Source organism: Pseudomonas sp. NPDC089401, assembly GCF_044749485.1.
Classification (GTDB): Bacteria; Pseudomonadota; Gammaproteobacteria; order Pseudomonadales; family Pseudomonadaceae; genus Aquipseudomonas.
The window spans coordinates 454,575-511,361 of record NZ_JBIVIA010000004.1 but is presented as its reverse complement, the minus strand read 5'-3'; the positions used below and the strand labels follow the sequence as shown (position 1 = coordinate 511,361).

The window sequence follows — 56,787 nt, the reverse complement described above, 5'->3', positions numbered from 1 at the left end:
CCTCGAAGAAGCGATCACCAGCGATGTCGATGCCCGCTTCGACGGCTTCCAGCAGGGCTACCGCAACTTCTTCGTAGTGACCCCTTGGGAACTGCCATTCCGCCCAGCGTTGTTGCATCCAAAGCCCAAGGTCTTCGGCACCCAGCGCGCCGTGGTCAGCGGCCCCGCCGGCGAAGAGATCTACTGCGACGAATACGGCCGCATCAAGGTCCAGTTCTTCTGGGATCGCGAGGGTCAATCCGACGATAAATCCAGCGTGTGGATGCGCGTCGCCAGCAGCTGGGCCGGGCAGGGCATAGCCGGCCTGCAACTGCCCCGCGTGGGCATGGAAGTGCTGGTCAGCTTCCTCGAAGGCGACCCCGACCAGCCATTGGTGACCGGCTGCCTGTACCACGGCGTGAACATGCCGCACTACAAGCTGCCCGACCTGAAAACCCTCGCCACGATCAAGAGCAAGGAATACAAGGGCAGTCGCGGCAACGAACTGCGCATCGACGACACCACCAGCGAAATCAGCATCGGCCTGCGCAGTGATCACGGCGCCAGTGCCCTGAACCTCGGCTACCTGACGCACCCAAGGCCATCGGGTGGCGCCCCACGCGGTGAAGGCTTCGAACTGCGCACTGACCGCCACGGCGCCGTCCGCGCCGCCGGCGGCCTGCTGCTCACCACCGAGCCGCGCCCGAACGAAGCCAAGCACCACAAGGACCTGCCGGAAACCGCCGAACGCCTGGCCACCGCCAGCGATCAGCAGGACAGCCTGGCTGAACTGGCCAAGCAGATGCAGGCCCAGGAACCCGGCGACCAGGACCAGGTCGCCAAGGACCTGCACGCCCAGCACCAAGGTATTCTCGGCAGCGGCCCCGGCGATCTCACCAAGAACGAGTTCGCCGAATTCGCCCAGCCACACCTGGTCGTATCGAGCCCCGCCGGCATCGCCCTGACCACCCCCGGCCCAAACCACATCACCACCGGCAGCCACCTGGCCCTGAGCAGCACCGGCCACACCAGTCTGTCCATCGGCAAGCGCCTGCTGGCCAGTGCCAGCCAAGGCATGCGGTTCTTCGTGCAAAGCCTGGGCTGGAAACTGGTCGCAGCCGATGGCGACATCGACGTCCGCGCCCTGAAGGACAGCATCAATCTGCTGGCCAAGCTGGATATCACCGCCAACGCCGACCGCATCATCCTCAAGGCCAAGACCGAACTGGTGGTGCAGGGCGGTGGCAGCGCGACGACGTACAACGCCAGCGGCATCACCCACGTCACCAGCGCCAACTACACCGCCCATGCGGCGCAGTTCTCGCACATCGGCGCGGCGAGCAAGGACGGGGTGTTCCCTGAACCGCCCAAACCGGGCAAGGGCGCACTGGAGTTGTTCAACCTGTATGCCAACACCCAGGGCATCAAGACCGGCGATTACGAAGTCACCGATGCCCTCGGCACCCTGTTCAAGGGCACCCTCGACGGCCAGGGCTTCAACGCTGTATCCGGCGCCGCGCCTGGACCAGCTCGGGTCAAGTTCGGTGGCGACAACAGCCCACCCTGGTCGCCTGCCAGCTATGTCGGGGTGATCAACTGGCCGGTGCAGCCAGCGGACCCGAACAGCCCTCCGACCACCGAACTGGCCCTTGCCGACAGCCTGCCCGAGCCAGCAGATGGCGACGGCGGCCTTTTCGGCAAGGCCAAGCAGCTGGCCAGCAGCGGCATGGACATGGCCAAACAGGGCATGAGCCTGCTCAAGACAGGCCAGGGCGCGCTGCAAAGCGCACAGCAGGTACAAGGCGCGCTCAAGGGCGGCGTCACGGCGCTGCCGCAACTGGCCAGCGCCGCCAGCTCGGCCATGCCGGCCGCTTCCGCCGCGCTCGGCATGGCCGGCAGTGCTGCCCAAGGTGCTCTGGCCAGCCTGCCGAAACTCCCCGAATTCAAGGCCCCGAGCCTGAGCACCGTTACCGATCTACTGCCTGGTGAACTGATTTCATGACCGATACTTTCGTAAAACAACGTCCGGCCCAGGCAGCGGTCGTTCCCCTGGATCAGATCGGCGTCGAGGATGTGAGCCGTGGCGCCGCCGCGTTCGACGCCTGGTTGCGTGACATCAGCTATGGCTACGTCAACCTGGAGCGGCTCAAGGACACTGCCGAAGTGCTGCCAGTGATTGGCAACATCATGGCCCTGGTGGATGCGGTCGGCGACATCGTCACGCTGGCCAACGCCGATGAGCCGGACCCGTGGGACTGGGTGAGCCTTGGCATCAACCTGATCGGCGTGGTGCCTGTGCCGATGACCATGGCCTACGCCCGCAAAAGCCTGCGGCCAATGCTGGTGTTGGTACGCCAGGAGGCGAAGCAGGCGCTTGGTGATTCGCTGGTCGAGATCATTGTCGGGCATCTGAATGCCACCATCCTTGGCAAGCTTGAGGAGTTCGTTGGCGATGCCGCAGCCCACCTTGACGAGGTACTGCCCAAGGCGGCCAAGGTCGGTGAGGACCTGATCAAGAATACCGCCAATGCCATCGACGCGATCATCCTCGGCAAGCTGGATACGCAGAGCAATCTGAGCTCGGCCGGCAAGCAACTGCAGACGGTCCGCCAGACCATGACCTCCGACCCCCTTGTCGCGATCGACAACGCATACGGCGCATTGAGCAACGCCTATGCGGCGATGGGCAAGGGCGCCGCCAACGTGGTCATGGGCAACCTGGCGCCCCCCAGCGTGCAAGAGGAGGTGCTGCGTTACACCAAGCAGTTCCGTGCCCTCGGCCCAGAGCTGAGCAAGCAGATCATCGGCCTCAACAACATGGCGAACCCGTACTCGATCGGCCGCATGCGCAAGATCCTGTTCGACGCCGCCGTGCTCTACGCCGAGCGCAATCCCCAGGAGATGTCCGGCAATGTCAAACCGGACGATACATCCCAGGCCGTCCTTCAACTGGGCGAAGGCCTCACCGAGTCCATCACCACCCAGGTAGCTGCCACAGGGGCCGGTAGCTGCTGCAAGAACAAGGCGCCAGTCGCCACGGGCAAACAGATCAACTTCGCGCTGGGCAGCGAAACCGTGGTGCATACCGATTTCAGCCTGCCCGGCCCGTTCCCGATCGAGTGGACACGGACCTACAACTCACGCCTGGACAAGCTGGACGACGGCATCCTCGGCGCCCGCTGGCTGACCGAGTTCAACACCTGCATCGATGTGCTGGACAAGGGCCTCGTGTTCCACGACTTCGACGGTCGCAGCCACGAGCTGCCGCTGCCGAAGAAAGGCAAGCCGCACTACAACGGAATCGATTCGTTCACCTTCGTGCGCACGGGCGAACAACAACTGGTGCTGCTGCGCGGCCTGGACCGGCAGGAAACCTACGCCCGCCACGGCGAGCGCTTCTACCTGACCCACATCAAGCTGCGCAGTGGCGCCGGTGCTATGCTGCATTACGAGCATCGCCATCACGATCAGCCCGTGCTGTCGGACATCAACACTTACTTCGACAACGATCCAGGCAAGGTCCACCTGCAACTGGGCACCCTGCTCGACGACCACGGGCACATCCAAGGCCTGTGGCAGGTGGTCGACGGCAAGCCGCTGCGCCAGCTTTGTGCCTATCACTACGATGACCAGGGTGACCTCATCGGTGCCCAGGACGAGAACGGCGCTGCCTGGCATTACCAGTACCGCAATCACCTGATCACCCGCTACACCGATCGAACCGAGCGCGGCTTCAACCTGGAATGGGACGGCAGCGGCCCCCACGCCAAGGCCATCCGCGAATGGGCCGACGACGGCAGCTACGAAACCCGCCTGGAGTGGGACCCGCGCATCCGCCTGACCTACGTCACCGACGCCCATGGCCAGGAAACCTGGCACTACTACGACAAGCAGGGCTACACCTACCGGATCAAGCATCCGGACGGCAATTCCGAATGGCTGTTCCGCGACGCGAACAAGAACGTCATCCGCCACGTGCATGCCGATGGCAGCCAGGACCGCTACACCTACGATGAGCGCAGCAACCTGCTCAAGCACATCCGCCCGGATCACAGTGTCGAGCACTACGCCTACGACGATCAGGACCAGCCGATCAAGATCCGTGACGCCGAAGCGGGCCTGTGGCTGCGCGATTACGATGATCGCGGCAACCTGGTCGAGATCACCGATCCACTGGGCAACAAGACCGAGTTTGCCTACACCCCGACAGGGTTGGTCAAGGCGATCAAGGACGCCAACGGCAACGAGAAGAAACTGGCCTACAACGACGCCGGCCAGTTGCTGGAGTACACCGACTGTTCGGGCAAGACTAGCGCGTGGGAGTACAACGCCTTCGGCCAACTGACCCAGTTCGTTGACCCCATGGGCAACAAGACCGCGTATGAGTACAGGGCCGGTCAGTTAAGCAAGGTCACGCATCCAGACAAGACCGAAGAGCGCTTTGACTACGATGCCGAAGGGCGCTTGCTCGCCCACTCCGACGGCCTCGACCGTTGCACCACCTGGTCCTACAGCGCCGCTGGTTTGCTGGCCGAGCGCATCGATGCCAACGAACACACCCTGCGCTATCGTTGGGACAAGCTGGGTCGGCTGATCGGGCTGGAGAACGAGAACGAGAGCAAGGCGGCGTTCTTCTACGATCCGGTAGGCCGTCTGCTGCAAGAGAACGGCTTCGATGGCCTGGTCACGCGCTACCAGTACGACCCGTATTCCGGTCATCTGGCGTCTACCCAGATTGGCCAGCGCCGCATCGACCTGCGCTTCGACCGCATGAACCGCCTGGTCGAGCGCACCGCCCGCCTAGGCGATCAGAGCCAGACCGAGACTTTTGCCTATGACGGCAATGGCAACCTGATCCAGGCCATCAACGCAGGCAGCAAGTTGCAGTGGTTCCATGATGCTGCCGGTAACCTGACTCGAGAGCATCAGCACTACCTCGCCACTGGCACGCCGATGGTTGCGGTGTGGCGGCACGAGTACGACGCGCTCAACCAGCGCATCTCGACCGTTCGCCCGGATGGCCACAAAGTCAGTTGGCTGACCTACGGCAGCGGCCACTTGCTCGGTATGACGCTTGATCATCACGAGATGTTGGCCTACGAGCGTGATGACCTGCATCGAGAGGTTGTGCGACATCAGGGCAACAAGCTGATGCAGACCCAGGCGTGGGACCCTGCCGGGCGTTTGCAGGAGCAGTGGTTGGGCAGCCATGACGGCCAGTCCACATTGCTCAAGCGCCAGTACCGTTACGACGCTGCCGGCCAGCTGACCAACATCCACGACACTCGTCGCGGCCAGTTGGAGTATCAATACGATCCAGTCGGCCGCCTGCTCCAGGCCACGAGCCGTTTGGGTGTCGAGACCTTTGCCTTCGACCCGGCCGGCAACCTGCTGGACCAGAAAACCCAGGAACTGAACCGTCCGCTGGAAGCGAACCCGCTTCGCAACAAGTTGATGGACAACCTGCTGCGCGAGTATGCCGGTACCCATTACAAATACGACGAACGCGGCAACCTGGTGCACCGTCTGCATAACGGCTCGCACGCACACTTCACCTGGGACCTGTTCGACCGACTGGCCAGTTACAACGACGACAAGCTCAAGGTCGATTTCGGTTATGACGCCTTGGGACGGCGTCTGTACAAGAACTCGGTCGCGCATTACTGGGATCGACCGGAAGCGGGTACTGGCTGGAACCAGATGCAGCGGGCCAAGCGCCAACGTGAGCTGGAGTGTGGCTTCACGCTGTTTGGCTGGGATGGCGACACCTTGGCGTGGGAAAGCTCACCGCCGAGGGATGACGGCGATACTGGCCGAACCGTGCACTACCTGTACGAACCGGGCAGCTTCGTGCCGGTGGCGCAGGCTTTGCGCAAGCGCCCGATTGTGCTGCACAAGCAGCCGGATTGGAGTCAGCGCGAGTACGATTTCGACGATGATCCGTTGTGGCAGACGGAGATGAAGCCACAGGCGTTTGATGCGATTGCCTGGTATCACTGCGACCACCTCGGCACGCCGATGGAACTCACCGACGAGCAAGGCAACATTGCTTGGGCGGGGCAGTACAAGGCGTGGGGGGCGGTGCGTGAGGAGCGTTCGGAAGGGGCGCGGCAGCAAGGATTAGGAAACCCATTCCGCTTTCAAGGTCAATACCATGATCAGGAAACTGGCTTAGCCTACAATAGGAATAGGTACTTTGAGCCGGATACGGGTCGATTCATAAGTCAGGATCCGGCAGGCTATGCTGGGGGGCTAAACTTCTTTGTTTATGCGCCCAACCCGATAGAATGGATTGATCCACTTGGGCTAACGAAAAGTAATCCGGCTGGCAGGAAGAAAAAATCGGGTAAGCCAAATCAGAATTCAAAATGCCCTTGTCGGAAGAAATGGGAAATTACCGAGTATACTAAAGTGTGCGAGGGCCATGTTGGCGGGGTGGGCTATGCGAAGTATTACTTTAATAAAAGAGATAATACCTGGTGGTCGAAAGATCTCACGGGGCATGGCGAGAGCGCCTGGAAAGTATATGAAGAAGATGGATCTTGGACTGCTGATGCTGACGTGTATGGCGATTTTATGGACAAGCATAAAGGCCCTACTGGTAAAAATATTGATTTTAAAACGCTCAAGTGTAGGAAGTCGTAATGATTGAATCTGCAGAAGAGTTTGTTAGGTTGCGTAGTAGCGAAAATAAGGATGAGTACGATCGCTCGGCTTTTGAGGAGGCGTCTTTGGAAACATGGAATAAAGTGATTGACGAATATCCCGACTATGCGTGTTGGGTTGCCTTTAATAAATCAGTTCCTTTGGAGATTCTAGAGCGCCTTTCTGATAGCGCTGATGACCGCACAAGAACTTTCGTTGCAACTAAAAGGAAGCTTTCAAAAGAACTGTTCGATAAGATGTCTCGCGATAAGTCAAGTGTGGTTCGGGGTCGTATAGCAGTAAACAAAAAAACCCCCATGATTATTTTGCAGAGGTTGTTGAGCGATCCGAGCGAAAGCGTTGTCGAGGCCGCGAGGTATAACTTGGAGCGTAGATCCTAGCTGCTTAGTGAGACTGCATATCACCTATGGGGTGGAGTATCTGAGTCAATATTAGGATAGACAGGGCGGCCTGACCATTGGGGCAACTCTATCCGGCTATAAAATCAATAATGCGATCATGAGGTTGGCTGGATTAATCAGTACTGATATGGGGGAGGTTAAATTAGGGTCGAATAACAATTAATAGAAGCTCCGCTAGAAGTTTTGTGAAGACTGGTGGGTGATCCGCATGGAAGTGTGGCTGAGACAGCTAAGTATATTACAGGGCGTAAGGCGATGCTGCCGGTAACCTGACTCGAGAGCATCAGCACTACCTCGCCACTGGCACGCCGATGGTTGCGGTGTGGCGGCACGAGTACGACGCGCTCAACCAGCGCATCTCGACCGTTCGCCCGGATGGCCACAAAGTCAGTTGGCTGACCTATGGCAGCGGTCACTTGCTCGGTATGACGCTCGATCATCACGAGATGCTGGCCTACGAGCGTGATGATCTGCACCGAGAGGTTGTGCGGCATCAGGGCAACAAGCTGATGCAGACCCAGGCGTGGGACCCTGCCGGGCGTTTGCAGGAGCAGTGGTTGGGCAGCCATGACGGGCAGTCCACATTGCTCAAGCGCCAGTACCGTTACGACGCTGCCGGCCAACTGACCAACATCCACGACACTCGTCGTGGCCAACTGGAGTACCAGTACGATCCGGTGGGCCGCTTGCTCCAGGCCACCAGCCGTTTGGGTGTCGAGACGTTCGCCTTCGACCCGGCCGGTAACCTGCTGGACCAGAAAACCCAAGAGCTGAACCGCCCACTGGAGGCCAACCCACGTCGCAACAAGCTGATGGACAACCTGCTGCGCGAGTACGCCGGCACCCATTACAAGTACGACGAGCGTGGCAACCTAGTGCACCGCCTGCACAACGGCTCGCACGCTCACTTCACCTGGGATTTGTTTGACCGGTTGACTAGTTACAACGACGACAAGCTCAAGGTCGATTTCGGCTATGACGCTTTGGGTCGGCGCCTGTACAAAAACTCGGTCGCGCACTATTGGGATCGACCGGAAGCGGGTACTGGCTGGAACCAGATGCAGCGCGCGAAGCGTCAGCGTGAGCTGGAGTGTGGCTTCACACTGTTTGGCTGGGATGGCGACACCCTAGCCTGGGAGAGCTCGCCGCAAAGAGATGACGGCGATACCGGACGTACCGTGCATTACCTGTACGAACCGGGCAGCTTCGTGCCGGTGGCGCAGGCGTTGCGCAAGCGCCCGATTGTGCTGCACAAGCAGCCGGATTGGAGCCAGCGGGAGTACGATTTCGATCAGGATCCGCTGTGGCACACGGATATGAAACCGCAGGCATTCGATGCCATCGCATGGTACCAATGCGACCATCTGGGCACACCGGTTGAACTGACTGACGAGCAAGGCAACGTTGCCTGGACAGCACAGTACAATGCATGGGGCGAGGTGCGTGAGAGTGTTTCGGGGCAGGGGCGACATTACGATCTGGGTAATGCGATACGCTTCCAAGGACAGTACCACGATCATGAAACGGGACTGTATTACAACCGCTATCGATATCACGACCCAAAGACTGGGCGGTTTATAACTCTAGATCCTATCAGTTATGCAGGCGGTTTGAATTTCTATGCTTATGTAAAAAATCCGATTCAGCGGATTGATCCACTAGGGCTCTCTGAGGAGGAACTCTGCGACTTAACCCATAGATGGAAATCTGCGCTCGCACCGCGTGATGGTACTGGCGAGCCCAACACTGTTTATACTCAGTTAAGTGGAGATGGGAAGTTTGCGGTGCAGAACACTATTTACAACAGTGAGGGCCTAGCTGTCGGGCAGGTAGACTTCAAGCGCCACGGGAAGGACGCACCTCCCGGCCACGGGCATGTTCTTTCGCCTCCGGGAAATCTCGGGGCCGGACATGGCCCAACTGCCCTTCACATTCCGCCAAGTGACGTGCCTAAAGGATGGAGTGTCATTCCGCCGGGTACGGAGCCGGCACAAAAATGAGTGAGAAAACGATGAAAATCAATGATGTTGAGAAATTCTTCGATGAGTATTACGGTTTTGATGATGGGGTTGTGAAGTCTTTCGACTATATTTTTTCGGAAGATGGCGTTTGCTCTGTGAGTATGTGTCTTTATGCCTGCAACTATGAGTTAGGAGGGGGGGAGTGGAAAAAGGTGACATTACTTGTTCAGGACGTATGTGAAGCCAGGTCGACTATAATTCCTGTTACCATTCATTCGAAAATAAAAATACTTAAATTTAATGATGGGTTTGGTTTGGAGGTCAATACTGACTTTGGACTTATTCCTGTATGTTTGGAGTCTGTCAGAAAATACAGTACTTGTTATGTTTTAGGTGGTTCCGTAGAGGTGTTCGAATCTGAGTGGTCGCAATGAGAGAGGCTTCAGCATATGACATTTGGTGAAATTGAAAGTTTTTTTGAGACTAACGATAACTTTCGAGGCTGGAGGATTGGCTCTTTTGGCTACGAACTTCTGGATTATGGGAAGCAAAATATTAAAATTGAGCTGTACGGGAGTGGTTCGTCAGTCTCTAATTTTAAGCGTAAAGTTGAAATTAGGCTTTTCGATGTCACAGAAGTTAGGTCTGACTTTTTGCCTGGACAAGGAAGTGTTGTTCTTAGTGGTGTAAGATTTTCCTTGTCAGAGATTGGTGGGTACTGTATTGAGATTGACGGAAACTTTGATGGAGTTCCTATCACGCTGGATTCAATTAGGCGGCGCAGTGATTGCTATGCGATAGGGAAGGCAGTGGACATAAAGCATTGAGATTTAATGGCGTCTGACAATAGAGCGAGAGGCTTCATGCGAGGTGTGGAAAATATAGTTTAGCCGTTCGCCAGAAGAGAATGGCAAACAACACTATCTCGCTACCGACACGCCGATGGTCGTGGTGTGGCAGCACGAGTACGGCGCGCTCAATCAGCGCGTCTCGATCATACGCCCGGAAGGACACAGGGTCAGCTGGTTGACCTATGGCAGTGGTCATCTGCTGGGCATGACGCTTGATCATCATGAGATGCTCGCCTACGAGCGTGATGACCTGCACCGTGAGGTTGTGCGGCACCAAGGCAACAAGCTCATGCAGACCCAGGCCTGGGATCCAGCCGGGCGTTTGCAGGAGCAGTGGTTGGGTAGCCATGACGGTCAGTCCACGTTGCTCAAGCGTCAATACCGGTACGACGCTGCGGGCGAGTTGACCAATATCCACGACACTCGTCGCGGCCAGCTGGAGTATCAGTACGACCCAGTGGGCCGCTTGCTCCAGGCCACCAGCCGTTTGGGTGTCGAGACGTTCGCCTTCGACCCGGCCGGTAACCTGCTGGACCAGAAAACCCAAGAGCTGAACCGCCCACTGGAGGCGAACCCACGTCGCAACAAGCTGATGGACAACCTGCTGCGCGAGTATGCCGGCACCCATTACAAGTACGACGAGCGCGGCAACCTTGTGCACCGTCTGCACAACGGCTCGCACGCTCACTTCACCTGGGATTTGTTTGACCGGTTGGCTAGTTACAACGACGACAAGCTCAAGGTCGATTTCGGTTATGACGCCTTGGGTCGGCGTCTGTACAAGAACTCGGTCGCGCACTATTGGGATCGACCGGAAGCCGGTACTGGCTGGAACCAGATGCAGCGGGCGAAGCGTCAGCGTGAGCTGGAGTGTGGCTTCACCCTGTTTGGTTGGGACGGAGACACCTTGGCGTGGGAAAGCTCACCGCCGCGGGATGACGGCGATACTGGCCGAACCGTGCACTATCTGTATGAACCGGGCAGCTTCGTGCCGGTCGCACAAGCGCTGCGCAAGCGCCCGATCGTGCTGCACAAACAGCCGGATTGGAGCCAGCGCGAGTACGACTTCGATCAGGATCCGCTGTGGCAGACCGAGATGAAACCCCAGGCATTCGATGCCATCGCCTGGTATCAGTGCGATCACCTGGGTACGCCGATGGAGTTGACGGATGAACAGGGCAATCTTGCTTGGGCGGCGCAGTACAAGGCCTGGGGCGAGGCGCGTGAAGAGCGCTCGGAGCTGGCCGGACAGCACGGTCTGAACAACCCACTGCGCTTTCAGGGGCAGTACTACGATCATGAAAGTGGGCTGCACTACAACCGCTATCGGTACTATGATTGCCAGTCTGGAAGATTTATAAGCAGTGACCCGATAGGGTTGCTTGGTGGGATGAATCTTTACCAGTATGCGGTGAACCCTGTTGGGTGGGTTGATGCATTAGGTCTAAGTGCAAATAATATATTTGTTCACTATACGGATGAAAAAGGCCTGAAAAATATAAAAAGTACCGGCGTTATTAGGCCTAATGCCAAAGGCAAGGTGTATGTGACTGATGTTTTGATGACCCCTGAGGATGCTCAGAGAGACATATTTATCAATGATACTAAGCACGCTGGTAGGGGAGAGCATGCGTTAGTGTTTAAAGCTACCCCGGAGCAAGCGGCTAACATTAAAAAGAGTTCAGAGCTTGAATACATTCACAACGGCCCGATGAGGCTCGAGAATGTAATTCACGCAGGTAAGAATCCTTATGGGGTCATGGCCGAATCAACATATGAGCAAAGATTGGCAATGACACGTACGCAGGTCAATGCACGCGAAGGAAAATCTTGTGGATGAATTTACCGAGAAGGAAATAAGGCTGAATCAGGGGGAGATCAATGCCTTGAAGAAAGCCCTGCTTTATTTAAAGTTTGAGTGTGAGGAAACGGAGTCTTTGATATTTTCTGGTAGCCCGTTGATTAACTCTGCATTCGACAAGTTGATAGCTGGTAGCGATTCGGCTGAGCGTGAGTTGAAATTTTATGAGGGAGGGAATTCCTATGCTGAAGAGTGTATGTTGAATAAGTTGAAGCGGCAGTGGGAATTTGATGGAGAGGGCGAGTTTGAAGATGATGTTGATTCCGAGTATTTCAGGGAGTGCATACGCCCATATAAGAAAACTTAGGGTTTAATTTTTCAGAGTACCCATGAGGGTGAGCTTGATTACAAGGCTCTGCGTGAAAAATATTGAGGCGCATGTCAGGTAAAGCGTAGTAGCCGAGGAAGCGAAATTTGCGTGGTGTAAATGAGCATTCCAAGGCTGTTTTAAAATGGCTTTAGCTAGTGTCTAGACTTTTCATTCAGAGCCTGGATTAGTGGCTAGCTACGATGCGGGAAAAAAGCCAGCGCCCATCTTCTATCAGGCACGAGCTAACGATTCTGCTCATAGTAAAGTATTCATAATCCCTGCTAGTGCAGTTGCTGAATAGAGGGTTTATAAATGGAAGTACGTGAGTTTTTAGAACAATTCTTAGAGCAAATGCTTGCCTGGGAGATGGGGTTTCATAAGCGTCGGCGTTCGGACGAGTACAAGTCGAGCAACGATGAACGTCTAAAAGCTGACTTCGAGGCTAAGGCGAAACTGCGCGAGATATTCGATTCTTGTCTTAGCCGAAAAGCAAATAGAAGTCTGGCTTCCAGTCGCTTGGAACTTCTAAATACAGGGCGATCGCCTGAATTTGCTCAGGCCATAATTCCTGATTCCTGTAAGGAGTCAGAGGGGAAAGTGTTTGTAGAAACAATCAACGCTAAGGCACTAGCTCCGCTTCGGCGATACACGGTTATAGTCGAGGATGAAAAGTTTAAAATAGATGAGCTCCATGGGCGAGCTAATGAAATGGCCAAGTGGAGCTCCCGAGAGTCAATATAAAGTTTTTAGTTCTGAATGGCACCGGCATTAATTGATCTGGTGTCGCTTGCTAAAATCGGACGCTCTAACTCTGCGATATATAGAAAATCGAATCGTTGTACTTGGTAGCCCGGAGTGATGAATGTTTGAAGTGATATGCTATCGGGCAAAATTTGGGCTGTTCAATGAGGTTGGTAGTCATTGGGTAAGGGGCTACAGGATGATTGCGATGATGACTTTGCTTTGATCTGTACGATTAATCAGGACGGAGCTCTGGGTTTTGATAGAGCGCCCGCAGCAAAAAATATAGTAAATAACTTAATTGCAAATTGTTACTGCATTGATATCTCGGGCGCACTTGTTGCGCCTGGGGGTTTAATGGTGTTTATATGCCAAGCATACTATTCAAAGATAAGGGTGGTCGCTTTGAGCGTATGGTGGCTGAGCACGAGCGTTATCTGTTGGTATTAAAAAAGTACGTGTTTCTATCGAAATATAAACAATCGCAGGCGCCGCAGTCGAATCCATTGTCGGATTTCCTTATGAGTGAAGGTCGCAGTCTCAGTAGGCAGCTGTATATTGCTCTTGCGGACTCTTGCGGACTCTTGCGAATTTTTCTGTATGTCAAAAATCTCTGGCGAATATGGGTGGGGAGCATTTGACGTGACGTCAAGTAATCTTGATGCGTTTCTTCTTGATCTCAAGAGCAGTATTGTTACTGAAGGCCAGTTAACGTTCAAGTCTAATATTCAAGATGTACCATGTTGGTGAAAGTCGTGTAAGTAAGTTGGCGGCTTCAGTAGGCTTCGCCTACGAAAACGGCTGCTTGCAGCATCCGGATATTGATCACCAGTTGCCGGTGGAGTTGAAGGACCTGGAAATACTCAGAGCTCTCCATTGAGCTCATTGGTTAGCTAGTCAGGAAGGACGCAGATGTACAAGGAATTTGTCTTCACCACAGCATCACCCACCGCCGAAGATGGCTACGCCGGCGGCGGCGCGTATCTACCAACGCACATGCCTTGGCCAACCTCAGCCGACGGCACGCCACTGGTTCACTTGCTAGCCCTTCCAGCCAGATGGCTCGACGCCCATGAAACGGCACGCTGGATTTCGGTTTTCATCCCGTACACGCCGGGCGACGTGGGGCACTATCGGTCATTACGGTTCAAGGAGGGCGGCTCGCAGGCCGTTGTGCTGAGCTACCTGCGCCAGCCTGGCCTGCGTGACGAAGCGCCAGGGAAAATCACCGGCTGCGGTCGTGTGACGATCTTGTTGGCAGACCATGAGGATGATGACGAAAACCTAGCTTCCAAGCTGGACGGTGTCGATGCCTGGCTGCAGGCGCCTCTGCGACTGGAAAACGCAAGGCGTCGTGTGTCGATCTATGGTGGAGATCTGGACAACGCTCTGCCCGGCAATAAAGGTGTGCTGTCCGATGGAATGGGTTATCTCCTCCTCAGCGATGAATTCATTGCTGGTGAGGCTAATGGCGCAGCTGGCTTTTTCCTGCAACTTGGATAGGCCTGAGGTAAGTCCGAGAATAACGTTCGGCGGCGGCGGTGATATTTTTGCGTCGAGATATCGAAGCGCTACCAAACTAAAAGTTGGTCCTGGGCCTTCTTATGGCCACAAGCAATAGGTGATCGTGCATGGATACATTCAGGTTAAACACTGTATACCCGCTGGAAACACTCATCCATCTAGTAAAGAGCAGGCAGGAGCGCGATGAGGTGTATGCCCTCTACTGTCCTGTGGGCATTGAAGAGTTGGCTTGCGGCCAAACTATCTATGTTGGCGACGTTCCAGACTATGATGAGGAAGACAACGAACACCTTCCGCGGGCCGTGATGGCAATGGGGTACACCTTTTGCTACATGCGCGATCAGTTCCAGGATGTAATAGATTTGGCTGTGTCGCAAAAAGCCAGCGTTTCCGATCAGGAGTTGATAGAGTGCTTGAACTACTACGCCGAATACGATGACTTTTTTGACGTTGCCCCATGATTATTGATGCAAAAGTTTGAGATGAAGCGTTTCTTGCCATGATTAATGGGGTCGATCATTAGAGGCGTTGTTGGCGTTGCCATTTTTTGGCAGGTATTGACAGGGTTGGCTATGTGCCTCAAAGAGAAATCTGTATAAAATATTGCTGTCACGTTGATTGTTGGGCTGAAAATGATAAATATTGCTCGATTAATGAATTCTCAAGCGTTAACTAATCTGTATGGTGGTCTTCCTTCGTTTGAAGGGGCTGAGCTTATTGAGATAAAATTTAACCGTGATGGCCCAGCTGTTGAGGTTAGGCTGATAATCAGTGAGAAGCCAGCCAAACAACCTGCTAAGTGGCCAAAGAATTATGATGTTGTATATATTTCATTATCTTATGGTGCAGTTAAGGATCTAAGTGTTTCTCACTGGGGTACGAAAAATATAATTAAAAAGGCGATTTGTGTTTCCTTACAGGATAGGGAGGGGCTGTCCGTTCTGCTGGATAATAGTTGTCGACTCGATTTCACGTATGATTGGGCCAGGGTAGAAGAGATGACTTATGGTCTCATTGGTAGTGCATGACAAAAAAATCATGATGGCACGCGATAGGTGAAGATCCTACAACCGTGAGGGGAGTGAGGCATGGCTGATTGGCTAATCGAACCCTTTGACCTTAGTCAGTGGTGCGAACGCATGCTGGCCTGTCGCGATTTTGCCAGCGAGCACGATTGTGATGTGTTCCTGGCGGGCTTGGCAGAGGCCGAGCGGAACATGAATGGCGAGATTGCGACAACGCTGCTCGACATGTTCTCTGACACCGATGACTTCGGTGTACTGGAGCGTGCGCGCAACGTGCTCGAGGCTGCCGACCGCCATGTGTTCTACCCTGCGCTGGTTGCAGGATTGGCCGGGTTGCTCGAGCGCTCTCCTGACAAGCAATGGGCGATGACGTTATTGGGTATCGAGGTGGAGCATGGTGATTTACCGTTGCTGCTCGATTACATAAGAAGGGCGCCGAGCCCGCAACGTTGCGTAGCCATGGCGTTCATCAGATCGGACGGGTTCTTGTCCGAGTATCCACAGGCGTTGGCGTTTAGCAAAGGTGTTGGCGCCTACTGAGCGCCGATCTCCTGAGCGCCTGTGGATAACTGCAATCACCAAGGAAGTGTGAATGAACACGCTGCATTTTCAACCCGAGCGCGCCAGTGAGCGGGTCGCACATGTCGCGGGAGGTTGCGCATTGCCCGAGGGCTGTGAATGGCCGAAGGATGGCAATGGCAAGCCGTTGCTGCACGTGATGACGTTGCCTGCCGCCTGGGTCGAGCCGGGCAGTGCTGGCTGGCTCTCCTTGTTCACCCCATACTATCAGGCTGATACCTACCTGCACTGGGAAGAACTGACAACAGAAGGGTGCAACGAATCCGTCGTGCTCTTTCACGACAACGACGGCGTCCTCCGTAATGAATATGGCGACTTGTCGCCCGCTCGCGGGCTGTCGCTTGGCGAAGGGGCGGCGGTGGAAAGGTACGGTTCAAGGGTGAACGGTGCGGTTGCCTGGCTGCAAGACAGTGAGTCAGTACCCGGCAGCCGATGCCGGATGATGATCAATGGCGATGAGCTGGATGTCGGCTTTTCAGAGGAGCCCGGTATCTTCTCCGACGGCGTGCTCTACGTCTTTCTCAGCGATGCTTTTCAGTTGGCGTCCAGGCCGAGCAGGCAAGGCGTGCTGACCTTCCAGTTTTCCTGAGGCTGGCGAAGATGCAGCCCTGGACGCGTGGCAAGCAGAACTCTCCAGTAAGTAATTATGGTTATTAACAAATAGCTTCTTATTCCTTTACGTAAAAACTCCCCTCCCTATACTGACCCCCAAGCACGCAAACACCTTGGAGGCGTCCCCATGCGCAATGAGCCTATCCGTTACCTGATTGTGCCGGGCTGGCAAGGATCGCCAGACAATCATTGGCAAAGCCACTGGCAACGTACTCTGCCTAACAGCGCCCGGGTCGAGCAGCACGACTGGTTGACCCCGCAGCGCCGCGACTGGGTGCAGGCGCTGGAGCAGGCGATTGCCGCCGAGCGCTCGCCGGTGATCCTGATCGCCCACAGCCTGGGCTGCATCACCGTCGCCCACTGGGCCGCGCAGGCCAGCCCGGCCTTGCTGCGCCGGGTGCGGGGTGCGCTGCTGGTGGCGCCGGCCGATGTCGAGCGGCCGACCTGCGCGCCGGCGCTGCGCAACTTTGCGCCGATCCCGAGCCAGGCGCTGCCGTTCCCCAGCCAGGTGGTCAGCTCCGACAACGACCCGGCGGTGAGCGTGCCGCGGGCGCTGTACCTGGCCCAGGCCTGGGGTGCGGAGGCGGGGTTGCTGAGCAACGCCGGGCACATCAACGTCAAGTCCGGGCATGAGCGCTGGGAACAGGGCTTCGCCTACCTGTATCGCCTGCAGAGCCGGGTCGAGCAGCGCGCCTTGCGCCGCGCCTGATCGGCCCCGACCGTTTTCCGTTTGCCTGACGCCCGGCCTTCGATGGCCTGGGGCGGGAGTTCGTCATGACCTTGCAAAACCCTTTTGGCCAGCCGTTGCTGACCTTTCCTGAACTGGACAAGAGCCCGCTGAGCATCCGCGCCAAGGCGCTGGTGTTCATCGACCCGCGCTCGCAACAGCTGCGCCAGGCCCTCGAACGCCTGGCGCCGCAACCGCTGCCGGTGCTGATCCGTGGCGAAACCGGCACCGGCAAGGAGCTGTTGGCGCGGCAGATCCACCGCGCCAGCGACCGCGCCGGGCTGTTCGTCTCGGTGAACTGCGCGGCCATCAGCCCGACCTACGCCGACGCCGAGCTGTTTGGCTACAGCGCCGGCAGCCAGGGCGGCACGGCCAGCAGCCGGGCCGGCTGGTTCGGCTCGGCCAATGGCGGCACCTTGTACCTGGACGAGATCGCCGACCTGCCGCTGGCGATCCAAGGCAAGTTGCTGGCGGCGCTGGAAAACCGCGAGGTGACGCGGGTCGGCGCGCAGCAGCCGCAGCCGGTGGACGTGCGCCTGGTGGCCGCCACCAGCATCGACCTGGCGCGGGTGGTGAAGGCCGGGCGCTTCAACGAGCGCCTTTACCAGTACCTGCGTGAGGGCGCGCTGGAGCTGCCGCCGCTGCGCGAGCGGCCGGGCGATATCCTGCCTTTGGCCGAGTACTTCGTGGGCATCTACAGCGTGCGCCTGCAGCGGCCATTGCCGCTGGTCAGCGAGGCGGCGCAGCAGGTGCTGGAGGCCCATGCCTGGCCCGGCAACACCCGCGAACTGGAGAACGTCATCCACTTTGCGCTGCTGGTCAACGACAGCGAAGAGCTGCAGCCGGAAGACCTCGACCTGGCCAATACTGCACGCTAGACAGGGCTAATAAGCGAATTCGCTGGTGGCGTTTTGGTTTTGGAATAAGCAGTGAATTAAAAGATATTGTTACGGCATAAAGAATCTCGGTATTGTCCGCCCCAAGCCCGCTGCGCAAACGGTTGGGCAACCGACTTCGCCATCCCTGATGGCCCAGATCCAGAACAAGGAACACCATGAAAAAGACCCTGCTGACCACTGCCCTGGCCGCTGCCCTGTCGTTCGCCGGCCTGGCCTCTGCCGCCGAGAAACTGGTGGTTGCCGCTACCCCTGTGCCGCACGCCGAAATCCTCGAGCTGATCAAGCCGACCCTGGCCAAGGAAGGTGTGGACCTGCAGATCAAGGTGTTCACCGACTACGTGCAGCCGAACGTGCAGGTCGACCAGAAGCGCCTGGACGCCAACTACTTCCAGACCCTGCCGTACCTGCAGAGCTTCAACGAAGGCAAGGGCACCCACCTGGAAACCGTGATCGGCGTGCACGTCGAACCGTTCGGTGGCTACTCGAAGAAGGTCAAGAGCCTGAGCGAGCTGAAGGACGGCGCCACCGTGGCCATCCCGAACGAAGGCAGCAACAGCGGCCGTGCGCTGATCCTGCTGCAGAAGGCCGGCCTGATCACCCTGAAAGACCCGAAAAACGCCCTGGCCACGCCGAAAGACATCGCCGAGAACCCGAAGAAGCTTAAGTTCCGCGAGCTGGAATCGGCCATGCTGCCGCGCGTGCTGGACCAGGTCGACCTGGACATGATCAACACCAACTACGCCCTGGAAGCCGGCCTGAACCCGGCCAAGGATGCGCTGGTGATCGAAGGTGCCGATTCGCCTTACGTGAACTTCCTCGTTGCCCGCCCGGACAACAAGAACAGCGAGGCCATCCAGAAGCTGGCCAAGGCACTGACCAGCCCGGAAGTGAAAGAGTTCATTGCCAAGAAGTACCACGGCGCGGTGCTGCCGGCGTTCTGATGGGCTGATGTTGTTTGAAAACGCCGACGCATTTGCGTCGGCGTTTTTGTTTGTGGCTGGCGGGGAAGGGTGGGTTTGCTTCACCGGCCTCTTCGCGGGTAAACCCGCTCCCACAGGTTGTTGCGTGGCTGACGGACTGCACCCTGCCTGTGGGATCAACTGTCTTGGGTGCGATCTGGTAGGAGCGAGCGTTGCTCGCGATGGGGCGCGCAGCGGCCCTAGGTTCTCAGCTTCGCAGCCACTATTGTCGGGGGCTGCTTTGCAGCCCATCGCGAGCAAGGCTCGCTCCTACACGACTGCGCAAACCCGAAGGCCTTGCGGTCCCTGTGGGAGCGGGTTTACCCGCGAAAGGGCCCGCGCAGGCTCACGCGCAGCGAGCCCCACCCAAGGCCCGGCGCAGCGCCATGAGCCACAACAGTTGTTCGTTCGAATCAGCGGAGCAGGGGCGGTTCATCATTATCGTCCTTGTTGGTTTGATGGCCTTGCATGTCACGGTATAGAGCGGTTTGAGCGGTGCCAGGCAGGAAAGTTTCAATAGCCCGGCGAGTGCTATCAATATGCAATAAAGGTATTTATAAAAAGTTTTTTATACCTTTAAAGTCTACTGATCGCGCCCAGCGCAACTGCCAGAATTTGCCATGCCGCACGCAACCCGCCTTGTGTCGAGGCGACATCCATGACCTTCGACACCGCCTTCATGCTTAGCACATTGCCCGCGTTCTTCAAGGCCGTGGGGGTCACCCTGCAGGTTGGCCTGATCGCCATCGCCACCTCGCTGCTGGTCGCGCTGGTCAATGCCACCGTGCTGATGCTGCGCACGCCGTACCTGGGGCGCCTGGTCAAAGGCTACGTCGAGCTGGCACGCAACACGCCGTTGCTGATCCAGCTGTTCTTCGTCTACTTCGCCCTGCCCAGCCTGGGCCTGAAGATTTCCGGCTTTGCCGCCGCGATCATCACCATGACCTTCATGGGCGGCGCCTACCTCACCGAGGTGCTGCGCGCCGGTGTCGAGGCGGTGCCGCGGGCGCAGTTGGAGTCGGGCCGTGCCATCGGCCTGTCCGAGGGCCAGCTGCTGCGCCATGTGGTCCTGCCCCAGGCCGGCATCCTCAGCCTGCCGGCGCTGTTCGCCAACTTCATCTTCCTGCTCAAGGAAACCACCGTGGTTTCGGCGGTGGCGGTGCCAGAGCTGCTCTACACCACCAAGAACTACATCGCCCTGTACTACAAGACCTACGAGATGCTCGCCGTGCTCACGCTGCTGTGCGTGCTGCTGTTCCTGCCGCTGTCGCTGCTGCTGCGCTACCTGGAACGGAGGCTGCAACATGGCCAGTTCGGCAACTGAGCTACTGTGGATATCCTTGCCGCTGCTGGCCAAGGGCGCGGCGCAGACCCTGGCCATCTCGGCCCTGGGCATCCTCTTCGCGACCCTGGGCGGCGTGCTCTACGGCGTGCTGGCGACCTGGGGCAACCGGGTGCTGAACCTCATCTTGCAGGTGTACCTGGAGCTGTTCCGTGCCATCCCGGTGCTGGTCTGGCTGTACCTGGTGTTCTTTGGCCTGCCGATCTTCTTCGCCCTGAGCATCCCCAGCTTCTGGTGCGCGGTGCTGGTGCTGGGCCTGTGGGGCGCCAGCGAGATCGGCGAGGTGGTGCGCGGCGCGTTGCAGTCGCTGCCCCGCGGGCAACGCGAGGCGGGGCTGTCGATCGGCCTGTCCACCGGCCAGCTGTATGGCCACGTATTGCTGCCCCAGGCGCTCAAGCGCATGACCCCGCCGACCATCAACATCTTCACCCGCATCATCAAGACCAGCTCGCTGGCGGTGCTGATCGGCGTGGTCGAGGTGATCAAGGTCGGCCAGCAGATCATCGAGCGCACCTACGAGTCGGTGCTGATCTACGGCGCGCTGTTCGTGTTCTTCTTCCTCGTCTGTTATCCGCTGTCCGCCGCCTCGCGCGTGCTGGAGCGGCGCTGGGCCCACGCATGAGCGCATTGATCGAATTCCAGGGTTTCAACAAGTACTACGGCGCCCACCAGGTGCTGAACGATGTCGACCTCCAGGTCCGCGCCGGCGAAGTGGTGGTGATCCTCGGCCCCAGCGGCTGCGGCAAGAGCACCTTGCTGCGCTGCCTCAATGGCCTGGAAGACGCCCACAGCGGCCACCTGCGCCTCGACGGCCAGGAGTTGCTGGCCGCCGGCACTGACTGGCGCCAGGTGCGCCAGCGGGTCGGCATGGTGTTCCAGAGCTACCACCTGTTCGGCCACATGAGCGTGCTCGACAACCTGCTGCTCGGCCCGCTAAAGGTGCAGAAGCGCCAGCGCGCCGAAGCCCAGGCCCAGGCCGAGGCGCTGCTGGCGCGGGTCGGCCTGCTGGACAAGCGTGACGCCTACCCACGGCAATTGTCCGGCGGCCAGCAGCAGCGCATCGCCATTGTCCGCGCCCTGTGCATGAACCCCCAGGTGATGCTGTTCGACGAGGTCACCGCCGCCCTCGACCCGGAAATGGTCAAGGAAGTGCTGCAGGTGATCCAGGGCCTGGCCCGCGACGGCATGACCCTGCTCATCGTCACCCACGAAATGGCCTTCGCCCGCGCGGTGGCCGACCGCATCGTGTTCATGGAGGCCGGCAGGATCCTTGAACAGAGCGACCCCGAGAGCTTCTTCAGCCAACCGCGGACCGCACGCGCGCAGCAGTTCCTGGACAAATTCTCCTTTGTCGAAAGCCTGCCGAAGACCCCACAAAAGGAACTGTCATGAAAACTGCCCCGCTCACCAAACTGCTGGCGCCGCTGTTCGGCCTGGCCCTGCTGGCCGGCTGCAACAAGGCCGACGAGCCGCCCAAGCCGGCCGCCGCCTCGCCGGCCACCAGCTACCTGGAAACCATCAAGGCCCGTGACAAGCTGATCGTTGGTGTGTTCACCGACAAGCCGCCGTTCGGCTTCGTCGACGCCAGCGGCCGCTACGTGGGCTTCGACACCGACATCGCCCGGCGCCTGGCCAAGGACCTGCTGGGCGACGAGAACAAGGTGGAGTTCGTTGCCGTGGAGCCGGCCAGCCGCATCCCGTTCCTGCAGAGCGACAAGGTCGACCTGATCCTCGCCAACATGACCGTGACCCCGGAGCGCAAGGAAGCGGTGGACTTCACCAACCCCAACCTGCGCGTGGCGGTGCAGGCCATCGTCGCCGACGGCAGCCCGGTGCAGAAGCTCAACGACCTGGCGGGCAAGACCACCATCGTCACCACCGGTACCACGGCGGATATCTGGCTGACCAGGAACCACCCGGACTGGAAGCTGCTGAAGTTCGAGAAGAACAGCGAGTCGCTGCAGGCCCTGGCCAACGGGCGCGGCGATGCCTATGCCCAGGACAACCTGATCCTGTTCAGCTGGGCCAAGCAGAACCCGGGCTACCGCGTGCTGCCGCAGCTGCTGGGCGACGAGGCGCCGATTGCGCCGGCGGTGAAGAAGGGCAATACCGAGTTGCGTGACTGGGTGAATGCGGAGCTGGCCAAGCTTGGCGAGGAGAAGTTCCTGCTGAAGCTGTATGACCAGTATGTGCGCAAGGAACTGAGCGATGACACCAAGCCTGAGAGCGTGATCGTCGAAGGCGGCAAGTGGCAGGGGTGACCGTGTAACTGGGGCCGCAGTGGAAATAACCAAATGAATGGGCTTGCGCGGTCCCTGTGGGAGCGGTTTTACCCGCGAAGAAGGCGACGCGGTGCATGGCACCGGCCTCGCCGGTGTTCGCGGCGGTTCGACGCCTCGATGAACCCGCTCCCACAGGAATCGCGCCAGTTCTGAACTGTTGAGTTTTTCCAAGAGGGCCGCAGAGCGGCCCCAATGGCTTCAAGCGTTATGCGGCAGCCAGTTCAGCAGAAACTCATTCACCACCCGCGGGTTCTCAAGGCTCGAGATATGCCCCGCAAACGGAATCTGCGCCGCCAGGCAGCCAATGATCCGCGCCATTTCGTTCGACTCTTCGGGTGGCCGCGGAATGTCCTGGTCGCCACAGATCACGATGGTCCGCGCGCCATCCAGCTCCCCCAGCCGCCCCAGCAGGTCGGGCCGCCCGAAGATCACCCGGCCCATGGGGTCGAGGCTCTGGCGGATCACCTCGGCACTGCTCGCTTTCAACGCTGCGCGGAACTCATCGCGCACTTGCGGCACGGTCTGCCCGCCGGCATGGAAGAAGATCGGCACCACGATATCCAGCAGCGGCTCCGGGAACAGCCCCGCCGCGCTCGCCGCATCCAGCAGGCCGAAGTACTTCAGCCGGGTCGCCTCGGGTTCGGCGCCGAGGTAGGTGTCCAGCAGCACCAGGCGGTCGACCCGCTCGGGGTGTTCGATGGCCAGCTGCGCGCCCCACATGCCGCCGACCGACAGGCCGACCAGGTGGCATTTGGCGATGTCCAGGGCGTCCAGCAGCGCCAGGTGCTGGCGGGCCAGGGCGCTCATGTCGGTGGTGCTGGCAGGCGGCGCGTCGGAAGCGCCGTGGCCCCAGAGCTCCGGAACGATGACGCGGAAGTGTCGGGACAGCGCCTCGATCTGTGGCTGCCACATGTCGGCCGACCACAGGTAGCTATGGCCGAGCAGCACCGGGAAGCCCTGGCCCTGGTCGACGTAGCTCATGCGCGCGCCGTCGATTTCGATGAAGTGTCGTTGCATGGAAGGGGTCTCGGTTGAGGGGGCTACAGGGTATGCGAAAGGCTGGCCCAGGTAAGTAACACCTTGATGTCATGGCACCAGTCTGAGGGTACTCTGCGCCGGAATCACGCCCATTTGCGCCCGCTGGTATTTCCCTTCCACATAGCCCTCGGCCTGGTCGGCGTAATGCTTGTCGAACAACACCCCGCTCTGCCCGACCGGGTTGATGCTCAGGGCCTGCCCGGCATCGGCGAAGTCGATCAGCCGCCGGGTCGATGGCCCATACGTCACCGGCCAGGGTGCCGGGCCGATCTTCGCCGACAGGTTGTTGGGCACCTCGTGGGTGCCGGGGGCGGCGAACGGGCCGACGTTGAACAGCAGGTTCAGCGGCTTTTTCGCCCCCAGCGGGTGGTTGTGGGTCAGGGTGTGCGCCTTGCCCCATTGCCAGCTGGCCGGGTCCTTGCCGAGGGTGGCACGCAGGTGCGCCAGGCTCTTCTGCCAGGCGATGCGCACGATGGCGGTGCGGTCGGTGCGCTGGTTGGAGCCGCGGGTGTCCCACCACGGCGACTGGGCATCGGCGGCCAGGCGCGGCAGGGCGGCGTCGATGGCACGGGTGCCGATCAGCACCGGGAACCAGGTGTCGCCCAGTTCGTCATGCAGCGCGGCGTAGGCCAGCTCGTAGAGGAACTGGTTGAACAGCGTGGCGCTGGTGGAATCCAGCGGGTAGTCGCCGCGCCAGGCGGCGAGCTGCTCGACCAGTTCCTTTTCCTCGTCGCCCTGGGCGACGCCACGCAGGGTCGCCAGCAGCGGCGCCAGGGTGCGCGGGCCATGGTCGCTGGCGGTGTCCAGTTGCAACGCCTGGCTGTTCTGAGTGTCCCACTTCACCTCGGGGTTGGCCAACTGGCGGTCGAGCTGGCGCCCGCGGTCGGGCAGGTTGTAGTAGCCGGGGATCGGCACCACAGCCGGGGGCTGGTAGTTGGCCGAGACGATGTAGCCGCTGGCCGGGTTCTCCTGCTGCGGGTTGACGCTGAACGGGTAGAAACCGGGTTTGTCGGCCTGGGCGCTGGCGCCGTCGAGGATGAACGACGGGTTGATCCCGTCCGGGCGGATCGGCAGTTTCGCCGCTGCCCACCAGCCGATATCGCCCCGGGCGTTGGCCCAGACGAAGTTCAGCCCCGGCGCCTGCACCTTGGCCGCCGCCTCGCGCATCTTGCCCAGGGTGTCGGCGCGGTTGAGCTGGTAGAAGCCTTCGAGGATCGGGTTTTCGGTTTCGAGGAACGCCCACCACATGGCGATTGGTGTGGTGCCGGCGGTGGCGCCCAGCACTTCGTTGACGATCGGCCCGTGGGGTGAGCGGCGCAGGCTGACGGTGACGGGTTGTTCGCCCTTGACGGCAATCTGTTCCTCGGTCTTTTCCAGCGTTTGCCATTGGCCGTTGATCATCACTTGATCGGCATTGGCCGGGTTGGTCTTTTCCGCGATCAGGTCGACGTCGTCGTTCTGGAACATGGTCAGGCTCCAGCCGAAGTCGCGGTTGTGCCCGAGCAGCGCGAACGGGTTCAGGGCCTGGAAGTAGCCATACAGGTTGAAGCCGGGCGCCGACAGTTCGGCCTCGTACCACACTGCCGGCACGGCGAAGGCGATGTGCGGGTCGCCAGCCAGCAACGGCTTGCCGCTGCGGGTGCGGCTGCCGGCCACGGCCCAGGCGTTGCTGCCCTCGAACTGCGGGATGCCGGCTTCGCCCAGGGCCTCGTGGCTGGCTCGGGCCAGGGCTTCGAGGCTCTGCCAGTCGGCGGCGGCCAGCGGTGTGCCGAGGGCGCCGGCGGGCTGCCAGTCGAGGTCGAAGATCTTCAAGTACTGCGGGCCGAGCTGGTCACGGATGTAGGTGAGCGCAGGCTCGGTGCGGAATGCGGCGGCGAAGCTGTAGGCCAGGTAGCCGGCGATGCTCAGGGTGTCTTCGGCGGTGAACGGCCGCGGGGTGATGCCGAGCAGGTCGAATTCCATCGGCTTGGGGTGGCTGGCCTGCCAGGCGTTGACGCCGTCGAGGTAGGCTTGCAGGGCCCGCCAGGCCGGGGACTGGTGGTCCAGGCGCTGGGCCATCAGCGCCGCCTGCTGGCGAATGCGCAGGCTGCGGAACAGGGTGTCGGTGGGCAGCAGCTTGTCGCCCAGCACCTCGGCCAGCTCGCCACGGGCCAGGCGGCGCATGATCTCCATCTGGAACAAGCGGTCCTGGGCGTGTACGTAGCCCAGCGCCCGGTACAGGTCGGCCTCGCTCTGTGCCTGCAGGTGGGGCACGCCGCGGGCATCGTAGCGCACGCTGACCGGCGCCTCGAGCCCGGCCACGGCCACCTCGCCCTGGCGCTGCGGCAGCTTGCCGTGCACGTACCAGTAACTGGCGCCAGCGGCTGCGGCGACCACCACGGCCAACAGGGTCAGGCTGCGCTTCATCGCGACTCCTTGTGCATTCGAGCGGAAACTGTGGTCCGATCATCGACGTATTCGCGAACAGAGCATAGCCCTCGAGAGGAGTTTCCATGGCACTCAGCGAAAAACAGAAAATGCTTACAGGCCAGCTCTATCATGCCGGCTGCCCCGAGCTGCAGGCCGAGCACATCGCCAGCCAGCACTGGATGCACCGCTACAACAGCAGCGTCGAGCTGCTCAACGACGCGCGCAACGGTCTGCTCGCCGAGCATTTCGGCCATGTCGGCGAAGGTACGGTGATCCGTCCGCCGTTCTATTGCGACTACGGCTACAACATCAGCGTCGGGCGCAACACCTTCATGAACTTCAACTGCGTGATCCTCGACGTGCTGCCGGTACGCATCGGCGACGACTGCCAGATCGGCCCCAATGTGCAGATCTACACTGCCGACCACCCGCTCGACCCCGAGGCCCGCCGCAGCGGGCTGGAAAGCGGGCGGCCGGTGACCATCGGCGACAACGTGTGGATCGGTGGCGCGGCGATCATCCTGCCGGGGGTGACCATTGGCGACAACGCGGTGGTCGGTGCCGGCAGCGTGGTGACCCGCGATGTACCGGCGGGGGCGACGGTGATGGGCAACCCGGCGCGGCTGCGTCAGCCAGTCCAGGGGCAGTAGCAGCCCACTGCCAGGGTGTTGGAGGCCGTCACCGGGCGGCCGGCCAGCAGTGCCTTGAGGATCGGCTCGATGAAGCTGTTGCTGGCGTTGCACACCGCGCCTTCGCTGTAGGGGCCGAAGTAGGCGAGGTGGCCCTGGCGGTCCCAGATCGCCACGGCGGGGGAGGCGGGCAGGTGCTCGCTGCCGGGCAGGCTGGCGATGGGCTGGAGGCTGGCCAGGCTGGTCGGCAGCTGGCCGTGGCTGCCGGGCTTCTGCACGACGTGGAAAGCCACGTCCTGGCCTGCGAACTGGCTGACCAGGTCGGCCAAATGCTGCTGGTTGCCGACGTTGCACGGGCAGGCCGGGTCCCAGAAGTGCACCACGCGGATCGGGCCGGGGCCGGCGAGCTCGGCGGGCAGGCGCAGCTGGCTGCCGTCGAACAGCGTGGCCTGGTTGTCGAACGGGCGCAGGTAGCGGGCCTGGAAGGTGGTGTAGGCCTGCCAGAGCACGGCGGCGCAGAGCACAAGTGCGAGGGCAGACAGCGTTGCTTTGGCGATTCGGTTGCTCATGGATTACAGCGACTCTGGCATGGAAATAACAGCGGGCCTCGCCCCCTGTGGGAGCGGGTTTACCCGCGAACACCGGCAGAGCCGGTGCCATCCACCGCGTCGTCTGCTTCGCGGGTAAACCCGCTCCCACAAGGGGGGCTTGCGCAGAACGTTGCAGCTTGTTTCGCGATGCACAAGCTTGCCACGATGCTGTCTTCAGCTGAATATCCCAGATCAATACTCGCTTCGCCTTGGATGTACCCGATGCCCGCTGCCTTCCAACCCGACCCCCTGCGTTCCAGCCTTGCGCCGTTGGCCCAGCGCCAGCCATTGTCCGCGCAGGCGCAGGACTATCAACGCTTCTATGGCCTGAACCTGCCGGCACAGAGCTGGCTGGGCAGCTTCCAGGTGGCGGGGTTCGAGCTGGCCGGGCAGGTCTGGTTACCGCAACACCCGGTCGCGACGCTGTTCCTGCTGCACGGCTACTACGACCACATGGGCCTGTACCGGCACCTGATCGCCTGGGCGTTGAAGCAGGGTTACGCGGTGATCAGCTGCGACCTGCCCGGCCACGGCCTGTCCAGCGGCGAGCGCGCCAGCATCAGTGATTTCGCGGTGTACCAGCAGGTGCTGGAGGCCTTGTTCGACCAGGCGCGCGCGCTTGAACTGCCGCGCCCGTGGCATCTCTGCGGGCAGAGCACCGGCGGCGCCATCGCCCTCGACCATGTGCTCTACCAGGGTGCGCAGAGCCCCATCGACGGCGAGGTGATCCTGCTGGCGCCACTGGTGCGGCCACAGGCATGGCGCTGGTCGAAACTCAGCTATCGGGTGCTGCGCCACTTCGTCGATGGCATCGAGCGGCGTTTCAGCGAGAACACCAACGACCCGACCTTCCTGCCGTTCCTGGAGGCCGACCCACTGCAACCGCGGCGCCTGCCCACCGCCTGGGTCGGGGCGCTGATCGCCTGGGTCAAGCGCATCGAGGCCGCGCCGCACAGCGCCCGGCGGCCGTTGATCGTGCAGGGCGAGGCGGACGGTACGGTGGACTGGCCCTACAACCTCGAGGTGCTCAAGGCCAAGTTCAGCGAGCCGCAGATCCTCATGCTGCCCGAAGCCCGCCACCACCTGGCCAACGAGCTGCCGGGCATTCGCCAGCGCTACTTCGACTTCATCGACCAGCGCCTGGGCTGATCACTTAGGGTTGGCGGCGTTCTGCCCGACCGCCAGGCCTGCGCGCACTGCGGCCACGGCGGCCTGATAGTAGGCCTGGCCTTGCGGCGACTCGGCGAAGTTGGCGAACTCTTCCAGTTCGGCGTCGCTGAGGTCGCGGTAGACGTACAGCAGCGTGTTGTTCAGGTCTTCGCCGATCTGGCCCATCAGACGCTGGCGCTGGCCGTCGAGCAGGCCCTGGGCCTGGCTGGCGCCGAACAGGCCGGGGATCATCGAACTGAGGCTGTCGGCCGCCACGCCGGCGATCGCCAGGCTTACTTCGGCACCGGCCTCGCGGGCCGGCAGGGCCTGGGCCAGGTGGCCGATGATGAGTTGGCGGGTATCGCTGGCCTGGATCTTCGGCAAGCCCTTGGCGTTCTTGGCCAGCTGGTCCTTGCGCGTGGCCAGCAGCTCGGCGGCGACGATCTTGCGCCCCAGTGGCGACTGGAAGAACGCCAGCGCGGGGGCTGGGTCCGGCAGCGCGCTGCGCAGCTTGGCGATGGCGCGGCTGTCCACCGCCTGGGCCTGGAAGCGCTGGTTGCTGTTGTTGACCAGCGCCTGGTAAACCGCAGGCGGCAGGCTGTTGCGGTAGCGCTGCTGGGCGGCGCTCACGGCGTCGGTGAAGTGGGCGCGCTGGTCGGGCCAGCCGGCGGCCTTGTACAGCTGATCGAGGTTGTCCGCCCAGACAGGCATGGCGCAGATCATCAGCAGCAGGGAAAACAGACGGTGCATTCAGGACTCCTGTCGGCAGGTGGCTATTGTCCTTGGCTTGGCGCCTTCTTGTCGAGCGATCCGCAGGCTTCTCGGCCAAGTGGCGCTGTGCGCCGACAGGGCGAATGGATATGATGCGCGCCATGCACATCTCCCCTGAAAACCCGATGTTTGCGGCCGTCGTCGACGATCTGGCCACCCATGGCTGGTCGCAGCAGGCGCTCTTTTTGCCTGCCGACCTGGTGCGCGCGCTGGCGACCGAATGTCGGCGCCGTGACGCCGAAGGCGAACTCAACCCGGCCGGGGTGGGGCGCGGCGATGCCCAGGAGGTGCGCGAGGCCATTCGCGGCGACCAGATCCAGTGGATCGACCCCGGCCAGGCCGAGGCCTGCGACCAGTACCTGGCGACCATGGACCAGCTGCGCCAGGCCATCAACCAGGGGCTGTTCCTGGGCCTGGAAGACTTCGAGTGCCATTTTGCCCTGTATCCGCCGGGGGCGTTCTACCGCCGCCACCTGGACCGCTTCCGCGACGACGACCGGCGCATGGTCTCGGCGGTGCTGTACCTCAATGAGGGCTGGCAGCCGGAAGATGGCGGGCAGTTGCGCATGTTCCTCGGCAATGAGCTGGAGCACGACGTGCAGCCGGTGGCCGGGTGCCTGGTGGTGTTCCTCTCTGGCGAAGTGCCCCACGAAGTGTTGCCGGCCATGCGCGAGCGCCTGTCGCTGACCGGCTGGTTCCGGCGCCGTGGCAATGACCCGTTCTGATCTGCCGAAGGTCCTGGTGAGCGCCTGCCTGCTGGGGCAGCCGGTGCGCTACGACGGCAGAACCAGCGGGCACCCTGATCTATTGCAGCAATGGCAGGCCGAAGGGCGCGTGGTGCCGCTGTGCCCGGAGGTGGCGGGTGGTTTGCCGACGCCGCGGCCAGCGGCGGAGATTCCCGGTGGGCAGGGTGCACAGGTGCTCGATGGCGGGGCGCAGGTGCTGACGGTCAGTGGCGAGGATGTCAGCGCAGCATTTCTGGCAGGGGCCCAGGTGGCGCTGGCGCTGGTGCGCCGGCATGGGATCAGCGTGGCGGTGCTCAAGGCTGGTAGCCCTTCGTGTGGCAACCGGTTGACCTATGATGGCACGTTCAGTGGGGTGAAGGTGCCGGGCGAGGGGGTGACTGCGGCGTTGCTGCGGCGCGAGGGGGTGCGGGTGTTCAGCGAGCTGGAACTGGAAGAAGCCCGGCTGGTGGTGGCCGGGCTTTCGGCTTGAGCCTGCACCGGCCTCTTCGCGGGTGAACCCGCTCCCACAGGTACCACACAAGTTCTGAAAACAGTGGAGCCCTCTGTGGGAGCGGGTTTACCCGCGAAGAGGCCGGCACTGGCTAAACAATTTTCACTGCCCGGCCGCAGTTTCCTGAGGCCCCTTGAACCACTTCTGCTCCAGCTCCGCTGTCCGCCCGCTGTCCTTCAGACGTTGCAGGGCATTGTTCACCGAGCTTTCGAACGCTGGGTTGTCCTTCTGGAACGGGATCACCAGATTTTTCTCGCCAATCGCCTGGCTCACATCGAACGGGCTATCCGCCTTTGGCGCCTCGCCCGACGGGGTCAGGGTGATGTCATATTTCCCGCTCTCCACACCCGGTAACACCTCGGCTGCGGTTGCTTCGACGAATTCGGCGCGCAGGTCCAGTTCCCGGGCCAGTGCCTGGCCGAAGTCGATCTCGAAGCCTGTCAGATGGTCGTTTTCCTTGAACGCATACGGTGAGTTGTCGGCCTGCACGGCGATACGCAGTTCACCTCGGTCGGCGATTTCGTCAATCAGCTCGGCTTGAGCCACTGGCATGATCAGTACTGCCAGCAGTACCCCGATGGTCGAACGCATTGATGCCCCTTTTTCTTCAGCAGATGAATAACTTTCGCCGCGACTTTCTTCCTCGTCGCGGTCGAGCGCAGCCTATGACCTTGAAGCCTTGGCGAGGTTTAACCCTAACTTAAAAATTTATGTCTGGGGGCCACAATTACCCCAGGCGCCATTTTCAACTAAGGTGAAGGGTCGCCGCTGTAGGTTTATGGCTGCGTTTTCAAGTAATGACAGGAGAAGTGAATGAACAGCCTATTTTCGCGTGCTGCCGTTGCCGGCCTGCTGATGGGGGCCTCATTGATGGCCAGCGCTGCGGATGCCCTGAAGAGCCAGGAGCCGCCCAAGGATGCCAAGGTCTTCATCGTTTCCCCCGCCGACGGCGCCACGGTCGAGAAGACCTTCACCGTCAAGTTCGGCATCGAGGGCATGGGCCTCAAACCCGCGGGCGACCAGACCCCGCACACCGGCCACCACCACCTGCTGGTGGACGTCGACAAGGCGCCGGTCGCCGACATGCCGCTGCCCACCAGCCTGATGCCGGAAGCCGGCACCGCGCTGCCGGCCGGCCCCCAGGTCTTGCACTTCGGCAAGGCCCAGACCGAGACCAGCATCACCCTGACTCCGGGCAAGCACACCCTGCAACTGGTGCTGGGTGACCAGTATCACGTGCCGTTCAAGCCGAGCGTCGAGTCGAAGAAGATCACTGTCACTGTGAAATAGGTGCTGGTTTCTTCGCGGGCAAGCCCGCTCCCACAGGGAACGCACAATCCTCAAGGGCTGTGCAGTACCTGTGGGAGCGGGCTTGCCCGCGAAGCAGGCGACACCCATCTTGCAGGCAAAAAAAGGGAGGCCACCAGGGCCTCCCTTTTTCATCCAGCCATCAGGCTCAGAACAGCACGCGCGAGCGGATGGTGCCCTTGACCTGTTGCAGTTTCTCCTGCGCCAGGTCCGAGTACTCGGCGTCGACGTCGATCACCACGTAGCCGACTTTCTCGTTGGTCTGCAGGAACTGACCGGAGATGTTGATGCCGTTTTCGGCGAAGACCTTGTTGATCTCGCTGAGCACGCCCGGGATGTTTTCGTGGATGTGCAGCAGGCGGTGCTTGCCTGGGTGAGCCGGCAGGGCCACTTCCGGGAAGTTGACCGACGATACCGAAGTACCGTTGTCGCTGTACTTGACCAGCTTCTCGGCCACTTCCAGGCCGATGTTGGCCTGGGCTTCGGCGGTGGAGCCACCGATGTGCGGGGTCAGGATCACGTTGTCCAGGCCACGCAGCGGGCTTTCGAACTCTTCGTCGTTGGAGCGCGGCTCGACCGGGAACACGTCGATGGCGGCGCCGATCAGGTGCTTGTCCTTGATCGCGGCGGCCAGGTGGTCCAGCTCGACCACGGTGCCACGGGCGGCGTTGATCAGGATCGCGCCCTTCTTCATCGCGCGGATTTCCTTCTCGCCGATCATCCACTGGGTGGATGGCAGCTCAGGCACGTGCAGCGAGACGATGTCGGCCAGGCCCAGCAGCTCGTTGAGGCTGGTGACCTGCACGGCGTTGCCCAGCGGCAGCTTGGTCAGCGGGTCGAAGAAGTACACCTGCATGCCGAGGTTTTCCGCCAGGACCGACAGTTGCGTGCCGATCGAGCCGTAGCCGACGATGCCCAGCTTCTTGCCGCGGATCTCGAACGAGTTGGCCGCGCTCTTGATCCAGCCGCCACGGTGGCAGGAGGCGTTTTTCTCGGGGATGCCGCGCAGCAGCAGGATGGCTTCGGCCAGCACCAGCTCGGCCACCGAACGGGTGTTGGAGTAGGGGGCGTTGAACACGGCGATACCGCGCTCGCGGGCAGCTTCCAGGTCGACCTGGTTGGTGCCGATGCAGAAGCAGCCGACGGCGACCAGCTTCTTGGCGCAGTCGAAGATTTCTTCGGTCAGCTGGGTGCGCGAGCGGATGCCGATGAAGTGGGCATCGGCGATCTTTTCCTTCAGCTCGGCTTCAGGCAAGGAACCCGTGAGGTATTCGATGTTGGTGTAGCCGGCAGCCTTGAGGGTATCGACTGCGTTCTGGTGCACACCTTCAAGAAGAAGGAACCGGATCTTGCTCTTGTCGAGAGAAGTCTTGCTCATCTGCGTAAACCTGTATCCCGGAGAAAAAATGGCGAGTGAGGATGCTAGGCGCCGCGCGGGCCATAGCATGAACAGCGGGAGGGCTATGCTAGCATACGCGACACAATCTGAGCTTATCCCGACAGGTGAAGAGTACTCAGGGTGACTATGAATAAGTCGAGAGTTCCGGCGATGACCCACCCCGCGGTAATTGAAGAACTGATGACCCTTGTCGACCCTGGCAAGGTCCTCACCGACCCGGCCTCGCTGGACGCCTACGGCAAGGACTGGACCAAGCATTACCCGCCCGCGCCCTCGGCCATCGTGCTGCCCAAGACCGTCGAGCAGGTGCAGGCCATCGTCCGCTGGGCCAACCAGCACCAGGTCGCGCTGGTGCCGTCCGGCGGGCGTACCGGGTTGTCTGCCGGCGCCGTGGCGGCCAACGGCGAGGTCGTCGTTGCGTTCGACAACATGAACCGGATTCTCGACTTCAACGCCTTCGACCGCACCGTGGTCTGCCAGCCGGGGGTGATCACCCGCCAGTTGCAGGCCTTTGCCGAAGAACAGGGCCTTTATTACCCGGTGGACTTCGCCTCCAGCGGTTCCAGCCAGATCGGCGGCAACATCGGCACCAATGCCGGCGGGATCAAGGTGATCCGCTACGGCATGACCCGCAACTGGGTCGCCGGCCTGAAGGTGGTCACCGGCAAGGGCGAGCTGCTGGAGCTGAACAAGGACCTGATCAAGAACGCCACCGGCTATGACCTGCGCCAGCTGTTCATTGGCGCCGAAGGCACCCTGGGCTTCGTGGTCGAGGCCACCATGCGCCTGGACCGCGCCCCGCGCAACCTCACCGCCATGGTCCTGGGCACGCCGGACTTCGACTCGATCATGCCGGTGCTGCATGCCTTCCAGGGCAAGCTCGACCTGACCGCCTTCGAGTTCTTTTCCGACAAGGGCCTGGCCAAGATCATGGCCCGCGGCGACGTGCCGGCACCGTTCGACAGCGACTGCCCGTTCTACGCCCTGCTGGAATTCGAAGCCAGCACCGAGGCAGTGGCCGAGCAGGCGCTGGCCACCTTCGAGCACTGCGTCGAGCAGGGCTGGGTGCTGGATGGGGTGATGAGCCAGAGCGAAACCCAGCTGAAGAACCTGTGGAAGCTGCGCGAGTACCTGTCCGAGACCATCGCCCACTGGACCCCGTACAAGAACGACATTTCCGTCACCGTTTCCAAGGTGCCGGCGTTCCTGCGCGACATCGATGCCATCGTCAGCGAGCACTACCCGGATTACGAAGTGGTCTGGTACGGCCATATCGGCGACGGCAACCTGCATTTGAACATCCTCAAGCCCGAGCACATGAGCAAGGACGACTTCTTCGCCTCGTGCACCAAGGTCAACAAGTGGGTGTTCGAGATCGTACAGCGCTACGGCGGCTCGATTTCCGCCGAGCACGGGGTGGGCATGACCAAGCGCGATTATCTGGGCTACAGCCGCTCGCCGGATGAAATTGCCTGCATGAAGGCAATCAAGGCCGTATTCGACCCTAATGGCATCATGAATCCGGGTAAGATCTTCGCTCCTGAATAAAAAGCAGTCAGCAAAGGAGTCGGCCATGAGTTACCAGCACCAGTATCTAGACGGCACGCGCATTCACTTCCCGTTGGGGAAGGTGGTGTGCATCGGCCGCAACTACGCCGAGCATGCCAAGGAACTGGACAATCCCATTCCGTCCGAGCCGCTGCTGTTCATCAAGCCGGGTAGCTGCGTGGTGCCGCTGGAAGGTGGCTTCAAGATCCCCACCGAGCGTGGCTCGGTGCACTACGAGGCCGAGATCGCCGTGCTGCTGGGCAAGCCGCTGTCGTCCAATGCCTCCGAGGAGGAAGTGCTGGACGCCATCTCCGGCTATGCCCCGGCGCTGGACCTGACCCTGCGTGACCTGCAGGCCAAGCTCAAGGAAAAGGGCCTGCCGTGGGAGCTGTGCAAAAGTTTCGACGGCGCCTGCGTGCTGCCGCCGTTCGTCTCCGCCGCTTCCTTTGAAGACGTGACCGATATCCCGGTGCGCCTGACCATCAATGGCGAAGTGCGCCAGGATGGCAACAGCGGCATGATGCTCAACCCGATCGTGCCGATCATCCAGTACATGGCGGCGCAGTTCTCGCTGCAGGCGGGGGATGTGATCCTCACTGGCACGCCGGCCGGGGTCGGGCCGTTTACCGTCGGTGACGAGCTGGTGCTGGAACTGCCAGGGGTTTGCCGGTTCGAGAGCCGGGTTCTCTGAGCTGATACCGCGTCGCCTGCTTCGCGGGCAAGCCCGCTCCCACAGGGACCTCACAGGGCTGAGGCATGTGCTTACCCTGTGGGAGCACACGGGTCTCACAGGGCTTGAGGCATGTGGTATCCCCTGTGGGAGCGGGTTTACCCGCGAAGAATCCAGCGCGGTTTACCGTTTTTTCACAACCCATCCGGATAATGCGCGGATCTTCGCCCATTTCCCCAGGACTTCTCGATGCCCACAAGCGCCCCTGCCTCCCTCAAGCGCCCGTTCTACCGGCGCTGGCCCTTCGGCCTGGCCGTTGCCGCCGTCATCGGCTACGGCGTGGCCATGGCCATGCACTGGGATGACCGTGGCGCGCTGTGGGTCAAGGAGCGCTTCGAAAGCAGCGCCGAGCGCAGTGAAAGCGTATGGCTGCCCGCCTATCAGGTCGACATCGACGCCAAGGTGCTGCCGGGCATGGAGGACGACGAAGCCTCGGATGTCGCCTACAGCCCGCAGACCCGCACGCTGTTTGCGGTGATGGGCAAGAACCCGTTCCTGGTCGAGCTGAACCTCGACGGTGACGTGCTGCGCAAGATCCCGCTGGTGGGCTGGAACAACCCCGAAGGTGTGGCGGTGCTGGAAGACGGCTACCTGGCGATCACCGACGAGCGCCTGCATGACCTGACCCTGGTCAAGGTCGACGCGCAGACCACCACGCTGAACCACGCCGACTTCCAGAGCCACGACCTGGGCGAGTCGGTGAAGAGCAACAAAGGCTTCGAGGGCCTGGCCTGGGACCCGATGCGCCAACGCCTGGTGATCGGCGAGGAGCGCCCCCCCAAGTTGTACAGCTGGAGCACCGACGGGCGCAGCCCGCTCAAGGGTGACAAACAACCGCTGGCAAACGATGAACTGGACCTGCGCAACCTGTCGGCACTGAGCGTCGACCCGCGCACCGGCCACCTGCTGGCGCTGTCGGCCGACTCCAACATGCTGCTGGAGCTCGACGAGCAAGGCCAGCAAGTCAGCTTCATGACCTTGCTGGGCGGTTTCAACGGCCTGAAGAGCACCATCCCGCGGGCCGAGGGCGTGACCCTCGACGAGCAGGGCAACCTGTACATGGTCAGCGAGCCGAACCTGTTCTATCGCTTCAAGAAGAACCCCTGACAGGTCAGGCTTTTTCTGGCATTAAGCCAGGATTCAGCCTGACATGGTTAGCTTCGTCACCCTTGTGTCGAGTCTGCCGTCATGCGTCGTTTCATTCTGTTTCTGTTCTTGCCTGGCCTGGTGCTTCTAGGCCTGGCCGGCCAAGAGTTCCGCCTCTTCGAGCGCGGCTGGTTCAACCTCAAGGCCTGGTGGCAGCCGGCCGAGCAGAGCATTGGCCTGGACCGCTACCGGGTGGTGGTCGAGGCGCAGCCGGTCGAAGAGCTGGACGACGACCTGTCGGCGCTGACCTACGACCCCGACCGCAAGACCCTGTTCGCCGTCACCAATGCCCGTTCCGAACTGATCGAGCTGTCGCTGGACGGGCGCATCCTGCGTCGCGTGCCGCTGACCGGTTTCGGCGACCCGGAAGCGGTGGAATACGTCGGGCAGAACAGCTACGTGATCAGCGACGAGCGCCAGCAGCGCCTGATCCGTGTGCGCCTGGAGGATGACACGCCGTTCCTCGATGCCGGCGATGCCGAGCAACTGACCCTGGGCATTGGGCGCAATGGCAACAAGGGCTTCGAGGGGCTGGCCTATGACTCGGCGGGCAAGCGCCTGTTCGTGGCCAAGGAGCGCGACCCGATGCTGATCTACGAAGTTCGCGGCTTCCCCCATGACAACCCCGAGAAGCCTTATGCCGTGCATGTGGTGCAGGACCGCAAGCGTGATGCGAAGCTGTTCGTGCGCGACCTGTCGAGCTTGCAGTACGACGAGCGAAGCGGGCATTTGCTGGCGTTGTCGGATGAGTCGCGGTTGGTGCTGGAGCTGGATGTCGAGGGCCGGCCGCTGAGCACCTTGTCGTTGCGCAAGGGATTTCAGGGGCTGAGGGCGACGGTGCCGCAGGCGGAGGGGATTGCGATGGATGAAGCAGGGACCATTTACCTGGTCAGTGAGCCGAACCTGTTCTATGTGTTCAAACAGTCGGCAGATTGATCGCCTGTCAGGGCCTCTTCGCGGGTAAACCCGCTCCCACAGGAATCTGCACGGGTGTCAAAGTCTGTGCAGGTCCCTGTGGGAGCGGGTTTACCCGCGAATGCCATCACTCGGCCTTGAGGGTTTTCACGCCTTCCGAGGTACCCAGCAACAGCAGGTCCGCCGGCCGCGCCGCGAACAGACCGTTGGTGACCACGCCGACGATGGCGTTGATCTGCGCTTCCAGCTCCACCGGGTTGGTGATCTGCAGGTTGTGCACATCGAGAATCACGTTGCCGTTGTCGGTGACCACGCCTTCGCGGTACACCGGGTCGCCGCCCAGCTTGACCAGCTGGCGCGCCACGTGGCTGCGGGCCATCGGGATCACCTCGACCGGCAGCGGGAAGGCGCCCAGCACCGGCACCAGCTTGCTGCAGTCGGCGATGCAGATGAAGGTCTTGGCCACGGCCGCGACGATCTTCTCGCGGGTCAGGGCTGCACCGCCGCCCTTGATCAGGTTCAGGTGCGCGTCGCTCTCGTCGGCGCCGTCGACATAGAACTCCAGCTCGCTGACACTGTTCAGCTCGTAGACCGGGATGCCATGGCCCTTCAGACGCTGGGCGGTGGCTTCGGAGCTGGCGACCGCGCCGTCGAAGGCGGTCTTGTGCTGGGCCAGGGCGTCAATGAAGAAGTTGGCGGTCGAACCGGTGCCGACGCCGACGACGCTCTTTTCATCCAGCTTGGGCAGAATGAAGTCGACAGCGGCCTGGGCGACGGCCTGTTTGAGTTGGTCCTGGGTCATGCGGGCTCCGAAAGGGGCAGGGCGGTTTCAAAGTGGCCTAGTATAACGGCTCGCAGGGCTTTGCTGTGGTCGCCCGACGTAGCGCTGGGGTAGACTCCCAGCCCTTGTCCCGCGGCCAGTGATGCTTTCCCGATGCTCGAACAGTACGTCAAGAAGATCCTCACCTCGCGCGTCTACGACGTTGCGGTCGAAACCCCGTTGCACAGCGCCGGGCAACTGAGCAAGCGGCTGGGCAACCAGGTTCTGCTCAAGCGCGAGGACCTGCAGCCGGTGTTCTCGTTCAAGATCCGCGGGGCGTACAACAAGCTGGCGCAACTGACCCCGGAAGAACTGGCCCGCGGCGTGGTCACCGCCTCGGCCGGCAACCACGCCCAGGGGCTGGCCCTGGCGGCCCGCGAGATGGGCATCAAGGCCACCATCGTGATGCCCAAGACCACCCCGGAGATCAAGGTCGAAGGCGTGCGCTCGCGGGGTGGCAAGGTGGTGCTGCATGGCGACTCGTTCCCCGAGGCGCTGGCCTATTCGCTGAAACTGGTCGACGAGAAGGGCTTCGTCTACGTCCACCCCTACGACGACCCGCACACCATCGCCGGGCAGGGCACCGTGGCCATGGAAATCCTCCGCCAGCACCCGGGCCGGCTGGACGCGATCTTCGTGCCGGTGGGCGGCGGCGGGCTGATCGCCGGCATCGCCGCCTACGTGAAATACCTGCGCCCGGAGATCAAGGTAATCGGCGTCGAGCCCGATGACTCCAACTGCCTGCAGGCCGCCATGGCAGCGGGTGAGCGCGTGGTGCTGCCGCAGGTCGGGCTGTTCGCCGACGGCGTGGCGGTGGCGCAGATCGGCCAGCACACCTTCGACATCTGCCGTCATCATGTGGATGAGGTGATCACCGTCAGCACCGACGAAATCTGCGCGGCGATCAAGGATATCTACGACGATACCCGCTCGATCACCGAACCTGCCGGCGCCCTGGGTGTTGCCGGCATCAAGAAGTACGTCGAGCTCAAGGGCGTCACCGGGCAGACCCTGGTGGCCATCGATTCGGGCGCCAACGTCAACTTCGACCGTCTGCGCCACGTGGCCGAGCGTGCCGAGCTGGGCGAGAAGCGCGAAGCGATCATCGCCGTGACCATCCCCGAGCGCCCAGGCAGCTTCAAGGCCTTCTGCGAGGCCATCGGCAAGCGCCAGATCACTGAATTCAACTACCGCAAGCACACCTCCGACGAGGCGCACATCTTCGTCGGCGTGCAGACCCACCCGGAAAACGACCCGCGGGCGGCGCTGGTACAGCAGCTGACCGATCAGGGCTTCCCGGTCACCGACCTGACCGACAACGAACTGGCCAAGCTGCACATCCGCCACATGGTCGGCGGCCATTCGGCCGGGGCCAGCGACGAAATGGTGCTGCGCTTCGAGTTCCCCGAGCGGCCGGGGGCGCTGTTCAACTTCCTGAACAAGCTGGGCGGGCGCTGGAACATCTCGATGTTCCACTACCGCAACCATGGCGCGGCCGATGGGCGCGTGGTCGCCGGCTTGCAGGTGCCGGAGGAAGAGCGCCACCTGGTGCCGGCGGCGTTGGCCAAGATCGGCTATCCGTACTGGGACGAGACCGAGAACCCGGCGTACAAGCTGTTCCTGGGTTGAACGACTAAGCTTGGCTTATCGCTCAAGGATGTGAAGACATGGAACACCTGACCACCCTCAAGGCCCTGCATATCATCGCCACGGCGCTGCTCCTGCTGGGCGCGCTGGGCCTGGCGATCTGGACCGTGCGTGCCCGCCGCCGGGGCGATAGCGAAGCTTGCGCCAAGCTGCTGCGTCGGCCGCTGGTGTTCGTCTGGCTGGTAATGGGAGTGTGCCTGGTGAGCATGCCGTTCAGCGGCTGGTGGCTGGTGCATCTTGTTGGCTGGCCGCTGGGGCAGACCTGGGTGCTGGCGTCGAGCGTCATCTATACGCTTGGCGCGTTTGCCGGGTGGTGGCTGCTGGTGCGGCTGAACCGGCTGCGCAAGGCCGAGGTGGTGGGATTGCGCTTTACCCTGGCATTGGCGGTGTTCAGCGGGGTGTGCTTCTTGTCCATTGCCGGGCTGATGGGCGCCAAGCCGGTCTGACAGGGTCGGTGTACGCAGGCCTCTGTGGGAGCGGGTTTACCCGCGAAGAGGCCGCGACAGGAAAACCTCAATCCCTCAGCGAAATCACCGTCCACCCGCGCTTTTCGGCCTCGGCCCGCAGATTGGCATCGGGATCCACCGCCACCGCATGCGCCACCCGCTCCAGCAGCGGCAGGTCATTCATCGAATCGCTGTAGAAATAGCTGTCTTCCAGATCGAACCCGTTCTCCAGCATCCACCGTTCCAGCCGCGTCACCTTGCCTTCACGGAAACAGGGTATATCGGTACTACGCCCGGTATAGCGGCCTTCGCGCGTCTCGCATTCGGTCGCCAGCAGCACGCGCACCCCCAGGCGCCGGGCGATCGGCGCGGTGACGAAGCGGTTGGTGGCGGTGATGATCAGCAACTGGTCGCCGGCATCGCGGTGCTGCTGCAGCAAGGCCAGGGCCTTGGGCAGGATGATCGGCTCGATGCAGTCGCGCATGAAGTCGCGGTGCCATTGGTCGAGCTGGGCAGGTTCCGTGGCGGCGAGGATCTCCATGGAGAAGGCCAGGTAGGCCTGCAGGTCCAGGGTGCCGCTCAGGTAATCCTGGTAGAACGCATCGTTGCGCTGCTTGTACGCGACCGGGTCGAGAATGCCCCGCTCGCACAGGTAGTCACCCCAGGCGTGGTCGCTGTCACCACCGAGGAGGGTATTGTCCAGGTCGAATAAAGCCAGGCGCATCGCGGTCACTCGCATCAGCCACAAGGGGAGCCCGCAGAATACGGAGTTTTCACCTCGCTGCACATAAGCTTGGCGGGCGCGTTGCTGCGCTCGCAAGCTTTGTGGAACAATGCGGTGACATGCGTTTGCGAGGTTGCTGCCGTGATCGACCCGGATGGTTTTCGCCCCAATGTCGGCATCATTCTCACGAATGATGCCGGGCAGGTGCTATGGGCTCGACGGATCAACCAGGATGCCTGGCAATTCCCGCAGGGTGGTATCAACCCTGACGAGACGCCGGAAGACGCCCTGTACCGCGAGCTGAACGAAGAAGTTGGCCTTGAACGCGACGATGTGGAAATTCTTGCCTGCACCCGCGGCTGGTTGCGTTATCGTTTACCCCAGCGGCTGGTCCGCACCCACAGCCAGCCGCTGTGCATCGGCCAGAAGCAAAAGTGGTTTTTACTGCGCCTGGTGAGCAATGAGCAGCGGGTGCGCATGGACCTGACCGGCAAGCCCGAATTCGACGGCTGGCGCTGGGTCAGCTATTGGTATCCGCTGGGCCAGGTGGTGACGTTCAAGCGTGAAGTCTACCGCCGCGCCCTGAAAGAGCTTGCACCGCGTCTGCTGACGCGCGACTGACCACGGAGTTCGACCCCGAGCCATGCTCAATACGCTGCGCAAGATCGTCCAGGAAGTGAACTCCGCCAAAGATCTCAAGACGGCGTTGGGGATCATTGTCTTGCGCGTCAAGGAGGCCATGGGCAGCCAGGTCTGCTCGGTGTACCTGCTCGACCCGGAAACCAACCGCTTCGTGCTGATGGCCAGCGAAGGCCTGAACAAGCGTTCCATCGGCAAGGTCAGCATGGCCCCCAACGAAGGCCTGGTCGGCCTGGTCGGTACCCGGGAAGAGCCGCTGAACCTGGAAAACGCCGCCGACCACCCGCGTTACCGCTACTTCGCCGAAACCGGCGAAGAAAAATTCGCCTCCTTCCTCGGTGCCCCGATCATCCACCACCGCCGCGTGGTCGGCGTGCTGGTCATCCAGCAGAAGGAGCGCCGCCAGTTCGACGAGGGCGAGGAAGCCTTCCTGGTCACCATGAGCGCCCAGCTCGCCGGGGTTATCGCCCACGCCGAGGCCACCGGTTCGATCCGTGGCCTGGGCCGCCAGGGCAAGGGCATCCAGGAGGCACGCTTCGTCGGCGTGCCGGGCTCACCGGGTGCCGCCGTCGGGCGCGCCGTGGTCATGCTGCCGCCGGCCGACCTCGAAGTGGTGCCGGACAAGCTCGTCGAGGACATCGACGCCGAACTGAAACTGTTCAACAACGCCCTCGAAGGCGTGCGCGCAGACATGCGCAAGCTGTCGGCCAAGCTGGCCACCCAGCTGCGCCCGGAAGAACGCGCACTGTTCGATGTGTACCTGATGATGCTCGAGGACGCGGCCCTCGGTGGCGAGGTGAACGAGGTCATCAAGACCGGCCAGTGGGCCCAGGGCGCGCTGCGCCAGGTGGTCGGCGAGCACGTCAACCGCTTCGAGCTGATGGACGACGACTACCTGCGCGAGCGCGCCTCGGACGTGAAAGACCTCGGCCGCCGCTTGCTGGCCTACCTCCAGGAAGCCCGCTCGCAGTCGCTGGTGTATGCCGACAACACCATCCTGGTCAGTGAAGAACTGACCCCGGCGATGCTTGGCGAGGTGCCGGAAGGCAAGCTGGTGGGCCTGGTTTCGGTACTCGGCTCGGGTAACTCCCACGTCGCCATCCTGGCCCGGGCCATGGGCATTCCGACGGTGATGGGCCTGGTCGACCTGCCGTATTCAAAGGTCGATGGCATCGAAATGATCGTCGACGGCTACAAGGGCGAGGTGTTCACCAACCCCAGCGAGGTGCTGCGCAAGCAGTACAGCGACGTGGTCGAGGAAGAGCGCCAGCTGGCCCAGGGCCTGGACGCCCTGCGCGAACTGCCGTGCATCACCCCCGACGGCCACCGCATGCCGCTGTGGGTCAACACCGGTCTGCTCGCCGACGTCGCCCGTGCCCAGCAGCGCGGCGCCGAAGGGGTGGGCCTGTACCGCACCGAAGTGCCGTTCATGATCCAGCAGCGCTTCCCCAGCGAGAAGGAACAGCTGGCGATCTACCGCGAACAGCTGGCCTCGTTCCACCCGCTGCCGGTGACCATGCGCACCCTGGACATCGGCGGTGACAAGGCCCTGTCGTACTTCCCGATCAAGGAAGAAAACCCGTTTCTCGGCTGGCGCGGCATTCGCGTCACCCTCGACCACCCGGAAATCTTCCTGGTGCAGACCCGCGCCATGCTCAAGGCCAGCGAGGGCCTGAACAACCTGCGCATCCTGCTGCCGATGATTTCCGGCATCCACGAACTGGAAGAAGCGCTGCACCTGATCCACCGCGCCTGGGGCGAGGTGCGCGACGAAGGCACCGACGTGCCGATGCCGCCGGTGGGCGTGATGGTGGAGATCCCTGCGGCGGTGTACCAGACCAAGGAGCTGGCGCGGCAGGTGGACTTCCTCTCGGTCGGCTCCAACGACCTGACCCAGTACCTGCTGGCGGTGGACCGCAACAACCCGCGGGTCGCCGACCTTTACGACTACCTGCATCCGGCGGTGCTGCAGGCGCTCAACACCGTGGTGCGCGATGCCCATGGCGAGGGTAAGCCGGTGAGCATCTGCGGCGAGATGGCGGGTGACCCGGCGGCGGCGATCCTGCTGATGGCCATGGGCTTCGACAGCCTGTCGATGAACGCCACCAACCTGCCGAAGGTGAAGTGGATGCTGCGTCAGGTGAACATGAGCAAGGCCAGGGAACTGCTGGCCGATGCCTTGAGCCATGACAACCCGCAACTTATCCACAGCTCGCTGCAACTGGCGCTGAAGAACCTCGGGCTGGCGCGGATGATCGGGCCTGGGGCCAACAAGACCCTCTGAATTGAGGTTGCCTGTTCCGGCCTCTTCGCGGGTGAACCCGCTCTTACAGGGATCGTTATGCCCCTGTGGGAGCGGGTTTACCCGCGAAGAGGCCGCTGGATGCAGCATCATATGTCCAGGCTGACTTCCCCCAGATGCCCACCAAAAGGCCCGAAACTCCGCTCAACCAGCCGTCTTCTCCCCTGATCGTCAACAATCAGCACGGTACTGGCCCGGGTACCATAGTTCTGGCTGGCAATGAACACACTCGACAGCAGCCTCTCGGTCGCCACCCCCACGCCGGTTTCCGGCAGGTCGGCGTCAGCCGCCGGCTCGTTGTCCGCCAGCAATTCCAGCAACCGCTGTGGCTCCGCTGATTCCAGCAAGCCTTCCAGCCCACTGCGCGCCTTCACCAGCTTCGGCCACGGCGTATCCAGCCCGGCATTGGAAAGCCCGTAGACCCCGGCCTCCAGCAAGCGTGGCGCGACCTCCCGGGCATGCAGGTAACCCAGCTGGCGGCCATCACCCACCAGCAGGTTGAACCCGGAATACTGCCCGCTGCGGCTGGCCACCTGGTCGAGGTAGGCCTCGACTCCCAGCTCGCCCTGCAGATACGCCGCCACCAGCTCACCCCGCGAGCGCGGCCCCGGCACCTGCCCCGGGTCGCGAATGTTGGTCAGCGCGGCGAACCGCCCCCGGGGCCCCACGCCGAGCCAGGTGCCGCCGGCTTCCAGGTCACGCCCGGCATGTACCCCGGGCGCATCTTCCCAGCTCGCCAGGGCCTGGGTCGGCCGGGCATAGAACTCGTCACGGTTGGCCGCGACGATCAGCGGCAGGGCATGCCCCGGCCGCCAGGCGAAAACGATCAGGCACATAGGTCTGGCCTCTGTGTTTTTTGCCACTGTACCCACAGCGGCGGGGTCGATCCATCCTGTCACGAAGTTCACTAGAGCCCCGAGCCCGGCTTCCGTTACCATGCCGGATTGTTTTCTCGGGGAAGACGAATGGAATTCGTGCTCTATCTGCTGTTGGGCGCCTGTGCCGGTGTGCTGGCCGGGCTGTTCGGCGTGGGCGGCGGCATCATCATCGTGCCGGTGCTGGTGTTCAGCTTCACCCTGCAAGGCTTCGATGCCTCGGTGCTGACCCACCTGGCGGTGGGCACGTCGCTGGCGACCATCGTCTTCACCTCGATCAACGCCGTGCTCGAGCACCACCGCAAGGGCGCGGTGCAATGGCCGATCTTCGCCTGGATGACCCTGGGCATCCTCCTCGGCGCCGGTGTCGGCGCCAAGACCGCCTCGCTGATCCAGGGCCCGCAGTTGCAGAAGATCATCGGCGTGTTCGCCCTGGTCATCGCCGCGCAGATGGCCCTGGACCTCAAGCCCAGGGCCAGCCACGGTACTCCCGGCAAGCTGGCGCTGATCGGTGCTGGCGGGGTGATCGGCTGGGCTTCGGCGATCTTCGGCATCGGCGGTGGTTCGCTGACCGTGCCGTTCCTGACCTGGCGCAGCCTGCCGATGCAAAAGGCGGTCGCCACGTCCTCGGCCTGCGGCCTGCCGATCGCCCTGGCCAGCGCCCTGAGCTTCATGCTGCTGGGCTGGCACGAGGAGCACCTGCCGCCCCACAGCCTGGGTTACGTGTACCTGCCGGCGCTGGTCGGCATCGCCGTGACCAGCATGTTTTTCGCACGCTTCGGCGCGCGCCTGGCGCACAAGCTGTCGCCACGCCTGTTGAAACGCCTGTTCGCAGCCCTGCTGTTCTGCGTCGGCCTCAGCTTTCTGATTTGAATCGAGAGGAAGTTCCATGCTGCCTTACCCGCAGATAGACCCCGTGGCCGTGGCCATCGGGCCACTGAAAATCCACTGGTACGGCCTGATGTACCTGGTCGGCATCGGTGGCGCCTGGCTGCTGGCCTCGCGCCGCCTCAACCGTTTCGACCCTGCCTGGTCACGCGAAAAGCTCTCCGACCTGGTGTTCTGGCTGTCGATGGGGGTGATCGTCGGTGGGCGCCTGGGCTACGTGCTGTTCTATGACCTGCACGCCTACCTGGCCAATCCGGCGCTGATCTTCGAGGTGTGGAAGGGCGGCATGTCGTTCCATGGCGGCTTCATCGGCGTGATGCTGGCGGCGCTGTGGTTCGGCAAGCGCAACAACAAGACCTTCTTCGAACTGATGGACTTCGTTGCGCCGCTGGTGCCGATCGGCCTGGGTGCCGGGCGCATCGGCAACTTCATCAACGCCGAGCTGTGGGGCAAGCCCACCGACGTGCCATGGGCGATGATCTTCCCGCCGTTCAGCGACCCGGCCCAGTTGCCGCGCCACCCGTCGCAGCTGTACCAGTTCGCCCTGGAAGGCGTGGCACTGTTCCTCATCCTCTGGCTGTTCTCGCGCAAGCCGCGGCCGACCATGGCGGTATCTGGCATGTTCACCCTGTTCTACGGGATCTTCCGCTTCATCGTCGAATTCGTCCGCGTGCCGGATGCCCAGCTGGGCTACATCGCCTGGGGCTGGCTGACCATGGGTCAGATTCTCTGCGTCCCGATGATCCTGGCTGGCCTTGGCCTGATCTGGTTGGCTTATAATCGCAAACCGACGGCGAAACCCGCCTGATTTTTCCCACGGCAGGGGTGATCCCCCTGCCGTTTTCGTTACAGGTAAGCCATGAAACAGTATCTGGACCTGGTCCGCGACGTCATCGAGAACGGCACTCTGCAGGAAAACCGCACCGGCATCCGCACCATCAGCCTGCCGGGCGCCATGCTGCGTTTCGACCTGCAGAAAGGCTTCCCGGCCATCACCACGCGCAAGCTGGCGTTCAAGTCGGCGATCGGCGAGATGGTCGGCTTCCTGCGCGGGGTGAAGAACGCCGCTGAATTCCGCGAACTGGGCTGCAAGGTCTGGGACCAGAACGCCAATGAAAACGCTCAGTGGCTGGCCAATCCGTTCCGCCAGGGCCATGACGACCTCGGTGAAATCTACGGTGTGCAGTGGCGCCAGTGGCCCGGTTACAAGCGCATCCCGCTGGCCAACCCGGCGGCCATCGAGATGGCCGAAAAAGCCGGCTTCCGCCGTATCGCCCAGGACGAGGAGGATGGCGTCGCCTTCGTTGTCCTGTACAAGGCCATCGATCAGGTGCGCCAGTGCCTGGACACCATCGCCAACGACCCGGGCAGCCGGCGCATCCTGTTCCACGGCTGGAACTGCGCCCAGCTCGACGAGATGGCCCTGCCGCCGTGCCACCTGCTGTACCAGTTCCACCCGAATGTCGAGACCCGGGAGATCTCCCTGACCCTCTACATCCGCTCCAACGACCTGGGCCTGGGCACGCCGTTCAACCTCACCGAAGGTGCGGCGCTGCTGTCGCTGTTCGGCCGCCTTACCGGCTACACCCCACGCTGGTTCACCTACTTCATTGGCGATGCCCATGTGTACGAGAACCACCTGGACATGCTCAACGAGCAGCTCAAGCGCGAGCCGCTGGAAGCGCCGAAGCTGGTGATCAGTGATCGGGTGCCGGAGTTTGCCAAGACCGGCAAGTACGAGCCGGAATGGCTGGAGAAGATCGAGCCGAGCGATTTCAGTCTGGATGGTTACGAGCACCATGCGCCGATGACCGCGCCGATGGCGGTCTGACCGCCAGGCTACAGGCTGGCGCGCACCTCCCGGAAGCGCGCCAGTTGCTGGTCCACTCAGCGCCAACCTGCATTACCTCAGTTTTTTCCTACCTTGCTTAGTCGCTTGCTCCCACAGCCTTGTTTGGAGCCATCCGACTATTTCCGCCTGCCCGCTCCCGAGACAATACCCAGGTCGCCACGCCAAGCGGCGACGACGGTGGTTGTCATGTATCGCAACCGCTCGATATCTCCCTCACTTCGAAAAATAAAACGAGGTATTGCCATGTACGCACAAGCACCACTGGACGCCCCCTGCGCCCCGCTCGAAATGACCCTGGAGGAAACCCTCGAAGTACGCGGTGCCGGTACCTGGGCTGACGTCGGCCAGGCAATCGGCCAGGTGATCGACACTGCCATCGCGGTCATCGAAACCACCAGCTGAGGCCGGGGTGCCGCCAGGGCACCTTGACGTCAAACGAAGGGAGTGGCGCGCCGCTCCCTTCTTCCAACTGCCTTGAGGTGCGATTGCCATGTTGGAGCTGGGAAGGGTAGCCCCGCGTGCGCCAGTCCGAGGCTTCGTTTTCGGTTGGCTGCTTTGCCTGTTTTTCTTCATGCTCGCCACCCTGTTGCTGGTGGGCGAGTATGCGCGCAAGGAAGAGGTCCAGGGCCGTGTCCTGACCCGCGATGTGGTACGCATTGCCAGCGAAGGCAACGTGCATGTCCAGGAAGTGCTGGTCGCGCCTGGGCAGGCGGTACGCAAGGACCAGCCGCTGTTGCGGATTCGCCCGCAGGCTCCCGAGAACCTCAATGACGCCAGTGGCCAGACCACCACGGAGCAGAGTGCCGAGCGCCTGGACAGCCTGTTGGCCGACACCCGCAGCGATGAACTGCGTGCCCGTGAAGCCTACGAGGCGCAGCGCCAGTCCCTGGCCCTGCAGATCGAACAGTTGCGCGCCGACCTGGCGCTCAATGACCAGATCGAGCGGTCGATCCGTCGTCGCGTCGGTATCGCCGAAGGCCTGCAGCGGCGTCACGAGCGCCTGGCGCGGGAAGGTGCGGTCTCCGAAGTGGCGCTGAGCGAAGCCATCGTGCGCCACGAAACGGCCCGGCAGAACCTGGCCAACAACCAGCAGGCCAACGTGGCGGCGCGCCAGCGTCTGCTGGAGCTGCAACAGCGCAGCCGTGACGCCGGCCACCAGCTGGACCTGCGCATCAGTGAAATCGCTCGCCAGCGCCATGACCTGCTGGAGCGCCGCGAAACCCTGCGCAAGCACCAGCAATACGTATTGCTGTCACCCATCGACGGCATCGTCGACGGCGTCTCGGTGTTTGCCGGTGGCCGTGCCCAGGCCGGTCAGCCGATGATGTTGCTGCGCATCGACCAGCCCGAGCGGCAGGCGCCCACGGTGATGCTCGATATCAGCCCCGCGAGCATCGGCTTCGCAGGCCCGGGCACACCGGTGGTGGTACGCATCGACGCATTCCCCTACCAGCGCTACGGCGTGATCAAGGGCCGCATCGTGCACAGCACCGCCAGCACCTACCGCGACCCGCAGCTCGGTGCCGCGGCGGGCGCGCAGGATCAGGCCATGTACCTGGTGGAAGTGGCCCTGGACTTCAGCGACCCGCGCACGCGCATCCGTGAGGCCTGGCTCAAGGACGGCATGACCCTGCGGGGGTCGCTGCGCCTGGAGTCCCTGAGCCTGGTCGAGTGGCTGTTCCTGCCGCTGCTCAAGGGCAGCCAGCGCAACCCCGATTTTCTCCGCGGGCTGGCGACGTGAGCCTGTTCGCGGATGTTCTTGGCCAGGCGCGGCTGGGGCTTGCCCGGCGGGTGCCGGTGATCTTGCAGGACGAGATGGCCGAGTGCGGGCTGGCGGCCATCGCCATGATCGCCAGCTACCATGGCCAGGCCACCAGCTTGCGGCAGATGCGCCAGCGCTGCACGGTGGCCCGGGACGGCATGTCGCTGTTCCAGATCATCAAGGTGTGCGAAGCCGTGGGGTTCGCCTGCCGGCCGCTGCGGGTGATGCTCGATGGCCTGCGCCAGGTGCGTGCGCCGTCGATCCTGTTCTGGAACAAGATGCACTTCGTGGTGCTCGAGGCTGTGGATGGCCGCGGCCTGCATATCGTCGACCCGGCCCTGGGGCGGCGCTTCTACACCTGGGAGCAGGCGCTGCCGCTGTTCAGCGGCGTGGCGCTGGAGCTGGTGCCGGGCCTGCAGTTCACCTTGCGCCGCGCCACCCCGGGGGGCCAGGCGCTGAGCTTTGCCAGCGTGCTGGCCGGCAACCCCTGGCTGTTGCGCTATCTGCTACCCATGGGCCTGTTGCTCATCGTCACCTACCTGGGCGCCATCGCTGCACCGAAGCTCTTTTCGCTGACCATCGACGAAGTCGTGGCGAAGAACGACACGGATTTTCTCTTCCTCATCCTGTATGTCTTCGGCGCCGTGTTCCTGCTCAAGTCCGCCGCTGCCTGGGCCCGCACCTGGCTCGACACGCAGTTGCGCATCGCCCTCAGCCAGGACCTGGGCATCGGCCTGGTGGCGTGGCTGTTGCGCCTGCCGGTGGGCTACTTCGAGCGGCGTGCGGCGGGCGATATCCTGCGCCGCACCCAGGCCAGCGACCGCGCATACCTGCAGTTCACCGCCGGCTGGATGGACCTGGCCATCGACAGCGTGTTCGGCGCGGCATTCCTCGCGCTGATGGCGCTGATCAACCTGCAACTGGCGCTGCTGTCGCTGGGGTTGTGCCTGCTGTTCCTGCTGTTTCGGCTGTTGACCCTGCCGATGATGGAGCGCACCCACAAGGCTGCCATCGAGGCCGAGACTGCCCGCAACGTGACCTTGCTCGGCACCCTGGCGGCCGTGGAGTCGATGAAGCTCTACCGCTACGAGGGCGCCAGGCTGGCGAGCTGGAGCAACCAGCATGTCGAGACCGAAGCCGCCCGGGCTCGTGTACAGCGCCTGCAAGCCATGAACGGCGTGGTGCATGAAGGCCTTTCCCACGGTCATTCGCTGCTGGTGAGTGCGTTGGGCGCATTGGCGGTGCTGCAAGGCGATAACAGTGTGGGCGACCTGTTCGCCTTCGTGCTCTACAAGGACCTTTTCATGAGCTGCACGCTCAAGGTGTTAGACCGCTACGCCAACCTGCGCCTGTTGCAGGTGGAGCTGGGCCGGGCGGAGGACATCATCGACGCGCAGCCCGAGACGTTGGACGACAACCCCTACCAGGCGCGGGCGGATGAGCCGGTGCCGGTCCTGCAGAGCCTGCAGGTGTGCGGCGGGGTATACCGCTACAGCAGTTTCGAGCGGCCGGTGTTCGCCGATGTCGAGCTGCAACTGCAGGCCGGCAGCAAGGTCGCCATCTTCGGGCCGTCGGGCTGCGGCAAAAGCACCTTGCTCAAGGTGCTGGCCGGTTTTTACCGGCTTGATGGCGGGCAGTTGCGGGTCAATGGCATCGACCTGCAACGGTTCGGCTTGCAGCGTTTTCGTCAGCAACTGGCCTACGTCACGGCCCATGACGAAATCATCAGCGGCAGTGTCATGGACAACATCACCCTCGACGGCGACCGCTGCGACGGCGCCTGGCTGCAGTCCTGCGTGCAGCAGGCCGGGCTGCTGGAGGCGGTTCAGGCCCTGGCCAATGGCTTCAACACCAGCCTGGGGCCGGCCGGCGTGCAACTGTCCACCGGGCAGAAGCAACGGCTGCTGATCGCGCGCGCGCTGTACCGGCGCCCGCAGTTGCTGCTGCTGGACGAGCCCACCTCGCACCTGGACGCCGAGGCCCGCGACCGGATCATTGCCACCCTTGGGCAGTTGTCGATGCTGTGCGTGGTGGTGACCCATGATCCGCAAGTCGCCAAGGCCTGCGATCGGGTATTGCGCATGCACGCTGGGCGATTGCAGCCGATGCTCGCGGGCGCGCTGGATGACTGAGCCTCAGCGTGTGAGTGTGCGGGTGCGCTACTGGCTGCTGCGCAAGCACGTCAGGGCTCGCTTGGCCTGGCTGTTGGCAGGGGGGTTGGCCTGGGGTGCGCCTGTGCTGCCATTGGCCGGGTTGTTTCGCCTGCTGCCGGCGTTGCTGGAGCATTTGCCGACGGCCTGGCGGGGTGTGGATTACAGCCTGTGTCGGCAGAACCTCGAGGCGTTGGGCCACCCGCCAACGCAGGCCACGGCCTTGGCCTGCCGCCATGCCGTGCTGCAATGGCAGCGGGCGGTGCACGAGCGGGTCTACCCGCGTCATCAGCCAGAAGCGCTCAGGGCCTGGGTGAGGCGTATCCCGGAGGTCGACCCGCAGGGCTGTGGCGCGGCCAGCCGGCCTGCGTTGTATCTGCTGACGCACACGGGCGAATACTGGATGGCGGTGGTCAGTGTCATGGCCCGCGAGCGCCTGCCGACGCGCTTCCTGATTCCGGTGTGGAATTTTTCCGACCCGTTCACCCGGGCTTCACTGCTCCAGCTCGAAGGGCTGGGGCACGATGTCGAAGTGCTGGACGCCGCCCATCCCGCAACGGCGCTGGCCATGGCCCGTGCGCTGAAGCGCGGTGAACGGGTCATCGTGTTCTGCGACCTGCCGGTCAGCGTCGGCGCCTTGCACTTCGGCGAACCCTTGCCAGGCAGGTTGTTCCGGCGACCTGCGCAGTTCGTCAAAGGGCCGCTGTTCCTTGCCGCCAAGCTACGCTGCGATGCCTTGCTGCTCGGCCATCGGGCCGTGCTCGGCGCCGAGGGTGAAGTGCATGTGCTTGCGCGTATCCCCGCCGCGCCCCTGGAGATCATGCAAATGGCCTGGATGACCGCGCTCGAGCGCTTCCTGGCGGCAGCACCGGAGCAGTGGCTGTACCTGCCACGATTGGAGGCGTTCTACCATCGCCAGCGCTCGACGGCGGAGCAGCGCCGCGCGGCTGGCGGCCGAGGCAGGCCATGAGCTGGCAAGGGCTGTGGGGGCTGCTGGCGAGCCTGGCGCTGGCGGGCTGCAGCTTCGTTCCCAGCTATGTCCGCCCGCCGTCCCCGGTTGCCGCCCAGTGGCATGATGCGCCTGCAGAGCCTGCCACCGCGCCGTTGCCCGGTTGGCAGCAGATGTTCAACGACCCGCAACTGCGCGAGCTGATTGCCCTGGCGCTGGAGCACAACCGTGGCCTGCGTATCGCCGTGCAGCGTATCGACGAGGCGCGGGCGTTGCTTGGTGTCGCCACTGCCAACCTGGGGCCGACCCTGGGGCTGCAGGGCGCGACCCAGCGCAGGCAGCTATCAGCATTGGATTCACCTTCCGGTGAGCGGAAAATCGTCGAGCAGGGGCGGTTCACCCTGGGGGTGGGCATCACCGCCTACGAACTGGACATCTGGGGCCGTGTTCGCGCCCTGCGCGCGAGCGCTGGCGAGCAACTGCTGGCGACCGAGGAAGAGGCCCGGGCAGTGCAGATCAGCCTGGTGGCGGAGGTGGCCGCAGCCTATTACGAAGCGCTGGCCTACCTGAGCCTGAAAGAGCGCCATGGCCAGCTGCTGGCGGCCGGCGAGCGCTCGCTCGGGTTGATCGAGCGGCGTCGCGGCCAGGGCCTGGCCAGCGAACTGGAAGTGCGCCAGGCCCAGGCGCTGGTGCTGGGGCTGGTGGGCGAGCAGGCCAGTGCCGAGCGCAGCCAGGTGCAGGCGCTCAACCGCCTGGAGCTGTTGAGCGGTAGGGGTCTGGCGGCTTCGCGCTTGCAGCCTGCGGCACTGGAAGGCGATCAGCTATTGGCGCCGGTCACCGCCGGGCTGCCTTCAGACCTGCTGACACAACGCCCGGACATCCGCGCAGCCGAGGCCCGCCTCAAGGCCTACAACGCCAATATCGGCGCCGCCCGGGCGGCCTACCTGCCGCGTATTTCCCTGAGCGGGCTGCTGGGCTTCAGCAGCCCCGAGCTCAACCAGCTGTTTCGCGGCGGCGCGAAAGCCTGGTCGTTCGTGCCTGACGTGACCTTGCCGTTGTTCGACTTCGGGCGCCGGCAATCGCAACTGGCCTTGGCCAGTGCCCAACGTGACATTGCGGTGTCCGAATATGAACGGGTGATTCAGCAGGCCTTTCGCGAAGTGGCCGATGCACTGGGTTCGGCCGAACCCTTGCACCGCGAACTGGAGGCCCAGCGCTTGCTGGTGGCAAACGAACGGCGCCGGGTGGAGCTGGCGACATTGCTGTATGAGGACGGGCTCAACAGCTATCTGGAAGTGCTGGATGCGCAACGCAGCTTGAGTGCCGCGCAGCAGGGGTTCATCCGGGCGCGGCTGGCCGGGCTGGGCAACCAGTTGTCGCTGTACAAGGCGTTAGGGGGCGGCTGGGGCTGACCGTACTCAGTGGCCGTGGCTGCGCCCCACATGGGAGTGCTCGGTTTCTGGCACGGATACCGCCCCGTTCACCTCCAGTTGCTGCAAGATCGCGCATTCTGCCCCCTGCGCATTGCAGCGTTGGCGCAGCTCCACCAGTTGCGCCTGCAAGGCCACCAGGCCGTCGATCCGCGCCTGCACATGCTCGATGTGCTCGTCGATCAGCGCATTGACGCTGCCGCATGAGCCGTCGGGGCTGTCGCGCAGGCGCAGCAGGCTGCGGATCTCGTCGAGGGTCATGTCCAGGGTCCGGCAGTTGCGGATGAAGGTCAGGCGCTCGACATGGGCCTGGGTGTATTGCCGGTAGTTGCCTTCGGTGCGGGCCGGTTCCGGCAGCAATCGTTCACGCTCGTAGTAACGAATGGTTTCCACGGGGCAGTCGGTGGCTTTGGCCAGTTCTCCGATCTTCATGGCGAAATCTCCAGCAAGTGGCTTGACCCTATAGTGGCTACAGGGTGTTCACTTGGCAACAGGCTCACTTTAAGGACAACCCCATGAATTCGCCTGTCAGCCACGAACACAAGCATCCCCACGGCGATGAAGGCCACGGCCATGCGCCCCATGCCCACAGTTGCTGCGGCTCGAAAGCCGCGCCGGCCATGGTGCAACTCAGTGAGACGGCCAGCGCCCAGGCACAGCTCAGCCGCTTTCGTATCGACGCCATGGACTGCCCCACCGAGCAGACGCTGATCCAGGACAAGCTGGGCAAGCTGGCGGGTATCGAGCAGCTGGAGTTCAACCTGATCAACCGCATCCTTGGCGTGCGCCATACCCTGGCTGGCACTGCACAAATCGAGCAGGCCATCGACAGCCTGGGCATGAAGGCCGAGCCGCTGGTGGCTGAGGACGATGGCACAGCCAGCCCCCCACCATCGCCCAGGACCCGCTGGTGGCCGCTGGCCTTGTCGGGTATTGCCGCGATCGGCGCCGAAATCGCGCACTTCAGCGGGCTGGCCCCCGAGTGGCTGGTCGCTGCGCTGGCGCTGGCGGCGATCCTCGGCTGTGGCCTGGGCACCTACAAGAAGGGCTGGATCGCCCTGAAGAACCGCAACCTCAACATCAATGCCCTGATGAGCATCGCCGTGACCGGCGCAGTGCTGATCGGCCAATGGCCGGAGGCGGCCATGGTGATGGTGCTGTTCACCCTGGCCGAGGTGATCGAAGCCCGTTCGCTGGACCGGGCACGCAATGCCATTGGCGGGCTGATGCAGCTGGCCCCGGACGTGGCCACGGTGCAGCAGGCCGACGGCCAATGGCGCGAGGTCGAGGTGCGCGAGGTGACCATTGGCGCCCTGGTGCGGGTACGGCCCGGTGAGCGTATCGGCCTGGACGGCGAGGTGGTCAGTGGGCAATCCAGCGTCGATCAGGCGCCGATCACCGGCGAAAGTCTGCCCGTGGAGAAGGCCAAGGGCGACAAGCTGTTCGCCGGCACCATCAACCAGGCCGGTGCCCTGGAGTACCGGGTGACCGCTGGCGCCGGGCAATCGACCCTGGCGCGGATCATCAAGGCCGTCGAAGAAGCCCAGGGCGCGCGGGCACCGACCCAGCGCTTCGTCGACCAGTTCTCGCGCATCTACACCCCGCTGGTGTTCGCCCTGGCCCTGGCGGTGGCGCTGATCCCGCCGCTGTTCATGGGCGCCGCCTGGTTCGACTGGGTCTATCGCGCGCTGGTGCTGCTGGTGGTCGCCTGCCCCTGCGCCCTGGTGATCTCGACCCCGGTGACCATCGTCAGCGGCCTGGCCGCGGCGGCGCGCAAGGGCATCCTGATCAAGGGCGGGGTGTACCTCGAAGGTGGCCGCAAGCTCGATTTCCTGGCCTTGGACAAGACCGGCACCCTGACCCACGGCAAGCCGGTGCAGACCGACGCCACGGTGCTCGAACCGCTGTTCGAAGGCCGCGCCCAGGTCCTGGCCGCGAGCCTGGCCGCCCGTTCCGATCACCCGGTGTCCGGCGCCATCGCCCAGTTCGCCAAGGCGCAGGGCTTGCCGCTGAGCGAGGTCAGCGAGTTCGCCGCCCTGGCCGGCCGTGGCGTGCGCGGTGACGTCGACGGCGAAACCTACCACCTGGGCAATCATCGCCTGGTCGAGGAGCTCGGCCTGTGCTCGCCGGCACTGGAAGCGCAGCTGGACGTGCTGGAGCGCCAGGGCAAGAGCGTGGTCCTGCTGCTCGACCGCTCCGGCCCGCTGGCGCTGTTCGCCGTGGCCGACACGGTCAAGGACAGTAGCCGCCAGGCCATCGCCGAACTGCATGCACTGGGTATCAAGACCGTCATGCTCACCGGCGACAATCCGCACACCGCCCAGGCCATCGCCGCCCAAGTGGGCATCGACCGCGCCGAAGGCAACCTGCTGCCGGCCGACAAGCTGCAGAGCATCGAGCAGCTGTATGCCCAGGGGCATCGCGTCGGCATGGTGGGCGACGGCATCAATGACGCGCCGGCCCTGGCCCGGGCCGAGATCGGCTTCGCCATGGCCGCGGCCGGCACCGACACCGCGATCGAGACCGCCGACGTGGCGCTGATGGACGACGACTTGCGCAAAATCCCGGCGTTCGTCAGGCTGTCGCGGCAAAGTGCGGCCATCCTGGTGCAGAACATCGTTCTGGCCCTGGGCATCAAGGCCGTGTTCCTGGCGATCACCTTTGCCGGCATGGCCACCTTGTGGATGGCGGTGTTCGCCGACATGGGCGTGAGCTT

Annotated in this window: 51 protein-coding genes and 2 pseudogenes (2 of these 53 running past the window's edge); 43 read left to right on the top strand and 10 right to left on the bottom strand. The window is 62.5% G+C overall.

What is annotated here, in order from left to right:
* The 21 genes and pseudogenes from ACIP21_RS12735 to ACIP21_RS12635 all read left to right on the top strand — a co-directional run.
* A protein-coding gene (locus ACIP21_RS12735; protein ID WP_400687846.1) for a type VI secretion system tip protein VgrG crosses the window boundary here: on the top strand, positions 1-1,981 show its 3' portion. Its footprint begins 974 nt before the window's first position; the window shows 1,981 of its 2,955 coding nt (coding positions 975-2,955); the start codon falls outside the window, past its left edge; its stop codon occupies positions 1,979-1,981.
* Positions 1,978-6,624, top strand: a complete 4,647-nt coding sequence (locus ACIP21_RS12730; protein WP_400687844.1) for an RHS repeat-associated core domain-containing protein — start codon at positions 1,978-1,980, stop codon at positions 6,622-6,624. Before ACIP21_RS12735 ends, ACIP21_RS12730 begins: the two co-directional genes overlap by 4 nt.
* Positions 6,624-7,025, top strand: coding sequence for a hypothetical protein (locus ACIP21_RS12725; protein ID WP_400687842.1), 402 nt, complete (start codon positions 6,624-6,626; stop codon positions 7,023-7,025). Before ACIP21_RS12730 ends, ACIP21_RS12725 begins: the two co-directional genes overlap by 1 nt.
* A gap of 275 nt (positions 7,026-7,300) precedes the next feature.
* A pseudogene (locus tag ACIP21_RS12720) lies at positions 7,301-8,722 on the top strand (RHS repeat-associated core domain-containing protein); the annotation flags it as partial.
* Positions 8,723-9,042: 320 nt separating this feature from the next.
* Positions 9,043-9,441: a hypothetical protein gene (locus tag ACIP21_RS12715; protein ID WP_400687840.1), complete on the top strand. Its 399-nt coding sequence runs from the start codon at positions 9,043-9,045 to the stop codon at positions 9,439-9,441.
* Positions 9,442-9,456: 15 nt separating this feature from the next.
* Entirely contained in the window at positions 9,457-9,834 is a 378-nt protein-coding gene (locus tag ACIP21_RS12710) for a hypothetical protein (protein ID WP_400687838.1), read from the top strand.
* Positions 9,835-9,922: 88 nt separating this feature from the next.
* Positions 9,923-11,308: pseudogene (locus ACIP21_RS12705) on the top strand (RHS repeat-associated core domain-containing protein); the annotation flags it as partial.
* A gap of 382 nt (positions 11,309-11,690) precedes the next feature.
* Positions 11,691-12,026 carry a hypothetical protein gene (locus ACIP21_RS12700; protein WP_400687836.1) on the top strand — a complete coding sequence of 112 codons (336 nt, stop codon included), beginning with the start codon at positions 11,691-11,693 and terminating at the stop codon, positions 12,024-12,026.
* Positions 12,027-12,341: 315 nt separating this feature from the next.
* Positions 12,342-12,770, top strand: a complete 429-nt coding sequence (locus ACIP21_RS12695) for an NTF2 fold immunity protein (protein ID WP_400687834.1) — start codon at positions 12,342-12,344, stop codon at positions 12,768-12,770.
* Positions 12,771-13,682: 912 nt separating this feature from the next.
* Complete coding sequence (locus tag ACIP21_RS12690) at positions 13,683-14,273, top strand: hypothetical protein (RefSeq protein WP_400687832.1); 591 nt, start codon at positions 13,683-13,685, stop codon at positions 14,271-14,273.
* Positions 14,274-14,401: 128 nt separating this feature from the next.
* Positions 14,402-14,755 (top strand): hypothetical protein, encoded by a 354-nt coding sequence (locus ACIP21_RS12685; RefSeq protein WP_400687830.1) that lies wholly within the window; start codon positions 14,402-14,404, stop codon positions 14,753-14,755.
* Between the two features lie 192 nt (positions 14,756-14,947).
* On the top strand, positions 14,948-15,322 hold the full coding sequence (locus ACIP21_RS12680) for an Imm50 family immunity protein (RefSeq protein ID WP_400687828.1): 375 nt from the start codon (positions 14,948-14,950) through the stop codon (positions 15,320-15,322).
* A gap of 60 nt (positions 15,323-15,382) precedes the next feature.
* A complete protein-coding gene (locus ACIP21_RS12675) occupies positions 15,383-15,859 on the top strand; it encodes a hypothetical protein (protein ID WP_400687826.1) in 477 nt (158 codons plus the stop codon).
* A gap of 52 nt (positions 15,860-15,911) precedes the next feature.
* On the top strand, positions 15,912-16,487 hold the full coding sequence (locus tag ACIP21_RS12670; protein WP_400687824.1) for a hypothetical protein: 576 nt from the start codon (positions 15,912-15,914) through the stop codon (positions 16,485-16,487).
* A gap of 150 nt (positions 16,488-16,637) precedes the next feature.
* Positions 16,638-17,219: an alpha/beta hydrolase gene (locus tag ACIP21_RS12665; protein ID WP_400687822.1), complete on the top strand. Its 582-nt coding sequence runs from the start codon at positions 16,638-16,640 to the stop codon at positions 17,217-17,219.
* A gap of 65 nt (positions 17,220-17,284) precedes the next feature.
* A complete protein-coding gene (locus ACIP21_RS12660) occupies positions 17,285-18,115 on the top strand; it encodes a sigma 54-interacting transcriptional regulator (RefSeq protein ID WP_400687820.1) in 831 nt (276 codons plus the stop codon).
* 176 nt (positions 18,116-18,291) lie between these two features.
* Entirely contained in the window at positions 18,292-19,077 is a 786-nt protein-coding gene (locus ACIP21_RS12655) for a MetQ/NlpA family ABC transporter substrate-binding protein (protein ID WP_400687818.1), read from the top strand.
* Positions 19,078-19,753: 676 nt separating this feature from the next.
* The gene (locus ACIP21_RS12650) at positions 19,754-20,419 is read left to right on the top strand and encodes an amino acid ABC transporter permease (protein WP_400687816.1); all 666 of its coding nucleotides are present in this window, start codon (positions 19,754-19,756) and stop codon (positions 20,417-20,419) included.
* Complete coding sequence (locus ACIP21_RS12645) at positions 20,400-21,059, top strand: amino acid ABC transporter permease (RefSeq protein WP_400687814.1); 660 nt, start codon at positions 20,400-20,402, stop codon at positions 21,057-21,059. The genes ACIP21_RS12650 and ACIP21_RS12645 overlap by 20 nt, the downstream gene beginning before the upstream one ends.
* Positions 21,056-21,829 (top strand): amino acid ABC transporter ATP-binding protein, encoded by a 774-nt coding sequence (locus ACIP21_RS12640; protein ID WP_400687812.1) that lies wholly within the window; start codon positions 21,056-21,058, stop codon positions 21,827-21,829. The genes ACIP21_RS12645 and ACIP21_RS12640 overlap by 4 nt, the downstream gene beginning before the upstream one ends.
* A complete protein-coding gene (locus tag ACIP21_RS12635; RefSeq protein WP_400687810.1) occupies positions 21,826-22,698 on the top strand; it encodes a transporter substrate-binding domain-containing protein in 873 nt (290 codons plus the stop codon). Before ACIP21_RS12640 ends, ACIP21_RS12635 begins: the two co-directional genes overlap by 4 nt.
* Before the next feature lie 219 nt (positions 22,699-22,917).
* Here ACIP21_RS12635 and ACIP21_RS12630 read toward each other — a convergent pair whose 3' ends face one another.
* A complete protein-coding gene (locus tag ACIP21_RS12630) occupies positions 22,918-23,736 on the bottom strand; it encodes an alpha/beta fold hydrolase (RefSeq protein ID WP_400687808.1) in 819 nt (272 codons plus the stop codon).
* Between the two features lie 69 nt (positions 23,737-23,805).
* Positions 23,806-26,163: a penicillin acylase family protein gene (locus ACIP21_RS12625; RefSeq protein ID WP_400687806.1), complete on the bottom strand. Its 2,358-nt coding sequence runs from the start codon at positions 26,161-26,163 to the stop codon at positions 23,806-23,808.
* 86 nt (positions 26,164-26,249) lie between these two features.
* Between ACIP21_RS12625 and ACIP21_RS12620 the strand changes: the two genes are divergently transcribed.
* On the top strand, positions 26,250-26,816 hold the full coding sequence (locus tag ACIP21_RS12620) for a sugar O-acetyltransferase (protein ID WP_400687804.1): 567 nt from the start codon (positions 26,250-26,252) through the stop codon (positions 26,814-26,816).
* On the opposite strand, the gene ACIP21_RS12615 is transcribed toward ACIP21_RS12620, so the two are convergent.
* Positions 26,795-27,364, bottom strand: a complete 570-nt coding sequence (locus ACIP21_RS12615; protein WP_400687802.1) for a DUF6436 domain-containing protein — start codon at positions 27,362-27,364, stop codon at positions 26,795-26,797. The two genes, ACIP21_RS12620 and ACIP21_RS12615, sit on opposite strands and share 22 nt — an antisense overlap.
* A 243-nt stretch (positions 27,365-27,607) precedes the next feature.
* Here ACIP21_RS12615 and ACIP21_RS12610 point away from each other — a divergent pair, with 243 nt between their 5' ends.
* The gene (locus tag ACIP21_RS12610; RefSeq protein WP_400687800.1) at positions 27,608-28,534 is read left to right on the top strand and encodes an alpha/beta hydrolase; all 927 of its coding nucleotides are present in this window, start codon (positions 27,608-27,610) and stop codon (positions 28,532-28,534) included.
* On the opposite strand, the gene ACIP21_RS12605 is transcribed toward ACIP21_RS12610, so the two are convergent.
* Positions 28,535-29,284 carry a DUF2059 domain-containing protein gene (locus ACIP21_RS12605; RefSeq protein ID WP_400687798.1) on the bottom strand — a complete coding sequence of 250 codons (750 nt, stop codon included), beginning with the start codon at positions 29,282-29,284 and terminating at the stop codon, positions 28,535-28,537.
* Between the two features lie 113 nt (positions 29,285-29,397).
* Here ACIP21_RS12605 and ACIP21_RS12600 point away from each other — a divergent pair, with 113 nt between their 5' ends.
* Together ACIP21_RS12600 and ACIP21_RS12595 are read left to right on the top strand one after the other, a co-directional pair.
* Positions 29,398-30,030: a 2OG-Fe(II) oxygenase gene (locus tag ACIP21_RS12600; protein WP_400687998.1), complete on the top strand. Its 633-nt coding sequence runs from the start codon at positions 29,398-29,400 to the stop codon at positions 30,028-30,030.
* Positions 30,017-30,520, top strand: coding sequence for a DUF523 domain-containing protein (locus ACIP21_RS12595; RefSeq protein ID WP_400687796.1), 504 nt, complete (start codon positions 30,017-30,019; stop codon positions 30,518-30,520). The genes ACIP21_RS12600 and ACIP21_RS12595 overlap by 14 nt, the downstream gene beginning before the upstream one ends.
* A gap of 123 nt (positions 30,521-30,643) precedes the next feature.
* Here ACIP21_RS12595 and ACIP21_RS12590 read toward each other — a convergent pair whose 3' ends face one another.
* A complete protein-coding gene (locus ACIP21_RS12590; RefSeq protein ID WP_400687794.1) occupies positions 30,644-31,132 on the bottom strand; it encodes a transporter substrate-binding domain-containing protein in 489 nt (162 codons plus the stop codon).
* 222 nt (positions 31,133-31,354) lie between these two features.
* Here ACIP21_RS12590 and ACIP21_RS12585 point away from each other — a divergent pair, with 222 nt between their 5' ends.
* Entirely contained in the window at positions 31,355-31,831 is a 477-nt protein-coding gene (locus ACIP21_RS12585) for a DUF4399 domain-containing protein (RefSeq protein WP_400687792.1), read from the top strand.
* 166 nt (positions 31,832-31,997) lie between these two features.
* On the opposite strand, the gene serA is transcribed toward ACIP21_RS12585, so the two are convergent.
* Positions 31,998-33,227 carry a phosphoglycerate dehydrogenase gene (serA, locus tag ACIP21_RS12580; protein ID WP_391130483.1) on the bottom strand — a complete coding sequence of 410 codons (1,230 nt, stop codon included), beginning with the start codon at positions 33,225-33,227 and terminating at the stop codon, positions 31,998-32,000.
* A gap of 171 nt (positions 33,228-33,398) precedes the next feature.
* On the opposite strand from serA, the gene ACIP21_RS12575 reads away from it, so the two are divergent.
* The 4 genes from ACIP21_RS12575 to ACIP21_RS12560 all read left to right on the top strand — a co-directional run bounded on the left by ACIP21_RS12575 (position 33,399) and on the right by ACIP21_RS12560 (position 37,608).
* Positions 33,399-34,796 carry an FAD-binding oxidoreductase gene (locus tag ACIP21_RS12575; RefSeq protein WP_400687790.1) on the top strand — a complete coding sequence of 466 codons (1,398 nt, stop codon included), beginning with the start codon at positions 33,399-33,401 and terminating at the stop codon, positions 34,794-34,796.
* Between the two features lie 25 nt (positions 34,797-34,821).
* Entirely contained in the window at positions 34,822-35,487 is a 666-nt protein-coding gene (locus tag ACIP21_RS12570; RefSeq protein ID WP_400687788.1) for a fumarylacetoacetate hydrolase family protein, read from the top strand.
* Positions 35,488-35,715: 228 nt separating this feature from the next.
* Positions 35,716-36,633, top strand: coding sequence for an SdiA-regulated domain-containing protein (locus tag ACIP21_RS12565; protein ID WP_400687786.1), 918 nt, complete (start codon positions 35,716-35,718; stop codon positions 36,631-36,633).
* A gap of 81 nt (positions 36,634-36,714) precedes the next feature.
* Positions 36,715-37,608, top strand: coding sequence for an SdiA-regulated domain-containing protein (locus ACIP21_RS12560; protein WP_400687784.1), 894 nt, complete (start codon positions 36,715-36,717; stop codon positions 37,606-37,608).
* Between the two features lie 106 nt (positions 37,609-37,714).
* Here ACIP21_RS12560 and rpiA read toward each other — a convergent pair whose 3' ends face one another.
* The gene (gene rpiA, locus ACIP21_RS12555; protein ID WP_400687782.1) at positions 37,715-38,389 is read right to left on the bottom strand and encodes a ribose-5-phosphate isomerase RpiA; all 675 of its coding nucleotides are present in this window, start codon (positions 38,387-38,389) and stop codon (positions 37,715-37,717) included.
* 132 nt (positions 38,390-38,521) lie between these two features.
* On the opposite strand from rpiA, the gene ilvA reads away from it, so the two are divergent.
* Positions 38,522-40,036, top strand: a complete 1,515-nt coding sequence (gene ilvA, locus ACIP21_RS12550) for a threonine ammonia-lyase, biosynthetic (RefSeq protein WP_400687780.1) — start codon at positions 38,522-38,524, stop codon at positions 40,034-40,036.
* A gap of 38 nt (positions 40,037-40,074) precedes the next feature.
* The gene (locus ACIP21_RS12545) at positions 40,075-40,500 is read left to right on the top strand and encodes a DUF2269 domain-containing protein (RefSeq protein ID WP_400687778.1); all 426 of its coding nucleotides are present in this window, start codon (positions 40,075-40,077) and stop codon (positions 40,498-40,500) included.
* Positions 40,501-40,567: 67 nt separating this feature from the next.
* Here ACIP21_RS12545 and ACIP21_RS12540 read toward each other — a convergent pair whose 3' ends face one another.
* Positions 40,568-41,224, bottom strand: a complete 657-nt coding sequence (locus ACIP21_RS12540; protein WP_400687776.1) for an HAD family hydrolase — start codon at positions 41,222-41,224, stop codon at positions 40,568-40,570.
* Between the two features lie 141 nt (positions 41,225-41,365).
* Here ACIP21_RS12540 and ACIP21_RS12535 point away from each other — a divergent pair, with 141 nt between their 5' ends.
* Together ACIP21_RS12535 and ptsP are read left to right on the top strand one after the other, a co-directional pair.
* Positions 41,366-41,845 carry an RNA pyrophosphohydrolase gene (locus ACIP21_RS12535; RefSeq protein WP_003249017.1) on the top strand — a complete coding sequence of 160 codons (480 nt, stop codon included), beginning with the start codon at positions 41,366-41,368 and terminating at the stop codon, positions 41,843-41,845.
* Positions 41,846-41,867: 22 nt separating this feature from the next.
* Complete coding sequence (ptsP, locus tag ACIP21_RS12530) at positions 41,868-44,147, top strand: phosphoenolpyruvate--protein phosphotransferase (RefSeq protein ID WP_400687774.1); 2,280 nt, start codon at positions 41,868-41,870, stop codon at positions 44,145-44,147.
* A 107-nt stretch (positions 44,148-44,254) separates the two neighbouring features.
* Here the strand turns inward: ptsP and ACIP21_RS12525 are convergent, their stop codons facing one another.
* Entirely contained in the window at positions 44,255-45,001 is a 747-nt protein-coding gene (locus tag ACIP21_RS12525) for an NRDE family protein (protein ID WP_400687772.1), read from the bottom strand.
* 129 nt (positions 45,002-45,130) lie between these two features.
* On the opposite strand from ACIP21_RS12525, the gene ACIP21_RS12520 reads away from it, so the two are divergent.
* From ACIP21_RS12520 to ACIP21_RS12485, 8 genes are all read left to right on the top strand, one after another.
* On the top strand, positions 45,131-45,913 hold the full coding sequence (locus tag ACIP21_RS12520; RefSeq protein WP_400687769.1) for a sulfite exporter TauE/SafE family protein: 783 nt from the start codon (positions 45,131-45,133) through the stop codon (positions 45,911-45,913).
* Positions 45,914-45,929: 16 nt separating this feature from the next.
* Entirely contained in the window at positions 45,930-46,736 is an 807-nt protein-coding gene (gene lgt, locus ACIP21_RS12515; protein ID WP_400687767.1) for a prolipoprotein diacylglyceryl transferase, read from the top strand.
* Between the two features lie 51 nt (positions 46,737-46,787).
* Positions 46,788-47,759 (top strand): thymidylate synthase, encoded by a 972-nt coding sequence (locus ACIP21_RS12510; protein ID WP_400687765.1) that lies wholly within the window; start codon positions 46,788-46,790, stop codon positions 47,757-47,759.
* 264 nt (positions 47,760-48,023) lie between these two features.
* Positions 48,024-48,182, top strand: a complete 159-nt coding sequence (locus ACIP21_RS12505) for a hypothetical protein (protein ID WP_400687763.1) — start codon at positions 48,024-48,026, stop codon at positions 48,180-48,182.
* A gap of 169 nt (positions 48,183-48,351) precedes the next feature.
* Positions 48,352-49,521, top strand: coding sequence for an HlyD family secretion protein (locus tag ACIP21_RS12500; RefSeq protein WP_400687761.1), 1,170 nt, complete (start codon positions 48,352-48,354; stop codon positions 49,519-49,521).
* On the top strand, positions 49,518-51,674 hold the full coding sequence (locus ACIP21_RS12495; RefSeq protein WP_400687759.1) for a peptidase domain-containing ABC transporter: 2,157 nt from the start codon (positions 49,518-49,520) through the stop codon (positions 51,672-51,674). Before ACIP21_RS12500 ends, ACIP21_RS12495 begins: the two co-directional genes overlap by 4 nt.
* Complete coding sequence (locus ACIP21_RS12490; protein WP_400687757.1) at positions 51,667-52,662, top strand: hypothetical protein; 996 nt, start codon at positions 51,667-51,669, stop codon at positions 52,660-52,662. The genes ACIP21_RS12495 and ACIP21_RS12490 overlap by 8 nt, the downstream gene beginning before the upstream one ends.
* The gene (locus tag ACIP21_RS12485; RefSeq protein WP_400687755.1) at positions 52,659-54,053 is read left to right on the top strand and encodes an efflux transporter outer membrane subunit; all 1,395 of its coding nucleotides are present in this window, start codon (positions 52,659-52,661) and stop codon (positions 54,051-54,053) included. Before ACIP21_RS12490 ends, ACIP21_RS12485 begins: the two co-directional genes overlap by 4 nt.
* A gap of 6 nt (positions 54,054-54,059) precedes the next feature.
* Here ACIP21_RS12485 and cadR read toward each other — a convergent pair whose 3' ends face one another.
* Positions 54,060-54,503 (bottom strand): cadmium resistance transcriptional regulator CadR, encoded by a 444-nt coding sequence (cadR, locus tag ACIP21_RS12480; RefSeq protein ID WP_400687753.1) that lies wholly within the window; start codon positions 54,501-54,503, stop codon positions 54,060-54,062.
* Positions 54,504-54,586: 83 nt separating this feature from the next.
* Between cadR and ACIP21_RS12475 the strand changes: the two genes are divergently transcribed.
* Positions 54,587-56,787, top strand: the 5' portion of a protein-coding gene (locus ACIP21_RS12475; protein WP_400687751.1) for a heavy metal translocating P-type ATPase. Its footprint extends 40 nt past the window's final position; 2,201 of the gene's 2,241 nt are visible here — the first part of the coding sequence; its start codon is at positions 54,587-54,589; its stop codon lies off the right edge, out of view.

Excerpts from the sequence above, each read along its gene's own strand:
- ACIP21_RS12730 (WP_400687844.1), top strand. The coding sequence starts at position 1,978 with ATGACCGATACTTTCGTAAAACAACGTCCGGCCCAGGCAGCGGTCGTT.
- ACIP21_RS12725 (WP_400687842.1), top strand. The coding sequence starts at position 6,624 with ATGATTGAATCTGCAGAAGAGTTTGTTAGGTTGCGTAGTAGCGAAAAT.
- ACIP21_RS12715 (WP_400687840.1), top strand. The coding sequence starts at position 9,043 with ATGAGTGAGAAAACGATGAAAATCAATGATGTTGAGAAATTCTTCGAT.
- ACIP21_RS12710 (WP_400687838.1), top strand. The coding sequence starts at position 9,457 with ATGACATTTGGTGAAATTGAAAGTTTTTTTGAGACTAACGATAACTTT.
- ACIP21_RS12695 (WP_400687834.1), top strand. The coding sequence starts at position 12,342 with ATGGAAGTACGTGAGTTTTTAGAACAATTCTTAGAGCAAATGCTTGCC.
- ACIP21_RS12690 (WP_400687832.1), top strand. The coding sequence starts at position 13,683 with ATGTACAAGGAATTTGTCTTCACCACAGCATCACCCACCGCCGAAGAT.
- ACIP21_RS12685 (WP_400687830.1), top strand. The coding sequence starts at position 14,402 with ATGGATACATTCAGGTTAAACACTGTATACCCGCTGGAAACACTCATC.
- ACIP21_RS12680 (WP_400687828.1), top strand. The coding sequence starts at position 14,948 with ATGAATTCTCAAGCGTTAACTAATCTGTATGGTGGTCTTCCTTCGTTT.
- ACIP21_RS12675 (WP_400687826.1), top strand. The coding sequence starts at position 15,383 with ATGGCTGATTGGCTAATCGAACCCTTTGACCTTAGTCAGTGGTGCGAA.
- ACIP21_RS12670 (WP_400687824.1), top strand. The coding sequence starts at position 15,912 with ATGAACACGCTGCATTTTCAACCCGAGCGCGCCAGTGAGCGGGTCGCA.
- ACIP21_RS12665 (WP_400687822.1), top strand. The coding sequence starts at position 16,638 with ATGCGCAATGAGCCTATCCGTTACCTGATTGTGCCGGGCTGGCAAGGA.
- ACIP21_RS12660 (WP_400687820.1), top strand. The coding sequence starts at position 17,285 with ATGACCTTGCAAAACCCTTTTGGCCAGCCGTTGCTGACCTTTCCTGAA.
- ACIP21_RS12655 (WP_400687818.1), top strand. The coding sequence starts at position 18,292 with ATGAAAAAGACCCTGCTGACCACTGCCCTGGCCGCTGCCCTGTCGTTC.
- ACIP21_RS12650 (WP_400687816.1), top strand. The coding sequence starts at position 19,754 with ATGACCTTCGACACCGCCTTCATGCTTAGCACATTGCCCGCGTTCTTC.
- ACIP21_RS12645 (WP_400687814.1), top strand. The coding sequence starts at position 20,400 with ATGGCCAGTTCGGCAACTGAGCTACTGTGGATATCCTTGCCGCTGCTG.
- ACIP21_RS12640 (WP_400687812.1), top strand. The coding sequence starts at position 21,056 with ATGAGCGCATTGATCGAATTCCAGGGTTTCAACAAGTACTACGGCGCC.
- ACIP21_RS12635 (WP_400687810.1), top strand. The coding sequence starts at position 21,826 with ATGAAAACTGCCCCGCTCACCAAACTGCTGGCGCCGCTGTTCGGCCTG.
- ACIP21_RS12630 (WP_400687808.1), bottom strand. The coding sequence starts at position 23,736 with ATGCAACGACACTTCATCGAAATCGACGGCGCGCGCATGAGCTACGTC.
- ACIP21_RS12625 (WP_400687806.1), bottom strand. The coding sequence starts at position 26,163 with ATGAAGCGCAGCCTGACCCTGTTGGCCGTGGTGGTCGCCGCAGCCGCT.
- ACIP21_RS12620 (WP_400687804.1), top strand. The coding sequence starts at position 26,250 with ATGGCACTCAGCGAAAAACAGAAAATGCTTACAGGCCAGCTCTATCAT.
- ACIP21_RS12615 (WP_400687802.1), bottom strand. The coding sequence starts at position 27,364 with ATGAGCAACCGAATCGCCAAAGCAACGCTGTCTGCCCTCGCACTTGTG.
- ACIP21_RS12610 (WP_400687800.1), top strand. The coding sequence starts at position 27,608 with ATGCCCGCTGCCTTCCAACCCGACCCCCTGCGTTCCAGCCTTGCGCCG.
- ACIP21_RS12605 (WP_400687798.1), bottom strand. The coding sequence starts at position 29,284 with ATGCACCGTCTGTTTTCCCTGCTGCTGATGATCTGCGCCATGCCTGTC.
- ACIP21_RS12600 (WP_400687998.1), top strand. The coding sequence starts at position 29,398 with ATGCGCGCCATGCACATCTCCCCTGAAAACCCGATGTTTGCGGCCGTC.
- ACIP21_RS12595 (WP_400687796.1), top strand. The coding sequence starts at position 30,017 with ATGACCCGTTCTGATCTGCCGAAGGTCCTGGTGAGCGCCTGCCTGCTG.
- ACIP21_RS12590 (WP_400687794.1), bottom strand. The coding sequence starts at position 31,132 with ATGCGTTCGACCATCGGGGTACTGCTGGCAGTACTGATCATGCCAGTG.
- ACIP21_RS12585 (WP_400687792.1), top strand. The coding sequence starts at position 31,355 with ATGAACAGCCTATTTTCGCGTGCTGCCGTTGCCGGCCTGCTGATGGGG.
- serA (WP_391130483.1), bottom strand. The coding sequence starts at position 33,227 with ATGAGCAAGACTTCTCTCGACAAGAGCAAGATCCGGTTCCTTCTTCTT.
- ACIP21_RS12575 (WP_400687790.1), top strand. The coding sequence starts at position 33,399 with ATGACCCACCCCGCGGTAATTGAAGAACTGATGACCCTTGTCGACCCT.
- ACIP21_RS12570 (WP_400687788.1), top strand. The coding sequence starts at position 34,822 with ATGAGTTACCAGCACCAGTATCTAGACGGCACGCGCATTCACTTCCCG.
- ACIP21_RS12565 (WP_400687786.1), top strand. The coding sequence starts at position 35,716 with ATGCCCACAAGCGCCCCTGCCTCCCTCAAGCGCCCGTTCTACCGGCGC.
- ACIP21_RS12560 (WP_400687784.1), top strand. The coding sequence starts at position 36,715 with ATGCGTCGTTTCATTCTGTTTCTGTTCTTGCCTGGCCTGGTGCTTCTA.
- rpiA (WP_400687782.1), bottom strand. The coding sequence starts at position 38,389 with ATGACCCAGGACCAACTCAAACAGGCCGTCGCCCAGGCCGCTGTCGAC.
- ilvA (WP_400687780.1), top strand. The coding sequence starts at position 38,522 with ATGCTCGAACAGTACGTCAAGAAGATCCTCACCTCGCGCGTCTACGAC.
- ACIP21_RS12545 (WP_400687778.1), top strand. The coding sequence starts at position 40,075 with ATGGAACACCTGACCACCCTCAAGGCCCTGCATATCATCGCCACGGCG.
- ACIP21_RS12540 (WP_400687776.1), bottom strand. The coding sequence starts at position 41,224 with ATGCGCCTGGCTTTATTCGACCTGGACAATACCCTCCTCGGTGGTGAC.
- ptsP (WP_400687774.1), top strand. The coding sequence starts at position 41,868 with ATGCTCAATACGCTGCGCAAGATCGTCCAGGAAGTGAACTCCGCCAAA.
- ACIP21_RS12525 (WP_400687772.1), bottom strand. The coding sequence starts at position 45,001 with ATGTGCCTGATCGTTTTCGCCTGGCGGCCGGGGCATGCCCTGCCGCTG.
- ACIP21_RS12520 (WP_400687769.1), top strand. The coding sequence starts at position 45,131 with ATGGAATTCGTGCTCTATCTGCTGTTGGGCGCCTGTGCCGGTGTGCTG.
- lgt (WP_400687767.1), top strand. The coding sequence starts at position 45,930 with ATGCTGCCTTACCCGCAGATAGACCCCGTGGCCGTGGCCATCGGGCCA.
- ACIP21_RS12510 (WP_400687765.1), top strand. The coding sequence starts at position 46,788 with ATGAAACAGTATCTGGACCTGGTCCGCGACGTCATCGAGAACGGCACT.
- ACIP21_RS12505 (WP_400687763.1), top strand. The coding sequence starts at position 48,024 with ATGTACGCACAAGCACCACTGGACGCCCCCTGCGCCCCGCTCGAAATG.
- ACIP21_RS12500 (WP_400687761.1), top strand. The coding sequence starts at position 48,352 with ATGCTCGCCACCCTGTTGCTGGTGGGCGAGTATGCGCGCAAGGAAGAG.
- ACIP21_RS12490 (WP_400687757.1), top strand. The coding sequence starts at position 51,667 with ATGACTGAGCCTCAGCGTGTGAGTGTGCGGGTGCGCTACTGGCTGCTG.
- ACIP21_RS12485 (WP_400687755.1), top strand. The coding sequence starts at position 52,659 with ATGAGCTGGCAAGGGCTGTGGGGGCTGCTGGCGAGCCTGGCGCTGGCG.
- cadR (WP_400687753.1), bottom strand. The coding sequence starts at position 54,503 with ATGAAGATCGGAGAACTGGCCAAAGCCACCGACTGCCCCGTGGAAACC.